At 51.6% G+C, this 57,671-nt stretch carries 44 protein-coding genes, 1 tRNA gene and 2 pseudogenes (1 of these 47 running past the window's edge); 31 read left to right on the top strand and 16 right to left on the bottom strand.

Annotated elements, in window-relative coordinates:
* Positions 1–499, bottom strand: a 499-nt coding sequence (gene mutH / locus QZF50_RS03930) for a DNA mismatch repair endonuclease MutH (protein ID WP_290388823.1), incomplete at its 3' end; no start/stop codon positions are given.
* A 185-nt stretch (positions 500–684) separates the two neighbouring features.
* On the opposite strand from mutH, the gene ygdT reads away from it, so the two are divergent.
* The 13 genes from ygdT (at position 685) to recD (ending at position 19,527) form a co-directional block, all read left to right on the top strand.
* Positions 685–831, top strand: coding sequence for a protein YgdT (gene ygdT / locus QZF50_RS03935; RefSeq protein WP_000953278.1), 147 nt, complete (start codon positions 685–687; stop codon positions 829–831).
* A gap of 352 nt (positions 832–1,183) precedes the next feature.
* Entirely contained in the window at positions 1,184–1,714 is a 531-nt protein-coding gene (gene rppH / locus QZF50_RS03940; RefSeq protein ID WP_000564489.1) for an RNA pyrophosphohydrolase, read from the top strand.
* 12 nt (positions 1,715–1,726) lie between these two features.
* Positions 1,727–3,973 carry a phosphoenolpyruvate--protein phosphotransferase gene (ptsP, locus tag QZF50_RS03945; protein WP_000957912.1) on the top strand — a complete coding sequence of 749 codons (2,247 nt, stop codon included), beginning with the start codon at positions 1,727–1,729 and terminating at the stop codon, positions 3,971–3,973.
* 150 nt (positions 3,974–4,123) lie between these two features.
* Positions 4,124–4,999: a prolipoprotein diacylglyceryl transferase gene (gene lgt, locus QZF50_RS03950; RefSeq protein ID WP_000204658.1), complete on the top strand. Its 876-nt coding sequence runs from the start codon at positions 4,124–4,126 to the stop codon at positions 4,997–4,999.
* Between the two features lie 6 nt (positions 5,000–5,005).
* Complete coding sequence (gene thyA, locus QZF50_RS03955) at positions 5,006–5,800, top strand: thymidylate synthase (protein ID WP_000816232.1); 795 nt, start codon at positions 5,006–5,008, stop codon at positions 5,798–5,800.
* Between the two features lie 184 nt (positions 5,801–5,984).
* Positions 5,985–6,455, top strand: coding sequence for a prepilin peptidase-dependent protein (locus QZF50_RS03960; protein ID WP_000857051.1), 471 nt, complete (start codon positions 5,985–5,987; stop codon positions 6,453–6,455).
* Positions 6,446–7,009, top strand: a complete 564-nt coding sequence (locus tag QZF50_RS03965) for a prepilin peptidase-dependent protein (RefSeq protein WP_001144322.1) — start codon at positions 6,446–6,448, stop codon at positions 7,007–7,009. The genes QZF50_RS03960 and QZF50_RS03965 overlap by 10 nt, the downstream gene beginning before the upstream one ends.
* The gene (locus QZF50_RS03970) at positions 7,006–7,413 is read left to right on the top strand and encodes a DUF2509 family protein (RefSeq protein ID WP_001078387.1); all 408 of its coding nucleotides are present in this window, start codon (positions 7,006–7,008) and stop codon (positions 7,411–7,413) included. Before QZF50_RS03965 ends, QZF50_RS03970 begins: the two co-directional genes overlap by 4 nt.
* A complete protein-coding gene (locus QZF50_RS03975) occupies positions 7,398–7,721 on the top strand; it encodes a prepilin-type N-terminal cleavage/methylation domain-containing protein (RefSeq protein WP_001276478.1) in 324 nt (107 codons plus the stop codon). Before QZF50_RS03970 ends, QZF50_RS03975 begins: the two co-directional genes overlap by 16 nt.
* A gap of 12 nt (positions 7,722–7,733) precedes the next feature.
* Complete coding sequence (recC, locus tag QZF50_RS03980; RefSeq protein WP_061892523.1) at positions 7,734–11,102, top strand: exodeoxyribonuclease V subunit gamma; 3,369 nt, start codon at positions 7,734–7,736, stop codon at positions 11,100–11,102.
* A 175-nt stretch (positions 11,103–11,277) separates the two neighbouring features.
* The gene (gene ptrA / locus QZF50_RS03985; protein ID WP_001472128.1) at positions 11,278–14,166 is read left to right on the top strand and encodes a pitrilysin; all 2,889 of its coding nucleotides are present in this window, start codon (positions 11,278–11,280) and stop codon (positions 14,164–14,166) included.
* Positions 14,159–17,701: an exodeoxyribonuclease V subunit beta gene (gene recB, locus QZF50_RS03990; RefSeq protein WP_001472127.1), complete on the top strand. Its 3,543-nt coding sequence runs from the start codon at positions 14,159–14,161 to the stop codon at positions 17,699–17,701. The genes ptrA and recB overlap by 8 nt, the downstream gene beginning before the upstream one ends.
* Entirely contained in the window at positions 17,701–19,527 is a 1,827-nt protein-coding gene (gene recD / locus QZF50_RS03995) for an exodeoxyribonuclease V subunit alpha (protein ID WP_000775955.1), read from the top strand. Before recB ends, recD begins: the two co-directional genes overlap by 1 nt.
* Positions 19,528–19,588: 61 nt before the next feature.
* On the opposite strand, the gene argA is transcribed toward recD, so the two are convergent.
* Positions 19,589–20,920: an amino-acid N-acetyltransferase gene (argA, locus tag QZF50_RS04000; RefSeq protein ID WP_000237947.1), complete on the bottom strand. Its 1,332-nt coding sequence runs from the start codon at positions 20,918–20,920 to the stop codon at positions 19,589–19,591.
* Positions 20,921–21,151: 231 nt separating this feature from the next.
* Here argA and amiC point away from each other — a divergent pair, with 231 nt between their 5' ends.
* A complete protein-coding gene (gene amiC, locus QZF50_RS04005; RefSeq protein ID WP_000016907.1) occupies positions 21,152–22,405 on the top strand; it encodes an N-acetylmuramoyl-L-alanine amidase AmiC in 1,254 nt (417 codons plus the stop codon).
* Positions 22,406–22,478: 73 nt separating this feature from the next.
* On the opposite strand, the gene QZF50_RS04010 is transcribed toward amiC, so the two are convergent.
* Positions 22,479–22,555 (bottom strand) — tRNA-Met (locus QZF50_RS04010).
* Between the two features lie 208 nt (positions 22,556–22,763).
* Between QZF50_RS04010 and mltA the strand changes: the two genes are divergently transcribed.
* Together mltA and tcdA are read left to right on the top strand one after the other, a co-directional pair.
* On the top strand, positions 22,764–23,861 hold the full coding sequence (gene mltA / locus QZF50_RS04015) for a murein transglycosylase A (RefSeq protein ID WP_000678646.1): 1,098 nt from the start codon (positions 22,764–22,766) through the stop codon (positions 23,859–23,861).
* A gap of 76 nt (positions 23,862–23,937) precedes the next feature.
* Positions 23,938–24,744, top strand: a complete 807-nt coding sequence (gene tcdA / locus QZF50_RS04020) for a tRNA cyclic N6-threonylcarbamoyladenosine(37) synthase TcdA (protein WP_000117728.1) — start codon at positions 23,938–23,940, stop codon at positions 24,742–24,744.
* A 50-nt stretch (positions 24,745–24,794) separates the two neighbouring features.
* Here tcdA and csdE read toward each other — a convergent pair whose 3' ends face one another.
* Both csdE and csdA read right to left on the bottom strand, forming a co-directional pair.
* Positions 24,795–25,238, bottom strand: a complete 444-nt coding sequence (csdE, locus tag QZF50_RS04025; protein WP_000184265.1) for a cysteine desulfurase sulfur acceptor subunit CsdE — start codon at positions 25,236–25,238, stop codon at positions 24,795–24,797.
* Entirely contained in the window at positions 25,238–26,443 is a 1,206-nt protein-coding gene (gene csdA, locus QZF50_RS04030; RefSeq protein WP_001299897.1) for a cysteine desulfurase CsdA, read from the bottom strand. The genes csdE and csdA overlap by 1 nt, the downstream gene beginning before the upstream one ends.
* Before the next feature lie 191 nt (positions 26,444–26,634).
* Here csdA and QZF50_RS04035 point away from each other — a divergent pair, with 191 nt between their 5' ends.
* The 4 genes from QZF50_RS04035 to rlmM all read left to right on the top strand — a co-directional run bounded on the left by QZF50_RS04035 (position 26,635) and on the right by rlmM (position 29,637).
* Positions 26,635–26,862, top strand: coding sequence for a YgdI/YgdR family lipoprotein (locus tag QZF50_RS04035; RefSeq protein ID WP_000750398.1), 228 nt, complete (start codon positions 26,635–26,637; stop codon positions 26,860–26,862).
* Positions 26,863–27,212: 350 nt separating this feature from the next.
* Positions 27,213–28,130: a glycine cleavage system transcriptional regulator GcvA gene (gcvA, locus tag QZF50_RS04040; RefSeq protein ID WP_000044401.1), complete on the top strand. Its 918-nt coding sequence runs from the start codon at positions 27,213–27,215 to the stop codon at positions 28,128–28,130.
* 18 nt (positions 28,131–28,148) lie between these two features.
* Positions 28,149–28,544 (top strand): DUF423 domain-containing protein, encoded by a 396-nt coding sequence (locus QZF50_RS04045; protein ID WP_000203905.1) that lies wholly within the window; start codon positions 28,149–28,151, stop codon positions 28,542–28,544.
* On the top strand, positions 28,537–29,637 hold the full coding sequence (rlmM, locus tag QZF50_RS04050; protein ID WP_001045525.1) for a 23S rRNA (cytidine(2498)-2'-O)-methyltransferase RlmM: 1,101 nt from the start codon (positions 28,537–28,539) through the stop codon (positions 29,635–29,637). The genes QZF50_RS04045 and rlmM overlap by 8 nt, the downstream gene beginning before the upstream one ends.
* 43 nt (positions 29,638–29,680) lie before the next feature.
* On the opposite strand, the gene fucR is transcribed toward rlmM, so the two are convergent.
* The 5 genes from fucR to fucP form a co-directional block, all read right to left on the bottom strand.
* Complete coding sequence (fucR, locus tag QZF50_RS04055) at positions 29,681–30,412, bottom strand: L-fucose operon activator (protein WP_000642344.1); 732 nt, start codon at positions 30,410–30,412, stop codon at positions 29,681–29,683.
* Between the two features lie 57 nt (positions 30,413–30,469).
* Positions 30,470–30,892 carry an L-fucose mutarotase gene (fucU, locus tag QZF50_RS04060; RefSeq protein WP_000920840.1) on the bottom strand — a complete coding sequence of 141 codons (423 nt, stop codon included), beginning with the start codon at positions 30,890–30,892 and terminating at the stop codon, positions 30,470–30,472.
* Position 30,893: 1 nt separating this feature from the next.
* Positions 30,894–32,312, bottom strand: coding sequence for an L-fuculokinase (gene fucK / locus QZF50_RS04065; RefSeq protein WP_001472124.1), 1,419 nt, complete (start codon positions 32,310–32,312; stop codon positions 30,894–30,896).
* A gap of 108 nt (positions 32,313–32,420) precedes the next feature.
* Entirely contained in the window at positions 32,421–34,196 is a 1,776-nt protein-coding gene (gene fucI, locus QZF50_RS04070; protein WP_000724173.1) for an L-fucose isomerase, read from the bottom strand.
* Positions 34,197–34,228: 32 nt separating this feature from the next.
* Positions 34,229–35,545: an L-fucose:H+ symporter permease gene (gene fucP / locus QZF50_RS04075; protein WP_000528603.1), complete on the bottom strand. Its 1,317-nt coding sequence runs from the start codon at positions 35,543–35,545 to the stop codon at positions 34,229–34,231.
* Between the two features lie 546 nt (positions 35,546–36,091).
* Between fucP and fucA the strand changes: the two are divergent.
* Positions 36,092–36,739, top strand: a pseudogene (gene fucA / locus QZF50_RS04080) (L-fuculose-phosphate aldolase).
* 27 nt (positions 36,740–36,766) lie between these two features.
* Positions 36,767–37,915, top strand: a complete 1,149-nt coding sequence (fucO, locus tag QZF50_RS04085; protein ID WP_001472122.1) for a lactaldehyde reductase — start codon at positions 36,767–36,769, stop codon at positions 37,913–37,915.
* A gap of 54 nt (positions 37,916–37,969) precedes the next feature.
* Here the strand turns inward: fucO and xni are convergent.
* From xni to queF, 5 genes and pseudogenes are all read right to left on the bottom strand, one after another.
* Positions 37,970–38,725, bottom strand: a pseudogene (gene xni, locus QZF50_RS04090) (flap endonuclease Xni).
* 111 nt (positions 38,726–38,836) lie between these two features.
* Entirely contained in the window at positions 38,837–40,204 is a 1,368-nt protein-coding gene (gene sdaB, locus QZF50_RS04095; protein ID WP_000626410.1) for an L-serine ammonia-lyase II, read from the bottom strand.
* A gap of 57 nt (positions 40,205–40,261) precedes the next feature.
* Positions 40,262–41,551, bottom strand: a complete 1,290-nt coding sequence (gene sdaC / locus QZF50_RS04100; RefSeq protein ID WP_000450476.1) for an HAAAP family serine/threonine permease SdaC — start codon at positions 41,549–41,551, stop codon at positions 40,262–40,264.
* Between the two features lie 556 nt (positions 41,552–42,107).
* The gene (gene ppnN / locus QZF50_RS04105) at positions 42,108–43,472 is read right to left on the bottom strand and encodes a nucleotide 5'-monophosphate nucleosidase PpnN (RefSeq protein WP_000627995.1); all 1,365 of its coding nucleotides are present in this window, start codon (positions 43,470–43,472) and stop codon (positions 42,108–42,110) included.
* A 111-nt stretch (positions 43,473–43,583) separates the two neighbouring features.
* The gene (queF, locus tag QZF50_RS04110) at positions 43,584–44,432 is read right to left on the bottom strand and encodes an NADPH-dependent 7-cyano-7-deazaguanine reductase QueF (RefSeq protein ID WP_000100430.1); all 849 of its coding nucleotides are present in this window, start codon (positions 44,430–44,432) and stop codon (positions 43,584–43,586) included.
* Positions 44,433–44,499: 67 nt separating this feature from the next.
* Here queF and syd point away from each other — a divergent pair, with 67 nt between their 5' ends.
* The 7 genes from syd (at position 44,500) to gudD (ending at position 51,735) form a co-directional block, all read left to right on the top strand.
* Positions 44,500–45,045, top strand: a complete 546-nt coding sequence (gene syd / locus QZF50_RS04115) for a SecY-interacting protein (protein WP_000342431.1) — start codon at positions 44,500–44,502, stop codon at positions 45,043–45,045.
* A gap of 621 nt (positions 45,046–45,666) precedes the next feature.
* Positions 45,667–45,996 carry a YqcC family protein gene (locus QZF50_RS04120; protein ID WP_000206990.1) on the top strand — a complete coding sequence of 110 codons (330 nt, stop codon included), beginning with the start codon at positions 45,667–45,669 and terminating at the stop codon, positions 45,994–45,996.
* Positions 45,996–46,778 (top strand): tRNA pseudouridine(65) synthase TruC, encoded by a 783-nt coding sequence (gene truC, locus QZF50_RS04125; RefSeq protein WP_000890008.1) that lies wholly within the window; start codon positions 45,996–45,998, stop codon positions 46,776–46,778. The genes QZF50_RS04120 and truC overlap by 1 nt, the downstream gene beginning before the upstream one ends.
* Positions 46,779–46,795: 17 nt before the next feature.
* The gene (locus QZF50_RS04130) at positions 46,796–47,245 is read left to right on the top strand and encodes a flavodoxin (protein ID WP_000807753.1); all 450 of its coding nucleotides are present in this window, start codon (positions 46,796–46,798) and stop codon (positions 47,243–47,245) included.
* 434 nt (positions 47,246–47,679) lie between these two features.
* Complete coding sequence (gudP, locus tag QZF50_RS04135; protein WP_061892521.1) at positions 47,680–49,032, top strand: galactarate/glucarate/glycerate transporter GudP; 1,353 nt, start codon at positions 47,680–47,682, stop codon at positions 49,030–49,032.
* Between the two features lies 1 nt (position 49,033).
* A complete protein-coding gene (locus QZF50_RS04140; protein WP_000211758.1) occupies positions 49,034–50,374 on the top strand; it encodes an enolase C-terminal domain-like protein in 1,341 nt (446 codons plus the stop codon).
* A gap of 20 nt (positions 50,375–50,394) precedes the next feature.
* The gene (gene gudD / locus QZF50_RS04145) at positions 50,395–51,735 is read left to right on the top strand and encodes a glucarate dehydratase (protein WP_000098237.1); all 1,341 of its coding nucleotides are present in this window, start codon (positions 50,395–50,397) and stop codon (positions 51,733–51,735) included.
* 231 nt (positions 51,736–51,966) lie between these two features.
* On the opposite strand, the gene barA is transcribed toward gudD, so the two are convergent.
* Positions 51,967–54,723 carry a two-component sensor histidine kinase BarA gene (barA, locus tag QZF50_RS04150; RefSeq protein WP_290376139.1) on the bottom strand — a complete coding sequence of 919 codons (2,757 nt, stop codon included), beginning with the start codon at positions 54,721–54,723 and terminating at the stop codon, positions 51,967–51,969.
* A 56-nt stretch (positions 54,724–54,779) separates the two neighbouring features.
* On the opposite strand from barA, the gene rlmD reads away from it, so the two are divergent.
* Together rlmD and relA are read left to right on the top strand one after the other, a co-directional pair.
* Positions 54,780–56,081 carry a 23S rRNA (uracil(1939)-C(5))-methyltransferase RlmD gene (gene rlmD, locus QZF50_RS04155; protein ID WP_000046785.1) on the top strand — a complete coding sequence of 434 codons (1,302 nt, stop codon included), beginning with the start codon at positions 54,780–54,782 and terminating at the stop codon, positions 56,079–56,081.
* A 47-nt stretch (positions 56,082–56,128) separates the two neighbouring features.
* Positions 56,129–57,671 carry the 5' portion of a GTP diphosphokinase gene (gene relA, locus QZF50_RS04160; RefSeq protein ID WP_000226815.1) on the top strand. Its footprint extends 692 nt past the window's final position, so only the first 1,543 of its 2,235 coding nucleotides appear in the window; its start codon is at positions 56,129–56,131; the stop codon falls past the right edge of the window.

The raw sequence follows: 57,671 nt of genomic DNA on the forward strand, positions 1-57,671 counted from the left end.
GAACAATCATATCCATTAATTCTTCCCAGTCTTCGCGTAGCTGTCGGTCTTCCTCTTCATTCGGGCTCCACAGCAACGGTGATCCTACGCGACGCTGCGCCAGCGGGATGCTGCGCTCGCCTTCAACCGGTATCCACAGTACGCGTTTGAGCTTGTGGCGCACATGGCTGGTTTCCCAGGTCACCCCGCTATTACCCGTTAACGGGGCAACACAAACGAATGTTGTTTCCAGCGGACGACCAAGACTATCCACAGGGATAGTTTTAAGTTCCACGCCCAGAGCGGCAAAATCTTGCTCAGGTTTACTCCCTGCGCTGGCACCTAGCCAGATCTCCAGTAACACGCCAATCCAGCCCTTATCGCGTTTTAAATTCTCTGGCGTAACAAGCCCGGCAAGTGCCGCCAGTTCTCCCAATGTATAACCAGAAAGTTGCTGTGCTTGCGCTAACAACTGTTCTTCAGTTTCGGGAGGAGAGAGCAGTGGGCGAGGTTGGGACATGTCATGATACCTTGATTAAAAAACAAACAGCAATTATGTGCCGAATATTCGCAGTGTAACTTTTTCCACATGTGTTGTTCAATTCCCTGATTTATATTGCTTTTTAGGCTGCCGGTAATCGAGTTGCGCAACACTGCAATAGGTTTTCCAAATCTGGTCACTGAAAATAAACAGGATCTTACACCATGTTATCCACAGAAAGCTGGGATAACTGTGAAAAACCTCCACTACTGTTTCCATTTACAGCCTTGACGTGCGATGAAACTCCAGTTTTTAGTGGTTCAGTGCTTAACTTAGTGGCACATTCTGTGGATAAATACGGCATTGGTTGATCTTTCGCCAACCCGTAAATGAGAGGTGTGACCTGGGTCACGAATTACTCTTTTTCATTACTCAAATTACATGTAATGCATTGACTAATAATGAATATTTTAAAATGTCTATATCGGGCTTATTCAGAATGCTCCGGGTTTTCCCGTAGTAATTCCGTAGTTCTTCACAACTCTATCCACAGAAAAGGTGAATAAAAACGGCTATCCACCCCTTCCTCTGTTTATAACTCTGCACATAACTGTGAGTTATTCAATTGTTATTAGTGTGTAATGCCCTGCAGAGAGTGGTTTACCGTCTTCCTGGAGTATGAAACAATCATTCGTATATAAAGCTTTATTTTGAGGTAGTCCGGTGATTGATGACGATGGCTACCGCCCAAACGTAGGTATCGTGATTTGTAATCGCCAGGGGCAGGTAATGTGGGCCCGGCGATTTGGTCAGCACTCCTGGCAATTTCCGCAAGGCGGAATCAACCCCGGAGAATCCGCAGAGCAGGCGATGTACCGTGAATTGTTTGAAGAAGTAGGATTAAGCCGCAAAGACGTTCGAATCCTTGCTTCAACGCGTAACTGGTTGCGCTACAAATTACCGAAACGTTTGGTGCGTTGGGACACGAAGCCGGTTTGTATCGGCCAAAAACAAAAATGGTTTCTCTTGCAGCTGGTGAGCGGCGATGCAGAAATCAATATGCAAACCAGCAGTACACCAGAGTTTGACGGCTGGCGATGGGTAAGTTACTGGTATCCGGTCAGACAGGTGGTGTCATTTAAACGTGATGTCTACCGTAGGGTAATGAAAGAGTTCGCGAGTGTGGTGATGTCACTGCAGGAAAATACGCCAAAACCACAAAACGCATCTGCTTATCGACGTAAAAGAGGTTAAGTCACGCCAATTATGCTCACTCGCCTGCGCGAAATAGTCGAAAAGGTAGCCAGCGCACCACGCCTGAATGAGGCGTTAAATATTCTGGTTACCGACATCTGTCTTGCGATGGATACCGAGGTCTGTTCGGTCTACCTGGCCGATCATGATCGACGTTGTTACTACCTGATGGCGACCCGGGGGCTGAAAAAACCACGCGGTCGCACTGTAACGCTCGCGTTTGATGAAGGGATCGTCGGCCTGGTTGGCAGGCTGGCGGAACCGATAAACCTTGCAGATGCGCAAAAGCACCCCAGCTTCAAATACATCCCCTCCGTAAAAGAAGAACGTTTCCGCGCGTTTTTAGGCGTACCAATTATTCAACGTCGCCAGTTGCTTGGTGTACTGGTGGTACAGCAACGAGAGTTGCGCCAGTATGACGAAAGTGAAGAATCCTTCCTGGTGACGCTTGCCACCCAGATGGCAGCTATTCTTTCTCAGTCGCAGTTGACTGCCCTGTTTGGGCAATATCGCCAGACGCGAATCCGCGCATTACCGGCAGCACCTGGTGTGGCGATTGCCGAAGGCTGGCAGGATGCCACGTTACCTTTAATGGAACAGGTGTATCAGGCATCAACGCTGGATCCGGCTCTGGAACGCGAACGACTGACCGGGGCGCTGGAAGAAGCGGCAAACGAGTTTCGCCGCTACAGCAAACGCTTTGCCGCCGGAGCACAAAAAGAAACGGCGGCTATTTTCGATCTTTACTCGCACCTGCTTTCGGACACCCGGCTGCGTCGCGAATTGTTTGCCGAGGTTGATAAAGGCTCGGTGGCAGAGTGGGCGGTAAAAACGGTCATTGAAAAATTTGCCGAACAGTTTGCCGCGCTAAGCGATAACTATCTCAAAGAGCGGGCTGGCGATTTACGTGCGCTGGGTCAGCGATTGCTGTTTCATCTTGATGACGCTAATCAAGGGCCGAACGCCTGGCCGGAACGTTTCATTCTGGTGGCAGATGAACTGTCAGCGACAACTCTTGCTGAGCTGCCCCAGGATCGCTTAGTCGGTGTTGTCGTGCGAGATGGCGCAGCCAACTCCCATGCTGCGATCATGGTACGTGCGCTGGGGATCCCTACCGTGATGGGCGCGGATATTCAGCCTTCGGTGCTGCATCGTAGGACGCTGATCGTTGATGGCTATCGCGGTGAATTGCTGGTCGATCCGGAGCCGGTACTGCTGCAAGAATATCAGCGGCTAATTAGTGAAGAGATTGAGCTTAGCCGTCTGGCGGAAGATGACGTCAATTTACCCGCGCAGTTAAAAAGCGGTGAGCGTATAAAAGTCATGCTCAATGCTGGTTTAAGCCCGGAACATGAAGAAAAACTGGGCAGCCGTATTGATGGCATTGGTCTTTATCGCACTGAAATCCCATTCATGCTGCAAAGTGGTTTCCCGTCGGAAGAAGAACAGGTGGCGCAGTATCAGGGGATGCTGCAAATGTTCAATGATAAACCCGTCACCTTGCGTACGCTGGATGTCGGAGCAGATAAGCAGCTGCCTTACATGCCGATCAGCGAAGAGAATCCATGCCTGGGTTGGCGTGGGATTCGCATTACGCTCGATCAGCCGGAGATCTTCTTGATCCAGGTGCGGGCGATGCTGCGTGCTAATGCCGCTACGGGCAACCTGAATATTCTGTTGCCGATGGTCACAAGCCTCGATGAAGTTGATGAAGCACGCCGCCTGATTGAACGTGCCGGACGTGAAGTCGAGGAGATGATCGGTTACGAAATTCCCAAACCACGTATCGGCATCATGCTGGAAGTGCCGTCAATGGTATTTATGCTGCCGCATCTGGCAAAGCGGGTCGATTTCATCTCTGTTGGCACCAACGATCTGACTCAATACATTCTGGCCGTTGATCGCAACAATACCCGGGTGGCGAACATTTATGACAGTCTTCATCCTGCAATGTTACGAGCTCTGGCGATGATCGCCCGGGAAGCGGAAATACATGGAATCGATCTCCGTTTGTGCGGTGAAATGGCGGGCGATCCCATGTGCGTGGCAATCCTCATTGGGCTTGGGTATCGCCATCTGTCTATGAACGGACGTTCTGTAGCGCGGGTAAAATACCTGCTGCGGCGCATTGATTATGCCGACGCAGAAAATCTTGCGCAGCGTAGTCTGGAAGCGCAACTGGCGACCGAAGTTCGCCATCAGGTTGCAGCCTTTATGGAGCGTCGCGGCATGGGCGGGCTGATTCGCGGAGGGTTATAGCGCGGATCATATACATATCTTTTAACGGTATCCGGCAACCAGCCAGGTCCCCTTGTGCTATTATTCGCACCTTTGGAGCGCCTGAAACCTGCGGCGCGCATTTCAATCGCTGTTCTCTTTCAGCGAAATAACAAGAACTTGTGGTGACAGATGACCAGTAGCTATCTGCATTTTCCGGAGTTTGATCCGGTCATTTTCTCAATAGGACCCGTGGCGCTTCACTGGTACGGCCTGATGTATCTGGTGGGTTTCATTTTTGCAATGTGGCTGGCAACACGACGGGCGAATCGTCCGGGCAGTGGCTGGACCAAAAATGAAGTTGAAAACTTACTCTATGCGGGCTTCCTCGGCGTCTTCCTCGGTGGACGTATTGGTTATGTTCTGTTCTACAATTTCCCGCAGTTTATGGCCGATCCGCTGTATCTGTTCCGTGTCTGGGACGGCGGCATGTCTTTCCACGGCGGCCTGATTGGCGTTATCGTGGTGATGATTATCTTCGCCCGCCGTACTAAACGTTCCTTCTTCCAGGTCTCTGATTTTATCGCACCACTCATTCCGTTTGGTCTTGGTGCCGGGCGTCTGGGCAACTTTATTAACGGTGAATTGTGGGGCCGCGTTGACCCGAACTTCCCGTTTGCCATGCTGTTCCCTGGCTCCCGTACAGAAGATATTTTGCTGCTGCAAACCAACCCGCAGTGGCAATCCATTTTCGATACTTACGGTGTGCTGCCGCGCCACCCATCACAGCTTTACGAGCTGTTGCTGGAAGGTGTAGTGCTGTTTATTATCCTCAACCTGTATATTCGTAAACCGCGCCCAATGGGAGCTGTCTCAGGTTTGTTCCTGATTGGTTACGGCGCGTTTCGCATCATTGTTGAGTTTTTCCGCCAGCCCGACGCGCAGTTTACTGGTGCCTGGGTGCAGTACATCAGCATGGGACAAATTCTTTCCATCCCGATGATTGTCGCGGGTGTGATCATGATGGTCTGGGCATATCGTCGCAGCCCACAGCAACACGTTTCCTGAGGAACCATGAAACAGTATTTAGAACTGATGCAAAAAGTGCTCGACGAAGGCACACAGAAAAACGACCGTACCGGAACCGGAACGCTTTCCATTTTTGGTCATCAGATGCGTTTTAACCTGCAGGATGGATTCCCGCTGGTGACAACTAAACGTTGCCACCTGCGTTCCATCATCCATGAACTGCTGTGGTTTCTGCAGGGCGACACTAACATTGCTTATCTACACGAAAACAATGTCACCATCTGGGACGAATGGGCCGATGAAAACGGCGACCTCGGGCCAGTGTATGGTAAACAGTGGCGCGCCTGGCCAACGCCGGATGGTCGTCATATTGACCAGATCACTACGGTACTGAACCAGCTGAAAAACGACCCGGATTCGCGCCGCATTATTGTTTCAGCGTGGAACGTAGGCGAACTGGATAAAATGGCGCTGGCACCGTGCCATGCGTTCTTCCAGTTCTATGTGGCAGACGGCAAACTCTCTTGCCAGCTTTATCAGCGCTCCTGTGACGTTTTCCTCGGCCTGCCGTTTAACATTGCCAGCTACGCGTTACTGGTGCATATGATGGCGCAGCAGTGTGATCTGGAAGTGGGCGATTTTGTCTGGACGGGGGGCGACACGCACCTGTACAGCAATCATATGGATCAAACTCATCTGCAATTAAGCCGCGAACCGCGTCCGCTGCCGAAGTTGATTATCAAACGTAAACCCGAATCCATCTTCGACTACCGTTTCGAAGACTTTGAGATTGAAGGCTACGATCCACATCCGGGCATTAAAGCGCCGGTGGCTATCTAATTACGAAACATCCTGCCAGAGCCGACGCCAGTGTGCGTCGGTTTTTTTTACCCTCCGTTAAATTCTTCGAGACGCCTTCCCGAAATTTTGCAACGTCCTGCAACGGCGTAAATAGTCCGGAAGATGCGCCGAAGAAATAGAAACTGGCCCTCGTCTTTTTTTCTCCTCGCTCCATACTGCCGGCATGAAAACACAACGTGGTTATACGCTGATTGAAACGCTGGTCGCGATGCTGATTTTGGTCATGCTAAGCGCAAGTGGACTCTATGGCTGGCAATACTGGCAGCAGTCGCAACGGCTATGGCAAACCGCCAGCCAGGCGCGGGACTATTTGCTCTATTTACGTGAAGATGCCAACTGGCATAACCGCGACCACAGTATCAGCGTTATCAGGGAGGGGACGTTATGGTGCCTTGTGAGTTCCGCTGCTGGGGCCAATACCTGTCATGGCAGTTCACCATTGGTCTTTGTGCCACGCTGGCCCGAAGTCGAAATGAGCGACCTGACACCTTCGCTTGCTTTCTTTGGCCTGCGCAATACCGCATGGGCCGGGCATATTCGCTTCAAAAACTCAACGGGCGAGTGGTGGCTGGTGGTTTCGCCGTGGGGAAGACTCCGGCTTTGTCAGCAAGGAGAAACAGAAGGATGCCTGTAAAAGAGCAAGGTTTTTCTCTGCTGGAAGTGTTGATTGCTATGGCGATCAGTAGCGTATTGTTGCTGGGGGCTGCACGCTTTCTGCCTGCGTTACAGCGTGAAAGTTTAACGAGCACCCGTAAGCTGGCGCTGGAAGATGAAATCTGGCTGCGGGTATTTACCGTCGCGAAGCATCTCCAGAGGGCGGGTTATTGTCATGGCAGCTGTACCGGCGAAGGGCTGGAAATTGTCGGACAGGGTGACTGTATCATTGTGCAGTGGGATGCGAACAGTAACGGTATCTGGGATCGTGAACCGGTAAAAGAGTCCGACCAGATTGGATTTCGTCTGAAGGAGCATGTGCTGGAAACGCTACGCGGTGCGACATCCTGTGAAGGTAAGGGCTGGGATAAAGTCACTAATCCGGATGCCATCATTATCGACACTTTTCAGGTCGTACGTCAGGATGTCAGCGGCTTCTCGCCGGTGTTGACGGTTAATATGCGTGCTGCCAGTAAGTCTGAACCGCAAACCGTGGTGGATGCCAGCTATAGCGTGACAGGATTCAACCTGTGAACCGCGAAAAAGGTGTTTCGTCACTGGCTCTGGTCCTGATGCTGCTGGTTTTGGGTAGCTTGCTATTGCAAGGAATGAGTCAGCAGGATCGCAGTTTTGCCTCTCGCGTGAGCATGGAAAGTCAGTCATTGCGCCGCCAGGCCATCGTTCAGTCGGCGCTGGCGTGGGGAAAAATGCACTCCTGGCAGACGCAGCCAGCAGTTCAGTGCTCGCAGTACGCTGGAACCGATGCCCAGGTTTGTTTGCGTTTACTGGCAGATAATGAAGCCTTATTGATTGCCGGTTATGAAGGCGTTTCGTTGTGGCGAACAGGCGAAGTCATTGATGGAAAAATTGTTTTTTCGCCACGCGGCTGGAGCGATTTTTGTCCGCTGAAAGAGGGGGCATTATGTCAGCTTCCCTGAAGAATCAACAAGGCTTTAGCCTGCCGGAGGTAATGGTTGCGATGGTGCTGATGGTGATGATTGTCACTGCGTTATCGGGTATCCAGCGAACATTAATGAACAGTCTCGCCAGCAGAAACCAGTACCAACAGCTCTGGCGGCATGGTTGGCAGCAAACGCAACTGCGCGCGATTTCGCCACCTGCCAACTGGCAGGTCAACCGAATGCAGACATCGCAGGCGGGATGTGTCAGCATCAGCGTTACGCTAGTTTCACCCGGGGGCAGAGAAGGCGAGATGACCCGCCTGCATTGCCCGAATCGTCAGTAGTCAGGAGCCGCTATGTTAAGGGTCTACCATTCCAATCGTCTGGACGTGCTGGAAGCGTTGATGGAGTTTATTGTCGAACGCGAACGGCTGGACGATCCTTTCGAACCAGAGATGATTCTGGTGCAAAGTACCGGTATGGCGCAGTGGCTGCAAATGACCCTGTCGCAAAAGTTTGGTATTGCGGCAAACATTGATTTTCCGCTGCCAGCGAGCTTTATCTGGGATATGTTCGTCCGGGTGTTACCGGAAATCCCCAAAGAGAGCGCCTTTAACAAACAGAGCATGAGCTGGAAACTGATGACTCTGCTGCCGCAATTGTTGGAGCGCGAAGACTTTACCCTGTTGCGGCATTATCTGACTGACGATAGCGACAAGCGAAAACTGTTCCAGCTTTCTTCAAAAGCGGCGGACCTGTTTGACCAGTATCTGGTCTATCGTCCGGACTGGCTGGCACAGTGGGAAACAGGACATTTGGTTGAAGGGCTGGGAGAAGCACAGGCCTGGCAAGCGCCGTTGTGGAAGGCGTTGGTGGAATATACCCATCAACTCGGGCAACCGCGCTGGCACCGCGCCAATCTCTATCAGCGCTTTATCGAAACGCTGGAGTCCGCGACGACCTGCCCGCCGGGGCTACCTTCGCGCGTCTTTATATGCGGTATTTCCGCGTTACCGCCTGTTTATCTCCAGGCGCTACAGGCGCTGGGTAAACATATTGAAATCCATCTCCTGTTTACCAACCCCTGCCGTTATTACTGGGGCGATATTAAAGATCCTGCTTATCTGGCGAAACTGCTGACCCGTCAGCGTCGACACAGTTTTGAAGATCGCGAATTGCCGCTATTTCGTGATAGCGAAAATGCCGGGCAGCTCTTTAACAGCGATGGTGAACAGGATGTCGGCAACCCGCTGCTGGCTTCATGGGGTAAGCTTGGGCGCGACTACATTTATCTCCTTTCTGACCTGGAGAGCAGCCAGGAGCTGGACGCCTTTGTCGATGTCACGCCAGATAACCTGCTGCATAACATTCAGTCTGACATTCTGGAACTGGAAAACCGTGCCGTTGCTGGTGTGAACATCGAAGAGTTTTCCCGTAGCGATAACAAACGCCCGCTTGATCCACTGGATAGCAGTATCACCTTCCACGTTTGCCATAGCCCGCAGCGTGAAGTTGAAGTTTTGCACGATCGCCTGCTGGCGATGCTGGAAGAAGACCCGACACTTACTCCGCGCGACATCATCGTGATGGTGGCTGATATCGACAGCTACAGTTCGTTTATTCAGGCTGTGTTTGGTAGCGCACCTGCGGATCGTTACCTGCCTTACGCCATTTCCGACCGTCGGGCGCGGCAGTCGCATCCGGTACTGGAAGCGTTTATCAGCCTGTTATCGTTGCCAGACAGCCGCTTTGTGTCGGAAGACGTGCTGGCATTACTGGATGTGCCGGTGCTGGCGGCGCGGTTTGACATCACCGAAGAAGGGCTGCGTTATTTACGCCAGTGGGTCAACGAATCCGGCATTCGTTGGGGGATAGATGACGACAACGTTCGCGAGCTGGAACTCCCCGCCACCGGACAACACACCTGGCGATTTGGCCTGACGCGTATGTTGCTGGGCTACGCGATGGAGAGCGCGCAGGGCGAGTGGCAATCGGTTCTACCTTATGATGAATCGAGCGGCTTAATTGCAGAACTGGTGGGGCATCTGGCTTCACTGCTAATGCAGCTAAACATCTGGCGTCGCGGGCTGGCACAGGAGCGTCCGCTAGAAGAGTGGTTGCCGGTTTGTCGCGATATGCTCAACGCCTTCTTCCTGCCGGATGCGGAAACCGAAGCGGCGATGACGCTGATCGAACAACAATGGCAGGCGATTATCGCCGAAGGTTTAGGTGCGCAGTATGGCGACGCGGTGCCGCTGTCACTATTGCGTGATGAACTGGCGCAGCGTCTGGATCAAGAACGTATCAGCCAGCGTTTTCTCGCCGGACCGGTTAACATTTGTACTCTGATGCCAATGCGTTCAATTCCGTTCAAAGTGGTTTGCCTGCTGGGAATGAACGACGGCGTTTATCCACGTCAGCTTGCGCCATTGGGCTTTGACCTGATGAGCCAGAAACCGAAGCGTGGCGACCGTAGCCGTCGCGATGACGACCGCTACCTGTTCCTGGAAGCGTTAATTTCCGCGCAGCAAAAACTCTATATCAGCTATATCGGGCGTTCCATTCAGGATAACAGTGAACGTTTCCCGTCGGTACTGGTGCAGGAACTGATCGACTACATCGGGCAAAGTCATTATCTACCGGGCGATGAAGCGCTCAACTGTGATGAAAGCGAGGCAAGGGTAAAAGCGCATCTTACTTGCCTCCATACCCGGATGCCGTTTGATCCGCAAAACTACCAGCCAGGCGAACGACAAAGCTATGCTCGTGAATGGCTACCTGCGGCCAGCCAGGCTGGTAAAGCACATTCTGAATTTGTTCAGCCGCTGCCGTTTACCTTACCGGAAACCGTGCCGCTGGAAACGCTACAACGATTCTGGGCACATCCGGTGCGGGCGTTCTTCCAGATGCGTTTGCAGGTGAACTTCCGTACTGAAGACAGCGAAATCCCAGACACCGAGCCATTTATTCTGGAAGGGCTTAGCCGTTATCAAATCAATCAGCAGTTATTGAATGCACTGGTTGAGCAGGATGATGCCGAACGCTTGTTCCGCCGCTTCCGGGCGGCAGGGGATTTACCGTATGGCGCTTTTGGTGAAATTTTCTGGGAAACACAGTGCCAGGAGATGCAGCAGCTTGCCGACAGAGTCATTGCCTGTCGCCAGCCGGGGCAGAGTATGGAAATTGATCTCGCCTGCAACGGTGTGCAGATAACTGGCTGGTTGCCGCAGGTGCAGCCGGATGGCCTGTTGCGCTGGCGTCCCTCTTTATTAAGTGTGGCGCAGGGAATGCAACTTTGGCTGGAACACCTTGTCTACTGTGCCAGCGGTGGTAATGGTGAAAGTCGCCTTTTTCTACGCAAAGACGGCGAGTGGCGTTTTCCGCCGCTTGCAGCCGAACAGGCTTTGCATTACCTCTCACAACTGATTGAGGGGTATCGTGAAGGGATGTCCGCGCCATTGCTGGTGTTACCTGAAAGTGGCGGCGCGTGGCTAAAAACCTGTTATGACGCGCAAAACGGTGCCATGCTGGATGACGATTCCACGTTGCAAAAAGCCCGTACGAAATTCCTTCAGGCTTACGAAGGCAACATGATGGTGCGTGGCGAAGGTGATGATATCTGGTATCAAAGGCTCTGGCGGCAATTAACACCAGAGACAATGGAGGCCATCGTTGAACAGTCGCAACGTTTCCTGTTACCGCTGTTTCGCTTTAATCAGTCATGAGTGCTGTATAAAAATTGCGCAATCTATCCGCTTACTTTATGATGCGCACCAGTCACGGACTGATGGTTATATAAACATAGGCTGACTCGTGCAGCACAAGATTAAATTCTGGCAGATGATTTGCGTTAACGTGTTGAATCTGGACAGAAAATTAAGTTGATTATGAGGTCCGTGAATGCCCCGCAGCACCTGGTTCAAAGCATTATTGTTGTTAGTTGCCCTTTGGGCACCCTTAAGTCAGGCAGAAACGGGATGGCAGCCGATTCAGGAAACCATCCGTAAAAGTGATAAAGATAACCGCCAGTATCAGGCTATACGTCTGGATAACGGTATGGTGGTCTTGCTGGTTTCTGATCCGCAGGCAGTTAAATCGCTCTCGGCGCTGGTGGTGCCCGTTGGGTCGCTGGAAGATCCCGAGGCGTACCAGGGGCTGGCACATTACCTTGAACATATGAGTCTGATGGGGTCGAAAAAGTACCCGCAGGCTGACAGTCTGGCCGAATATCTCAAAATGCACGGCGGTAGTCACAATGCCAGCACTGCGCCGTATCGCACGGCTTTCTATCTGGAAGTTGAGAACGACGCCTTGCCTGGTGCGGTAGACCGCCTGGCTGATGCTATTGCAGAACCCTTGCTCGACAAGAAATACGCCGAACGTGAGCGTAATGCAGTGAACGCTGAATTAACCATGGCGCGTACGCGTGACGGGATGCGCATGGCACAGGTCAGCGCAGAAACCATTAACCCGGCACACCCCGGTTCAAAGTTTTCTGGTGGTAACCTCGAAACTTTAAGCGACAAACCTGGTAATCCGGTGCAGCAGGCGCTGAAAGATTTCCACGAGAAGTACTATTCCGCCAATCTGATGAAGGCGGTTATTTACAGCAATAAACCGCTGCCGGAGTTGGCAAAAATGGCGGCGGACACCTTTGGTCGCGTGCCGAACAAAGAGAGCAAAAAACCGGAAATCACCGTGCCGGTAGTCACCGACGCGCAAAAGGGCATTATCATACATTACGTCCCGGCGCTGCCGCGTAAAGTGTTGCGCGTAGAGTTTCGTATTGATAACAACTCGGCGAAATTCCGTAGCAAAACCGATGAATTGATTACCTATCTGATTGGTAATCGCAGCCCAGGTACACTTTCCGACTGGCTGCAAAAGCAGGGATTAGTTGAGGGCATTAGCGCCAACTCCGATCCTATCGTCAACGGCAACAGCGGCGTATTAGCGATCTCTGCGTCTTTAACCGATAAAGGTCTGGCGAATCGCGATCAGGTTGTGGCGGCTATTTTTAGCTACCTCAATTTGTTACGTGAAAAAGGGATCGATAAACAATACTTCGATGAACTGGCGAATGTGCTGGATATCGACTTCCGTTATCCGTCAATCACCCGTGATATGGATTACGTCGAATGGCTGGCAGATACCATGATTCGCGTTCCTGTTGAGCATACGCTGGATGCAGTCAATATTGCCGATCGGTACGATGCTAAAGCAGTAAAGGAACGTCTGGCGATGATGACGCCGCAGAATGCGCGTATCTGGTATATCAGCCCGAAAGAGCCGCACAACAAAACGGCTTACTTTGTCGATGCGCCGTATCAGGTCGATAAAATCAGCGCACAAACTTTCGCCGACTGGCAGAAAAAAGCCGCCGACATTGCGCTCTCTTTGCCAGAGCTTAACCCTTATATTCCTGACGATTTCTCGCTGATTAAGTCAGAGAAGAAATACGACCATCCAGAGCTGATTGTTGATGAGTCGAATCTGCGAGTAGTGTATGCGCCAAGCCGTTATTTTGCCAGCGAGCCCAAAGCCGATGTCAGCCTGATTTTGCGTAATCCGAAAGCCATGGACAGCGCCCGCAATCAGGTGATGTTTGCGCTCAATGATTATCTCGCAGGGCTGGCGCTTGATCAGTTAAGCAACCAGGCGTCGGTTGGTGGCATAAGTTTTTCCACCAACGCTAACAACGGCCTTATGGTTAATGCTAATGGTTACACCCAGCGTCTGCCGCAGCTGCTCCAGGCATTGCTCGAGGGCTACTTTAACTATACCGCTACGGAAGATCAGCTTGAGCAGGCGAAGTCCTGGTATAACCAGATGATGGATTCCGCAGAAAAGGGCAAAGCGTTCGAGCAGGCGATTATGCCCGCGCAGATGCTCTCGCAAGTGCCGTACTTCTCGCGAGATGAACGGCGCAAAATTTTGCCCTCCATTACGTTGAAAGAGGTGCTGGCCTATCGCGACGCCTTAAAATCAGGGGCTCGACCAGAGTTTATGGTTATTGGCAACATGACCGAAGCCCAGGCAACAACGCTGGCACGCGATGTGCAAAAACAGTTGGGCGCTGATGGTTCGGAGTGGTGTCGTAACAAAGATGTCGTGGTCGATAAAAAACAATCCGTCATCTTTGAAAAAGCCGGTAACAGCACCGACTCCGCACTGGCAGCGGTATTTGTACCGACTGGCTACGATGAATACACCAGCTCAGCCTATAGCTCACTGTTGGGGCAGATCGTACAGCCGTGGTTCTACAATCAGTTGCGTACCGAAGAACAGTTGGGCTATGCCGTGTTTGCGTTTCCAATGAGCGTGGGGCGTCAGTGGGGCATGGGCTTCCTTTTGCAAAGCAATGATAAACAGCCTTCATTCTTGTGGGAGCGTTACAAGGCGTTTTTCCCAACCGCAGAGGCAAAATTGCGGGCGATGAAGCCAGAAGAGTTTGCGCAAATCCAGCAGGCGGTAATTACCCAGATGCTGCAGGCACCGCAAACGCTCGGCGAAGAAGCATCGAAGTTAAGTAAAGATTTCGATCGCGGCAATATGCGCTTCGATTCGCGTGATAAAATCGTGGCCCAGATAAAACTGCTGACGCCGCAAAAACTTGCTGATTTCTTCCATCAGGCGGTGGTCGAGCCGCAAGGCATGGCTATTCTGTCGCAGATTTCCGGCAGCCAGAACGGGAAAGCCGAATATGTGCATCCTGAAGGCTGGAAAGTGTGGGAGAACGTCAGCGCGTTGCAGCAAACAATGCCCCTGATGAGTGAAAAGAATGAGTGATGTCGCCGAGACACTAGATCCTTTGCGCTTGCCCTTACAGGGCGAGCGCCTGATTGAAGCCTCTGCCGGCACAGGCAAAACCTTTACGATTGCGGCGCTCTATTTGCGCCTGTTACTTGGACTAGGCGGTTCCGCCGCCTTTCCCCGCCCGCTGACCGTTGAAGAACTGCTGGTGGTCACCTTTACCGAGGCTGCCACGGCAGAATTGCGTGGTCGTATCCGTAGCAATATCCACGAGTTGCGCATCGCCTGTCTGCGTGAAACCACCGACAATCCACTGTACGAACGCCTGCTGGAAGAGATCGACGATAAAGCGCAAGCCGCGCAGTGGTTGTTGTTAGCCGAACGGCAGATGGATGAAGCGGCAGTCTTTACTATTCACGGTTTTTGCCAGCGCATGCTCAACCTGAATGCCTTTGAATCCGGTATGCTGTTTGAGCAGCAGCTGATTGAAGATGAGTCTCTGCTACGCTACCAGGCCTGCGCCGATTTCTGGCGTCGCCACTGCTACCCGCTGCCGCGTGAAATTGCCCTGGTGGTCTTTGAAACCTGGAAAGGGCCGCAGGCGTTGCTGCGCGATATTAATCGTTATCTGCAAGGCGAAGCACCGGTTATCAAAGCACCGCCGCCCGATGATGAAACGCTGGCTTCCCGCCACGCGCAAATTGTGGCGCGTATTGATACGGTAAAACAGCAGTGGCGCGACGCAGTGGGTGAACTGGATGCGCTGATCGAATCTTCTGGTATTGATCGACGCAAGTTTAACCGTAGCAATCAGGCTAAATGGATCGACAAGATCAGCGCCTGGGCAGAAGAAGAGACCAACAGTTATCAGTTGCCAGAGTCGCTGGAAAAATTCTCCCAGCGTTTCTTAGAAGATCGCACGAAAGCCGGGGGGGAAACCCCGCGACATCCACTGTTTGAGGCGATCGATCAACTGCTTGCAGAACCATTGTCGATCCGCGATCTGGTGATCACCCGCGCATTGGCTGAGATCCGCGAAACAGTAGCGCGTGAAAAACGCCGCCGTGGCGAATTGGGTTTTGATGACATGTTAAGTCGGCTCGATTCCGCGCTGCGTAGCGAAAGCGGTGAGGTGTTGGCAGCGGCGATCCGTACGCGATTCCCGGTGGCAATGATCGATGAATTTCAGGATACCGACCCCCAGCAGTACCGAATTTTTCGCCGTATCTGGCACCATCAGCCGGAAACCGCATTGTTGCTGATTGGCGACCCGAAGCAGGCCATATATGCATTCCGGGGTGCGGATATCTTCACTTATATGAAGGCGCGTAGCGAAGTTCACGCCCACTACACTTTAGACACCAACTGGCGTTCCGCACCAGGAATGGTGAACAGCGTGAATAAGCTTTTCAGCCAGACTGATGACGCGTTCATGTTTCGCGAAATACCGTTTATTCCAGTGAAATCAGCCGGGAAAAATCAGGCGTTACGTTTTGTATTTAAAGGTGAAACACAGCCTGCGATGAAAATGTGGCTGATGGAAGGCGAAAGCTGCGGCGTTGGCGATTATCAAAGTACCATGGCGCAGGTATGTGCTGCGCAAATCCGCGACTGGCTACAAGCCGGACAGCGGGGCGAAGCGTTGCTGATGAACGGCGACGACGCGCGTCCGGTGCGTGCTTCGGACATCAGTGTGCTGGTGCGCAGCCGCCAGGAGGCCGCCCAGGTGCGCGATGCCTTAACGTTGCTGGAAATCCCTTCCGTTTACCTTTCGAACCGCGACAGTGTTTTTGAAACTCTGGAAGCGCAGGAAATGCTTTGGTTGTTGCAGGCGGTGATGACGCCCGAACGTGAGAACACCCTGCGTAGTGCGCTGGCAACGTCAATGATGGGGCTGAACGCGCTGGATATCGAAACGCTGAACAATGACGAACATGCGTGGGATGTGGTAGTCGAAGAGTTCGATGGTTATCGGCAAATCTGGCGCAAACGTGGCGTTATGCCGATGCTGCGGGCGCTGATGTCGGCGCGTAACATTGCTGAAAACTTGCTGGCAACGGCAGGCGGTGAGCGGCGTCTTACCGATATCTTGCATATCAGCGAACTGCTACAAGAAGCCGGAACGCAGCTGGAAAGTGAACATGCGCTGGTACGCTGGTTATCGCAACATATCCTCGAGCCAGACAGTAATGCCTCCAGCCAACAAATGCGTCTCGAAAGTGATAAACATCTGGTGCAGATTGTCACGATCCACAAATCGAAAGGGCTGGAATATCCATTGGTCTGGCTGCCGTTTATCACCAATTTCCGCGTCCAGGAGCAGGCGTTTTATCACGATCGCCACTCGTTTGAGGCAGTTCTGGATCTTAATGCTGCGCCAGAAAGCGTCGACCTCGCGGAGGCCGAACGTCTGGCGGAAGATCTGCGTTTGCTTTACGTGGCGCTGACACGTTCGGTTTGGCATTGCAGTCTCGGCGTTGCACCGCTGGTGCGCCGTCGTGGCGATAAAAAAGGTGACACCGACGTCCACCAAAGTGCGCTCGGGCGTTTGCTGCAAAAAGGGGAACCGCAAGATGCGGCAGGGCTTCGCACCTGTATTGAAGCGTTATGCGATGATGATATTGCCTGGCAAACGGCACAAACTGGTGATAACCAACCCTGGCAGGTTAATGATGTTTCTACAGCAGAGCTGAATGCGAAGACGTTACAACGATTGCCCGGCGATAACTGGCGCGTCACCAGCTACTCTGGTTTGCAACAGCGTGGTCACGGTATCGCCCAGGATTTGATGCCTCGGCTGGATGTCGATGCTGCAGGCGTTGCCAGCGTCGTTGAAGAACCGACGTTAACACCACATCAGTTTCCGCGCGGTGCGTCACCGGGGACGTTCTTGCACAGTTTGTTTGAAGACCTGGATTTTACCCAGCCGGTTGACCCGAACTGGGTGCGGGAAAAACTGGAACTCGGCGGCTTTGAATCGCAGTGGGAACCGGTATTGACCGAGTGGATCACGGCTGTCCTCCAGGCACCTCTCAATGAAACCGGCGTAAGCCTGAGTCAACTTTCCGCCCGCAATAAACAGGTGGAGATGGAGTTTTATCTGCCGATTAGTGAACCGCTTATCGCCAGTCAGCTTGATACGTTAATCCGCCAGTTTGACCCGCTATCCGCAGGCTGCCCGCCGCTGGAGTTCATGCAGGTACGTGGCATGTTAAAAGGCTTTATCGACCTGGTGTTCCGCCACGAAGGGCGTTATTACCTGCTCGACTATAAATCCAACTGGTTGGGTGAAGACAGTTCGGCTTACACCCAACAGGCTATGGCAGCGGCAATGCAGGCACACCGCTATGATCTGCAATATCAGCTTTATACCCTGGCGCTGCATCGTTATCTGCGCCATCGCATTGCTGATTACGACTATGAGCACCACTTTGGCGGCGTTATTTATCTGTTCCTGCGTGGCGTTGATAAAGAACATCCGCAACAGGGGATTTACACAACCCGACCCAACGCCGGGTTGATTGCCCTGATGGATGAGATGTTTGCCGGTATGACCCTGGAGGAGGCGTAATGAAATTGCAAAAGCAATTACTGGAAGCTGTGGAGCACAAACAGCTACGCCCGCTGGATGTGCAATTTGCCCTGACCGTGGCGGGAGATGAACATCCTGCCGTCACCCTCGCGGCGGCACTGTTAAGTCATGATGCCGGAGAGGGACACGTTTGTTTGCCGCTTTCACGACTGGAAAATAACGAGGCGTCGCATCCGCTGTTGGCGACCTGTGTCAGTGAAATCGGTGAGCTACAAAATTGGGAAGAATGCTTGCTGGCTTCTCAAGCGGTCAGCAGGGGAGATGAACCCACGCCGATGATCCTCTGTGGCGATCGTCTTTATTTGAATCGCATGTGGTGTAACGAGCGCACAGTGGCACGCTTTTTCAACGAAGTGAATCATGCCATTGAGGTTGATGAAGCTCTACTGGCGCAAACCCTGGACAAACTTTTTCCAGTAAGCGATGAAATTAACTGGCAAAAAGTTGCGGCGGCAGTGGCGCTGACGCGGCGGATCTCGGTGATTTCCGGCGGCCCTGGCACCGGTAAAACGACCACCGTAGCGAAGTTGCTGGCAGCGTTAATTCAAATGGCCGACGGCGAACGCTGCCGTATCCGTCTGGCTGCACCAACGGGTAAAGCTGCCGCGCGCTTAACCGAATCTCTCGGCAAGGCTTTGCGACAGTTACCGCTGACCGATGAACAAAAGAAACGCATTCCGGAAGATGCCAGCACTTTGCACCGATTGCTGGGCGCGCAGCCGGGTAGCCAGCGTTTACGTCATCATGCCGGTAACCCGCTGCATCTTGATGTGCTGGTGGTAGATGAAGCGTCAATGATCGATCTGCCTATGATGTCGAGACTGATCGACGCCTTGCCCGATCATGCGCGAGTGATCTTTCTCGGCGATCGTGATCAACTGGCCTCGGTTGAGGCTGGGGCTGTGCTGGGCGATATCTGCGCTTATGCCAACGCGGGCTTTACCGCCGAGCGTGCCAGGCAGCTAAGCCGCCTGACGGGGACTCACGTTCCGGCAGGAACCGGCACAGAAGCGGCATCTTTGCGCGACAGTCTCTGCCTGCTGCAAAAAAGCTATCGTTTCGGCAGCGATTCTGGCATTGGTCAGTTAGCTGCGGCGATCAACCGTGGTGATAAAACGGCAGTGAAAACCGTTTTTCAGCAGGATTTTACTGATATCGAAAAACGGCTTTTACAGAGCGGCGAAGATTATATTGCGATGCTTGAGGAAGCTCTTGCGGGTTACGGACGTTATCTGGATCTGCTGCAAGCGCGTGCCGAGCCGGATTTAATCATTCAGGCGTTCAATGAGTACCAGCTTTTGTGCGCCCTGCGGGAAGGGCCGTTTGGCGTGGCTGGACTGAATGAGCGAATTGAGCAGTTTATGCAACAGAAGCGCAAAATTCATCGTCATCCGCACTCTCGTTGGTACGAAGGTCGACCAGTGATGATTGCCCGTAATGACAGCGCGCTTGGGTTGTTTAATGGCGATATCGGTATTGCGCTGGATCGCGGGCAGGGGACGCGCGTCTGGTTTGCGATGCCGGACGGCAATATTAAGTCTGTGCAACCGAGTCGCTTGCCAGAGCACGAAACTACGTGGGCGATGACGGTACATAAATCGCAGGGATCGGAGTTCGACCATGCGGCGTTGATTTTGCCGAGCCAACGCACGCCGGTAGTAACGCGAGAGCTGGTTTATACCGCGGTGACCCGCGCGCGTCGCCGTCTGTCGCTGTATGCCGATGAGCGCATATTAAGTGCGGCAATCGCCACTCGTACTGAGCGGCGCAGTGGTCTGGCGGCGTTGTTTAGTTCACGGGAATAAACGTAATTGCCGGATGCGACGTACGAGTGTTACGCATGTCGCATCCGACGATTTTCATCGCTTACCCTAAATCCGCCATCAACACTTTGGATTTACGCTGGTAGTTGTACAACTGCTTTTTGCTCTCGGGCAGTAAATCAATATCCACTGGGGTAAATCCACGTTCCTGGAACCAGTGAATACTGCGCGTGGTCAGCACAAACAATTTGCTTAAGCCGCTCTGCTTCGCCTGAGCGGCAATGCGTTCCAGCAGAACTTCACCCCTTGATGAACTGCGGTAATCCGGGTGAACTGCCACACAGGCCATTTCCCCAATCTTCTCTTCCGGGAACGGATAGAGCGCGGCGCAGGCAATAGTCGTGTTATCGCGCTGAATAATGGTGAATTTGTCGATTTCCATCTCCAGCTGCTCGCGAGAACGGCGTACCAGAATACCTTGCTGCTCCAGTGGGCGAATCAACTCCAGAATACCGCCAATATCGTTGATTGTTGCGCGACGAATCTGCTCGGCGCTTTCCATCACAATCTGCGTACCGATACCGTCGCGTGAGAACAACTCTTGCAACAGCGCGCCATCTTCCTGATAACTGATTAAATGACAGCGACGCACGCCGCTGCGGCAGGCTTTCACTGCGCCACGCAAAAAGCGCACCGTACCGGAGTTGTAATCGCCTTTCTCTTCCTGGGCTTCTACCCGCGCTTGCGCTTCGTTAGGGAAAAGTTCGGAGACAATATCACCGTCGTCATTAGTGACGCCCTGGGAAGAGCAAAAACCAATCATCTTCTCAGCTTTCAGTTTGATGGCCAGTTGAGTGGCAATCTCTTCCGAGGTCAGGTTAAAGCTCTCGCCAGTGACTGAAACAGCGACCGGCCCCATTAGCACTATTGCACCGCTGTCCAGTTGACGATGGATCGCGTCTTCATCAATCCGCCGGATACGCCCGCTATGGCAGTAATCCACGCCGTCATCGACGCCCAGCGGCTGGGCAATAATAAAATTGCCACTGACGACGTTGATATGCGCGCCCTGTAGCGGCGTGTTATTGAGACTCATCGACAGGCGAGCAGTGATGTCCAGTTGCAATGTTCCCGCAGCCTGCTTCACCAGTTCCAGTGTTTTGGCGTCGGTCACACGTATATTCTTGTGATACAGCGGTTCGTGGTGATGCGCAGCCAGATTTGCGTCGATCTGCGGACGTGCGCCATAGACCACCACCAGACGGATGCCGAGGCTGTGCAATAACCCGATATCATTAACGATACTGGAGAAATTCTCATGCTCAATGGCTTCACCGCCGAGCATGATGACAAACGTTTTTCCCCGGTGGGTATTGATATAGGGAACCGAATGGCGGAATCCCTCGACCAACTCGGTTTTACGTTCCTTTACCACGGCACACCTCTTTGCATGATTATTCGAAATTAGTGTATTTTTATTCTGTTTTTTCGCAGGGTGCAAGTGTAAATTTTATGCGAGAGCGACTTTTTTATCAGTAATGCCGTGAATATAAAAAGAATGTTTACCGTTTATTAGATGACAGATTATGCGTCTTTCGCTAAAGTTTCCGGTCAAATTAGTCGTTTACTTGTTACACAGCTTAGATTTCTTTTGCTCGGGAGAGGCATGTCAGGATCCAACACTGCAATCAGCCGTCGTCGTTTACTGCAAGGCGCGGGTGCCATGTGGCTATTGAGCGTAAGTCAGGTCAGTCTGGCTGCGGTCAGCCAGGTCGTGGCGGTGCGCGTCTGGCCTGCGTCCAGCTACACCCGCGTGACGGTGGAATCAAATCGTCAGCTGAAATATAAGCAGTTCGCGTTGAGTAACCCTGAACGCGTGGTGGTGGATATCGAAGATGTAAACCTGAACTCGGTACTCAAGGGGATGGCGGCACAAATTCGTGCAGACGACCCGTTCATCAAGTCGGCGCGCGTCGGGCAATTTGACCCGCAAACCGTACGGATGGTTTTTGAATTAAAGCAAAACGTAAAACCGCAGCTGTTTGCCCTTGCGCCGGTCGCCGGGTTTAAAGAGCGTCTGGTGATGGACCTCTATCCGGCCAATGCACAGGATATGCAGGACCCGCTGCTGGCGCTGCTGGAGGATTACAACAAAGGCGACCTCGAAAAGCAGGTGCCGCCAGCGCAAAGTGGTCCACAACCGGGTAAAGCAGGGCGCGATCGTCCGATTGTCATTATGCTTGACCCTGGCCACGGTGGCGAAGACTCCGGTGCGGTGGGGAAATACAAAACGCGCGAAAAAGATGTGGTATTGCAAATAGCTCGCCGTTTGCGCTCTCTGATCGAGAAAGAGGGCAATATGAAGGTGTACATGACGCGCAATGAAGACATCTTCATTCCATTGCAAGTGCGCGTAGCAAAAGCCCAGAAACAGCGTGCTGACCTGTTTGTCTCTATCCATGCCGACGCCTTTACCAGTCGTCAGCCGAGCGGTTCCTCTGTGTTTGCGCTCTCAACCAAAGGTGCAACCAGTACTGCGGCAAAATATCTGGCACAAACCCAGAACGCCTCGGACTTGATTGGTGGCGTGAGCAAAAGCGGTGACCGCTATGTCGACCACACCATGTTCGATATGGTACAGTCGCTGACCATTGCCGACAGCCTGAAGTTTGGTAAAGCGGTACTGAATAAGCTCGGTAAAATCAACAAGCTGCATAAAAATCAAGTTGAACAGGCCGGGTTTGCCGTACTAAAGGCACCAGATATTCCCTCCATTCTGGTCGAAACGGCGTTTATCAGTAACGTTGAGGAAGAGCGTAAACTGAAAACGGCGACTTTCCAGCAGGAAGTTGCGGAGTCTATTCTTGCGGGGATTAAAGCGTATTTTGCCGATGGGGCGACGCTGGCGAGAAGGGGATGATAAAAAGGCGCTGAATGGCGCTTTTTTATGGGAGACCAGAAACAAAAAAACACCCGTTAGGGTGTTCAATAATTGGTTGCGGGGGCCGGATTTGAACCGACGACCTTCGGGTTATGAGCCCGACGAGCTACCAGGCTGCTCCACCCCGCGTCCGTGGATGCGCACTATACTCCGCTCGCGTTTTCATGCAACCTTTTTTTTACCCCGATCACGGATTTAGCATGATTTTGAACAAAAACAAACCACTAAAGCCTATTTTTTGTACAAAATTTGCGTCAGGGAGAGGCTGCTCATTTCATTAAACGCGGCGGTTTGTTATCTTCGTTGCGCCTTATTTTTTAACCTGAAGAAGAGAACAATGAAAGGACGTTGGGTAAAGTACCTTCTTATGGGCACGGTTGTGGCAATGCTTGCCGCCTGCTCTTCCAAACCAACCGATCGCGGACAGCAATATAAAGACGGGAAATTTACCCAGCCTTTCTCTCTGGTGAACCAGCCAGATGCCGTTGGCGCGCCGATTAACGCCGGTGATTTTGCCGAGCAAATTAACCATATCCGTAATTCGTCACCGCGTCTGTATGGCAACCAGAGTAATGTTTATAACGCGGTGCAAGAGTGGCTGCGCGCAGGCGGTGATACCCGCAATATGCGCCAGTTCGGCATTGATGCCTGGCAGATGGAAGGTGCCGACAACTATGGTAACGTGCAGTTTACAGGCTATTACACGCCGGTAATTCAGGCGCGCCATACCCGCCAGGGCGAGTTCCAGTATCCGATTTACCGTATGCCGCCAAAACGTGGTCGTCTGCCGTCTCGTGCGGAGATCTACGCAGGGGCGCTGAGTGATAAATATATTCTCGCTTACAGCAACTCCCTGATGGATAACTTCATTATGGATGTGCAGGGTAGCGGGTATATCGACTTTGGTGATGGCAGTCCGCTTAACTTTTTCAGCTATGCAGGGAAAAACGGTCATGCCTATCGCAGCATTGGTAAGGTGCTGATCGACCGTGGCGAAGTGAAAAAAGAAGATATGTCGATGCAGGCGATTCGTCATTGGGGCGAAACACACAGTGAAGCCGAGGTTCGCGAGCTGCTGGAACAGAACCCGTCTTTCGTTTTCTTTAAACCGCAATCTTTTGCACCGGTGAAAGGGGCAAGTGCGGTGCCGCTGGTTGGCCGTGCTTCTGTTGCCTCCGATCGTTCAATTATTCCGCCAGGTACTACCTTGCTGGCAGAAGTGCCGCTGCTGGATAATAACGGCAAATTTAACGGTCAGTACGAATTGCGTCTGATGGTGGCGCTGGATGTCGGTGGCGCAATCAAAGGCCAACACTTCGATATCTATCAAGGGATCGGGCCGGAAGCCGGACATCGCGCAGGTTGGTACAACCACTATGGACGTGTCTGGGTGCTGAAAACCGCCCCGGGCGCAGGTAACGTCTTTAGCGGCTGATGTGTTATTCTGTATACCGTTTTTACGGATACGACAGGGTGAGGGATAACCTCACCCTTTTTAATTCTGAGGTGCTATGTCTGTGGTAATTAGTGATGCATGGCGTCAGCGTTTTGGTGGCACAGCGCGTCTGTATGGTGAAAAAGCGTTGCAACTGTTTGCTGACGCGCATATTTGTGTGGTTGGTATCGGTGGTGTCGGTTCCTGGGCAGCGGAAGCGCTGGCGCGCACGGGGATTGGCGCAATCACGCTTATCGATATGGATGATGTGTGCGTCACCAATACCAATCGGCAAATTCACGCTCTGCGCGATAACGTCGGGCTGGCAAAAGCGGAAGTCATGGCGGAGCGTATTCGCCAGATTAACCCGGAGTGCCGTGTAACGGTGGTGGATGATTTCGTGACGCCGGATAACGTAGCGCAGTATATGAGCGTGGGTTATTCGTACGTGATTGATGCCATTGATAGTGTACGGCCCAAAGCGGCGCTGATTGCTTATTGTCGGCGCAATAAAATCCCGCTGGTCACGACCGGTGGCGCGGGTGGGCAGATTGACCCGACGCAGATTCAGGTTACCGATCTGGCGAAAACGATTCAGGATCCGCTGGCGGCGAAGTTGCGCGAGCGCCTGAAAAGCGATTTTGGCGTAGTGAAAAACAGTAAAGGTAAGCTCGGCGTCGATTGCGTGTTTTCTACTGAAGCGCTGGTGTACCCGCAGTCAGACGGTACTGTGTGTGCGATGAAAGCCACGGCAGAAGGGCCGAAGCGGATGGATTGTGCATCTGGATTTGGCGCGGCAACGATGGTGACCGCCACCTTTGGGTTTGTTGCGGTTTCTCATGCGCTGAAGAAGATGATGGCGAAAGCGGCGCGTCAGGGTTAAACAATCAGGTCGGATGAGACGCGAACGTCTTATCCGACCCGGTTCTGTGCTTAAACCTGCTTCGTCGCAGCGATAATCGCCTCGCTTAACGCATTCAACCCCTGGCTGCGTGAGGCGCTAAGCTGCCCACGCAATCCCAGCTCATCAAACAATGCCAGCGGCGACTGTGCCTGCAATTCGGCGGCGGTTTTCCCCTCAACGGCAGTCAACAGCACCGCCAGCAGGCCGCGCACTATACGTCCTTCGCTGTCGCCAAAGAAGTGCATTTTACCGTTTTCAGCCACGGTATATCCCAGCCAGACGCGGTTTTCGCATCCGGCAATCTCTTTAGCCTGCGCTTTTAACTCGTCTGGCAAAGCCGGAAGCTGTTTCCCCAGCATGATCAACTGGCGATATTTATCTTCCCATTGCGTCAACGGTGCGAAGGTATTGCGTAACGTTTCTGCGGTTACGGTTGTGCCGAACGGATGTCCGGCGAATTGCGGGTTCGTCATTAATCCACCAATAATTCCAGCGCGCGGTCAACGGCATTCACCAGCGCATCCACATCACTCTTTGTATTATATGGCGCAAAAGAGGCGCGCAGTGTGCCGGTTACGCCTAATTCTGCCAGTAGCGGCTGAGCGCAATGTTGCCCGGCCCGCAAGGCAATACCGTACTCCGCCAGCAGCGTCACCATATCGCTGTGATGAACGCCAGCAAAATCAAAGGCCAGCAGGCTGGAATCCTGGCAGCGGAATGAACGGAAGCCTGGACGTTTCGCCAGCGCATCTTCCGCCAGTGTTGCTAAGCTACGGCTCCAGTTTTCGGCCTGGTTGATATCGTAATCTGCCAGCCATTCCAGCGCCGCGCTTAATCCTATGACACCAGCCACATTTGGCGTTCCTGCTTCCAGTTTCCACGGCGCAGATTGAGTCGTGAAGCCGTCAAAACTCACTTCGTGAACCATTTTGCCGCCGCCCAGCCAGGGCGACATCGCTTCCAGCAGTTCTGATTTGCCATACAGCACGCCGATACCTGTCGGGCCATACAGTTTGTGACCTGAAAAAGCATAGAAATCAATATTCAGTTGCTGAACATCCGCGGGGAAATGCACCGCCCCCTGAGCACCATCAACCATCACCACCATCCCGGCTGAATGAGCAAAGGTAATCGCTCGCGCCAGATCCGGGCAACCGCCAGTCACGTTCGACATCTGACCCAACGCCAGAATCCGACTACGGGGAGTAATCAGTTCTGGCAACAAATCGACATCCGGCAGTCGCTGCGCATTAAGCGGCAATTTCACCACTTTGGCTCCAGTTTGTTGGGCGACCATCAGCCAGGGGACGAGGTTGGCGTGGTGTTCTGCCACGCTGACAATAATCTCATCGCCCAGTTGCAGACGCGGACGCGCATAGCATTGTGCAACCATGTTGATGGATTCAGTGGTGCCGCGCGTCCAGACGATAGTTTTATCATCCGGTGCATTCAGTAATTGCGCCACTTTCTCTCGTGCAGCTTCATAACGCGCGGTCAGGCGTTGGGCTTCGGCAAACTGGCTGCGATGGACGTTTCCGGCGCTCAGGCTGTAAAACTGTCGGGTGGCTTCAACCACGGCTTCAGGTTTAAGCGCGGTCGCGGCGCTGTCGAGATAGACGCCCGCATCCTGTAGAGCGGGAAACTGGGCGCGAAACTGCGCGGGATTAAAAACGTTCATGGTACTCCTCGGCTTGATGCACCGATCGTGACGCAAAATTCACTTTGATACAAGGAGAGTGCTAACCATCAGAATTATCTGGATATCCTGGCGAAGCCGCGTAAGTAACATATGCTGAATAGTGTTAGGCGTTAATTTTAGCCTGTTAATCAATACTATTAAGATTTATTAATCGCTTTAAGGAGAAGATGATGAAAAAGACTGCCGCAATTATTTCTGCCTGTATGCTGACTTTTGCCCTGAGCGCCTGTTCCGGTTCGAACTATGTGATGCACACCAATGACGGACGTACCATCGTCTCTGACGGCAAACCACAGACTGATAACGATACCGGTATGATTTCGTATAAAGACGCTAATGGCAACAAACAGCAGATCAACCGTACTGACGTGAAAGAGATGGTCGAACTGGATCAGTAATTCGCGATCGCAAGGTAAAAAAAAGCACCGCAATTAGGCGGTGCTACATTAATCACTATGGACAGACAGGGTAAATGTACAGGAAGTGAAAAAAGGTAGCTTTGCTACCATGGTCTGAATCGCAGACCAATTGCAAACACAACAACACAACATCACAACCGTAAGCCAAAAGTTCACCAGAACACGCATTCCGATAAAACTTTTCGTTCCGGCTCAGGAAGTGCCGCCACTATAGGTATTTGCTGGTAGAAGCTCAACGGACAATTTATAATGGCTCAGATTAAAAAAACTAATAGGTTACACAGTGTGATCTAATTGTTAAATTCATTTAACATCAAAGTTTAAAAGCCATGTCTAAACGATTACCACCGCTAAATGCCTTACGAGTTTTTGATGCCGCAGCACGCCATTTAAGTTTCACTCGCGCAGCAGAAGAGCTTTTTGTGACCCAGGCCGCAGTAAGTCATCAAATCAAGTCTCTTGAGGATTTTTTGGGGCTAAAACTGTTCCGCCGCCGTAATCGTTCACTCCTGCTGACCGAGGAAGGGCAAAGCTATTTCCTCGATATCAAAGAGATATTTTCGCAATTAACCGAAGCGACGCGTAAACTCCAGGCCCGTAGCGCCAAGGGGGCGTTGACGGTCAGTTTACTCCCCAGTTTCGCCATTCATTGGTTGGTTCCGCGACTTTCCAGCTTTAATTCAGCTTATCCGGGAATTGACGTTCGAATCCAGGCGGTTGATCGTCAGGAAGATAAGCTGGCGGATGATGTTGATGTGGCGATATTTTATGGTCGGGGCAACTGGCCGGGGCTACGGGTGGAAAAACTGTACGCCGAATATTTATTGCCGGTGTGTTCGCCGCTACTGCTGACAGGCGAAAAACCCTTGAAGACCCCGGAAGATCTGGCTAAACATACGTTATTACATGATGCGTCACGCCGTGACTGGCAGACATATACCCGACAGTTGGGGTTAAATCATATCAACGTTCAGCAAGGGCCAATTTTTAGCCATAGCGCCATGGTGCTGCAAGCGGCTATCCACGGGCAGGGAGTGGCGCTGGCAAATAACGTGATGGCGCAATCTGAAATCGAGGCCGGACGTCTTGTTTGCCCGTTTAATGATGTTCTGGTCAGTAAAAACGCTTTTTATCTGGTTTGTCATGACAGCCAGGCAGAACTGGGTAAAATAGCCGCCTTTCGCCAATGGATCCTGGCGAAAGCCGCTGCTGAACAAGAAAAATTCCGCTTTCGTTATGAACAATAATTTACGTAGGGTACGACCATGACCAGCCGTTTTATGCTGATTTTCGCCGCCATTAGCGGCTTCATTTTTGTGGCTCTGGGCGCTTTTGGCGCGCATGTGTTAAGTAAAACCATGGGGGCCGTTGAGATGGGCTGGATCCAGACCGGCCTCGAATACCAGGCGTTTCATACGCTGGCGATCTTAGGTCTGGCGGTGGCAATGCAGCGTCGCATCAGTATCTGGTTTTACTGGAGTAGCGTTTTCCTCGCGTTAGGCACGGTGTTGTTCAGCGGCAGCCTTTATTGCTTGGCGCTGTCCCATCTGCGTTTGTGGGCGTTTGTCACTCCGGTTGGCGGCGTGAGCTTCCTCGCGGGCTGGGCGTTAATGTTAGTTGGTGCTATCCGTTTAAAGCGCAAGGGCGTAAGTCATGAATAAGGTTGTATTGCTGTGCCGTCCGGGCTTTGAAAAAGAGTGCGCCGCAGAAATTACCGATAAAGCCGGCCAGCGGGAAATTTTCGGTTTTGCCCGCGTGAAAGAGAATGCGGGTTATGTCATTTATGAATGTTATCAACCTGATGATGGCGATAAGTTAATCCGTGAGCTGCCGTTCAGTTCATTAATTTTTGCCCGCCAGTGGTTTGTGGTGGGGGAACTCCTGCAGCATTTGCCGCCAGAAGATCGTATTACCCCCATTGTCGGCATGTTACAGGGCGTAGTAGAGAAGGGCGGTGAACTGCGTGTTGAAGTTGCCGATACCAACGAAAGCAAAGAGTTGCTGAAATTCTGCCGTAAATTTACTGTTCCGCTACGCGCTGCCTTGCGCGATGCCGGGGTGCTGGCGAACTATGAAACGCCGAAGCGTCCGGTTGTGCATGTATTCTTTATTGCACCAGGCTGCTGCTATACCGGTTACTCATACAGCAACAATAATTCGCCGTTCTATATGGGCATTCCGCGCCTGAAATTTCCGGCAGAGGCGCCGAGTCGTTCCACGCTCAAACTGGAAGAGGCATTTCATGTGTTTATTCCTGCGGATGAGTGGGATGAACGCCTGGCGAACGGGATGTGGGCGGTGGATTTAGGCGCTTGCCCTGGCGGCTGGACCTACCAACTGGTGAAGCGCAACATGTGGGTTTATTCCGTCGACAACGGCCCGATGGCGCAAAGTCTGATGGATACCGGGCAGGTGACGTGGCTGCGGGAAGACGGTTTCAAATTCCGTCCGACACGCAGCAATATCTCCTGGATGGTATGCGATATGGTTGAAAAACCGGCTAAAGTTGCGGCATTGATGGCGCAGTGGCTGGTTAATGGCTGGTGCCGTGAAACCATTTTCAATCTCAAACTGCCGATGAAAAAACGCTACGAAGAAGTATCACACAATCTGGCGTATATTCAGGCACAGCTTGATGAACATGGCATAAATGCTCAGATTCAGGCGCGGCAGTTGTATCACGATCGCGAAGAAGTGACGGTGCACGTCCGCCGCATCTGGGCTGCGGTGGGTGGTCGTCGCGACGAGCGATAACAGGCAAGGCCGGGGCGTCGTCTCCGGTCTGCTACCCTTTCCGTCAGGCTGTTACCAAAGAAGTTGCAACCTGGCGCTCATCAGAAATAATGTGCGTGACCTCATCCAGATGCCCGATGCGGGCTTCCCCTGAACGATTAAATTTACTTTTATCAATCAATAACAACGATTGCGCGGCACGTTTTAATAGCATCGATTTGTAATCAGCGTTGATCGCATTGGAGTCCCACAGTGCGCCGCTGCTATCGATCCCTTCACAAGAAAAAATAAACAGATCGATTTCCAGCGATTTAAGTTGGGAAATCAGCGAGGGATTGACGTAACAGCCATATTTGCGCTCAAGTGTGCCGCCGGAACTGATCAGTTGAATGCGTTCGCGTTTACCGAGTTCATGGCAAATCGGATGGCTATTGGTGAAGACCTGAATGTTGATGTCAGGCAACTGGCGTGCCAGATACCAGCAAGTTGAACTGGCGTCTAAGGCTATCACCATCCCTTCTTCAATCCACGCGAGCGCCTCGCGCGCGATATCTGCTTTATGCGCATAATGGCTTTTCAGCCTGATGTGAAAGGGATCGCCACTGTCTTGATTTTGACGGTGGATATATTTAGCGCGTCCATGATTGCGCAGAATTTTACCCTGCGTCTGTAATTCATTGAGATCGCGACGAATGGTTTCTTTACTGACCTTTAGCTGTTCAGAGAGAGCTTCCGTGGTCAGGCTGGTATGGTTCAGCAGCAGGTCGACTATCGCTTGCTGGCGTGCCGCTTTCATATTTTTCACCCCATCATTCGATAACCGCCCGCGTCATGCGGGCGTACCGGTATGAGATTACGGTGTTACCCCTTTTTTTAAAAGAATATTCCCGTACTTCGCTCGTTCGCCTGTGATAACGATCGCAAAGGCTTTTTGCGCCCGTTCATAAAACGCAAAACGATTGATGCGGATGATGTCAGGACACGGGGCTTGTAGTGAAAGCGCATTACGGTAACGTCGTTCTACTTCAGGATCGAGAGTGTCACCTTCTACCGCCGCCATCATCACCAGCGGCGGTGCATAACTGTCCAGTTCAAATAACGGGATAATCGCCTGGAGCAAGTCGCTCACCAACAGGCCATCAGCGCGGATCACCTGCGGTCCCATCGAATGGGCGGGAAAGTGAGCATCGGAAAAAATAATTTCATCTCCATGTCCCATCTCTGCCAGCACTTTCAATAGTTCGGGAGAAATTAACGGCGAAATTGTTTTCAGCATTTCACACTTCCTCTATAAATTCAGGTTCAGTTTGCGGGTAGAAATAACGGTACTGATAATGAATCTGCGCGCGGGCTTCTTCCGGGCTGTTAAATTCCCCTACGCCATACCAACCGAACAGCGCAGCTCCTGCGACGGTCGTTTCGGCGTCGTCGAGAACTTTTACCGGAATATCAAGCATATTGGCTTTAATCTGATTCCACAATGTGTTGCGACTTCCTCCACCGACTAACAATAATTCAGAGGCCTTAAAGTGCCCGATTTTTTCCAGCATCTGTAGATTGCGCTGTAATTGCGCAGTTAACCCTTCCAGCGCCGCGCGATAGAAATGCCCCCGCGTAGTATTAAGCGTCACTCCTTGCCAGCCAGCGTTCTGACACGACAATAAATCACACTGCATTTTCACGCCATCCGCGCCAGGCGCGATCAGACGAGCTTCTTCAATCAACATTTGCCAGGGTGTTTCAGCCGTCCAGAACAGTTTTCTCACCCATTCCAGTACGCCGGATGCCAGCCATTGCATACCTGGGTTATACAATCCTGCTTGGCTATCCAGTTCGCAGGTGGAACCGGCGTACTGACTTAACAGCGAAGTATCAACCTGGGCGCTACGGACCATTAAAATTTCCCATGTACCGGAGGAGAGCACTGGTTCATTTTGTTCGGCACCAGCGCCAAAAAGGGCGAACTGGGTATCGTGACCTGCGGAAATCACCGGTATGCCAACGGGTAAGCCGAGCATTGCTGCGGCGCTGTTCTGTAGCGTACCAATCTGTTCACCCGCTTCCACCAGACGAGGGAAGAGTCGGCGTGGAATACCGGTGGCTTGTAAAATTTGCGGACTGAAATCGCGTTGCTGGATATCCAGCATCTGGCTGGTTCCGGCCATCGTGATATCAGTAGTGAATTCACCGGTTAAACGGTGGTTAATCAGCGACGAAATAAAGAGCCAGGCGTGCGCGCGCTCCAGCAGTTGTGGATGATTTTCTTTCAACCACACCAACTTATATAACGTATTGAAACTAAAGGCTCCGACGCCAGAAATAGCCTGCAACTGCTGTGCGGAGATCAACCGTTCAATATTGTCCATTACCGCTGCTGTTCGCGGACATTTCCAGCTAATGATCGGATAGAGCACATTGCCTTGCTTATCTACCAGAGCGCCATCCACACCAAAGGTGGTGACGGCGATACCGCGGATGTGGCATTCAGTCAGTTCACTATTGATTTGCCGACAGCAATCAGCAAAGCGTTGCAAAATGGCGTCTAAAGACCACTGGTGCCAGGTGTTGTTTTCCATCGCGATATCGCTGGCATTAGGCGTTGAGGCGCGGGCAACAATTTTTCCCTGCCGATTAACCGCGATGGCCCTGACATTGGTCGCGCCACAGTCGAGTACCAGGATAACTTCTTGTTTCATAATCGCTCCTGCAATATAGCCGGATAACATTGCTTATCCGGCTAACCACTCTTGCTTGTTCAGGCCCGGTAGCCGGAGCGACCGGGCATCACATCAGGGAGTAATGTATTAACGCTTGTACAACGGGCCGTAGTTCTGGCAAGCGCGGTAATCCTGGCCTTCAATATCCATGCCGTGCGCAGCCCAGGCAGAAGGACGATACACTTTGGTCTCTTCAACGTTGTGCATACATACCGGGATACGCAGCATGGAGGCGAGAGTGATAAAGTCTGCGCCAACGTGGCCGATGGTCAGAACCCCATGGTTAGCGCCCCAGTTCGCCATTACCGAGTACACATCCGTAAACGGCCCTTTACCGGTGAGGCGCGGTGCAAACCAGGTGGTTGGCCAGGTTGAGTTGGTGCGTTTGTTGAGGATGTCATGCACATCCTTCGGCAATTCCACGCTCCAGCCTTCCGCGATTTGCAGTACCGGTCCCAGGCCTTTGATGATGTTGACACGGGTCATGGTGAACGGGACGCCGCCTTCGGTAAGGAAGCGGGAAGAGTAACCGCCGCCACGGAAGTATTCGTGGATCGCCGGGCACCATTCGGTAGCGGCGAGGCAAGCGTCAGCCTCTTGCTGAGAGATTTCCCAGTGCGGCTTCATCGTCGGGTTACCTTCGCTGTCGCGTTGTTTACAGGAACCGTCCAGCGCAGCAGAACCGGAGTTGATCAAATGGATGATGCCGTGTTCTGCCAGTCCATCGAGTTTATGCCCCGTTACACGCTCAATTGCTTCTGGTGACCAGTAGGTACGCACATCGGCAAATACCTGAGCGGTGCCGGTGAGCTGGTGACCCATTAGCATTGCCACACCGTTAAGACTGTCGTTTTCGGTCGCCACGACAAAGGGTTCGCGCACGCCATTCCAGTCAAATGAACTGTTAAGGATCGCTTCGGCGGTGTCACCATTGGGATATTGATCGGTCCAGTGACGTTGCCCCTGGAAGCCCGCAGCGATGGCGTTGTAGCCAAGTGATTCTTCCACGCGACCAATATCGGCCAGTTTGCTGTTGCCTTGCATCATGTCGCGGATACACATCGCCATCAGTAAACTTTCGCGCAGAACTGCGCGGCTTTGCTCGGCATTGCGTTGATACTGTTTGTTATTTTCATCTTCGCCATAGCGGAAGTTTTTATCAGCCCAGGTCAGTGCCATTTCCAGTTCGGCTTCGTCGTAAATCTTCTGATCGATACGGCGACGCAGTTCGGTCATATCCACCGCCTGGACTTTCATTCCCAGCCAGGATTCAAAGAAGTTGTGATCAACAATAGAACCGGCGATACCCATCGAAACGCCGCCCAGCGACAGATAGCTTTTACCTTTCATGCTGGCGACGGCCAAACCGGCGCGGGCAAAGCGCAGCAGTTTTTCTTCAACATCGGCAGGAATCGATGTGTCATCGGCATCCTGAACGTCATGACCGTAAATGGAGAATGCCGGGATGCCTTTCTGGCTGTGAGCTGCCAGAGCCGCTGCCAGGTAAACAGCGCCGGGACGTTCAGTGCCGTTAAAGCCCCAAATGGCTTTCGGGCGGGTTGGATCCATGTCGATGGTTTCACTGCCATAGCACCAGCAAGGCGTTACCGTAATGGTGAGGCCTACATTCTGACTGCTGAATTTTTCTTCGCAAGCAGCGGCTTCAGCCATACCCGCGATACAGGTATCGGAAATGACACACTCGACGGCAGCTCCGCAGGCATGGCGCAGTTTCTCGGTCAGCAGTGCGGCCGTAGCTTTCGCCATATTCATTGTTTGTTCTTCAAGCGACTCACGAACACCCATGCGACGACCGTCAATAACCGGGCGGATACCAATTTTCGGTAAGCTGATTTTTTTCATTACAGATTCCTCACTTTATTCGGAAAATATGTTCAGTTAGTTGCCGTTTGAGAGCGGAAACGGGCAAAGATAAAGATGACCGCGAAGCAGAGTGCGGGGATCAGTTCAGCAGTGGGGATGTTGCCCGCCGCGTCACTGACAAAACCCATGACCGGAGTGACAATACCGCCGCCAATGATGGTCATAACGATGAAGGACGAACCGTATTTGGTGTCCTGGCCGAGATTCTTAATGCCCAGTGAGAAGATTGTTGGGTACTGAATCGACATAAAGGCGCTGCATAAAGTCAGGGCTATTAAGCCCACATGACCGCCAGCGAAGGCTGAGATCAGGCACAGTGCCATAGCGATTAATGCGTAGGCGGCCAGGACTTTGTGTGGTGCGAAGCGACTGATGAGCCAGGTACCGGTGAAACGACCAATAAAGAAGCACACCATGGTTCCGGTTAAATAGTTAGCGGCAAAGCCTGCAGTCATACCTGGAATTTCTTCTACAGCGTAGCGAATCAAATAGCTCCAGCAGGCCGTTTGTGCGCCAACGTAGCAGAATTGCGCTAATACCGCCCAGCGCCAGTGACGAATACGCGCCAGACGAGAAAGCGATGCGGAGAACGATCCTTGTTTGGCGTCACTGTGATTATCACTCTGCAATGCCGGGAATTTCGTCAGCATGATCAGCAGGGCGACCAGTAACACGATAGCCACGATGATCATATAAGGTGTCTGTACCGATAATACCAGGCTGTGTTTATACGCACTCAATTGCTCTGGAGACATTTTATCGAGAACGTCTTGCGATTGATGTGGCACGTTAGACAAAATAAGACTTTGCCCAAAGACAACCGCGATAATTGCGCCAAACGAGTTAAATGTTTGCGCAAGATTTAAGCGGAAGTGACCACTGCTTTCCGGCCCTAATACCGTAACAAAAGGGTTTGCGGCAGTTTCCAGACAACCTAATCCGGCTGCAATAATAAATAGGCCAACTAAAAATAAGGTGTAGTTCATTATTTCTGCAGCGGGCCAGAATAATGCAGCGCCCAAGGCATATAAAAATAATCCGGTAATAATCCCTGCTTTATAACTGAGTTTTTTCATCAATATCCCAGCAGGGATTGGGATAATGAAATAACCAAAGTAAAAGGCCGATTGGATCAGGCCAGCCTGGAAATTTGTCAGCGTAAAAGCCTGCTGGAATTGAGGTAATAAAATGTCGTTAAGGTTATTGGCTACCGCCCAAAGAAAAAACAGTGAGCACAGCAGCGCGAATGGAATAATGTAACTTCTGCTTTGCCCTGCATCTTTATCTACCGCACGGTAACTCTGCGTTTGTATTGATGTGTTTCCCATAGCATCCTCTTAGGTTCAGAAGCTTAAGCACGTAATCGGTTATGTTTTCAAAAGTGCAAAACCAGCGAGTTCGGGCTTCATATCAGTGAATATTTGCCTGTCTGAAATGAACTCATGGATTCATTTTCAAATAAAAAACGCTCTGTAATATGACGGCGGTCACACTTATTAGCTGGAAGGTGACTTTATGTGACTACCATCACTTTAATAATCGAAATTTCATGCCCGTTTCAGAAAATAAATCATAAAAAACACAAACCAGATGACCGTATTAATTGTTTATGCCGAAAACGGGCATTCCTGGCTTGAGTGAATAGAAAAATGACCGTTTTGATAAATATTTTTAAGAGCGGTCATTTTTAATGGGGTTATAAAAAGAGAACTTGCAGTTATTTACTGTGATTAGTTGAACCAGGTCACAAAATATAAGCTTGTGAATTTCTTTCTGGTTAATCAGGAAGAAGATGGTGGGTAATTAAACGGCTAATTCAATAGTGTGAAAGGAACAACATTATTGCCCTGTTTTGAATCAGAGAGAGGTAGCTAATGGAACGAAATAAACTTGCTCGTCAGATTATTGACACTTGCCTGGAAATGACCCGCCTGGGACTGAACCAGGGGACAGCGGGGAACGTCAGTGTACGTTATCAGGATGGGATGCTGATTACGCCTACAGGCATTCCATATGAAAAACTGACGGAGTCGCATATTGTCTTTATTGATGGCAACGGTAAACATGAGGAAGGATAGCTCCACTCAAGCGAATGGCGTTTCCATATGGCGGCCTATCAAAGCAGACCGGATGCCAACGCGGTTGTTCACAATCATGCCGTTCATTGCACGGCAGTTTCCATTCTTAACCGATCGATCCCCGCTATTCACTACATGATTGCGGCGGCTGGCGGTAATTCTATTCCTTGCGCGCCTTATGCGACCTTTGGAACACGTGAACTTTCTGAACATGTTGCGCAGGCTCTCAAAAATCGTAAGGCAACTTTGTTACAACATCATGGGCTTATCGCTTGTGAGGTGAATCTGGAAAAAGCGTTATGGCTGGCGCATGAAGTTGAAGTGCTGGCGCAACTTTACCTGACGACCCTGGCGATTACGGACCCGGTGCCAGTGCTGAGCGATGAAGAGATTGCCGTAGTGCTGGAGAAATTCAAAACCTATGGGTTACGAATTGAAGAGTAATTTCGTAAAGCAACAAGGAGAAGGATGATGGCTAACAGAATGATTCTGAACGAAACGGCATGGTTTGGTCGGGGTGCTGTTGGGGCTTTAACCGATGAGGTGAAACGCCGTGGTTATCAGAAGGCGCTGATCGTCACCGATAAAACGCTGGTGCAATGCGGCGTGGTGGCGAAAGTGACCGATAAGATGGATGCTGCAGGGCTGGCATGGGCGATTTACGACGGCGTAGTGCCCAACCCAACAATTACTGTCGTCAAAGAAGGGCTCGGTGTATTCCAGAATAGCGGCGCGGATTACCTGATCGCTATTGGTGGTGGTTCTCCACAGGATACTTGTAAAGCGATTGGCATTATCAGCAACAACCCGGAGTTTGCCGATGTGCGTAGCCTGGAAGGACTTTCCCCGACCAATAAACCCAGTGTACCGATTCTGGCAATCCCCACCACAGCAGGCACTGCGGCAGAAGTGACCATTAACTACGTGATCACTGACGAAGAAAAACGGCGCAAGTTTGTTTGCGTTGATCCGCATGATATCCCGCAGGTGGCGTTTATTGACGCTGACATGATGGATGGTATGCCTCCAGCGCTGAAAGCTGCGACGGGTGTCGATGCGCTCATTCATGCTATTGAGGGGTATATTACCCGTGGCGCGTGGGCGCTAACCGATGCACTGCACATTAAAGCGATTGAAATCATTGCTGGGGCGCTGCGAGGATCGGTTGCTGGTGATAAGGATGCCGGAGAAGAAATGGCGCTCGGGCAGTATGTTGCGGGTATGGGCTTCTCGAATGTTGGGTTAGGGTTGGTGCATGGTATGGCGCATCCACTGGGCGCGTTTTATAACACTCCACACGGTGTTGCAAACGCCATCCTGCTACCGCATGTCATGCGCTATAACGCTGACTTTACCGGTGAGAAGTACCGCGATATCGCGCGCGTTATGGGCGTGAAAGTGGAAGGTATGAGCCTGGAAGAGGCGCGTAATGCCGCTGTTGAAGCGGTGTTTGCTCTCAACCGTGATGTCGGTATTCCGCCACATTTGCGTGATGTTGGGGTACGCAAGGAAGACATTCCGGCACTGGCGCAGGCGGCACTGGATGATGTTTGTACCGGTGGCAACCCGCGTGAAGCAACGCTTGAGGATATTGTAGAGCTTTACCATACCGCCTGGTAAATGCGCTGATGTGATAATGCCGGATACGACGTTTGCGGCGTATCCGGCTCGCCGTTACCGTACCAACCGCAATTGCTGTAAATTGCCGTCGATATGCAAATCGGTTTGTAAGCGGGCAATATCGCGGCACAGAAACGCCATCTCTTTATGGGTTTCTAATTTTTTGCGCCACTTTTCGGCAACCGCATCCAGATTCTCATATATCCCTTCCAGACTCTGAAACTCGACCAGCAGCTGCGTGGCGCTTTTTGGTCCGATTCCCGCAACACCCGGTACCTTTGAACTGCTGATCCCCGCAAGTCCCCAGTAATCGGGCAACTGCTGCGGTTGAACGCCAAATTATTTATCGATAAATGGCGCATCCAGCCAACGTTTCTGGAAGTAATCACGATTACGTAATGTCGGTGAAAGTAACTGACAGTAGCCTTTATCTGTCGAAACAATCGTTGCCTGATGCCCGGCCTGTGTCACTTTGACCGCCAGCGTGGCGGCTAAGTCATCGGCTTCGTTGCCGCTGGTTGACCAGCACGGGACGCCGCGTTGCTCAAAGGCGGCGCGTAATGCAGGCATCTCGTCGTGCAACTCTTCCGGCATTGGCGGTCGACCCGCTTTGTAATCTGGTAAACGCTGATGACGCCAGCCGCTACTGCGGTTTTCATCATCAAAAACGGCGACCGCGTGGGTTGGCTGGCTGTGCATAATGAGCTGATCGAGCGCATGCTGGCAGGTTTCGACACAGGGCGATCCCTGAACGGCATGAATGCGACGAATAAGATTCAGTGCATCGACAATAAGCAAATGAACAGCCACGATAACCCCCTTAAAGATCAGGCGATAAGGGTAACATTCGATGCCGGAACAGGCTACGGCTGGATGAGAAATCGGGAAGAGGCCTCGCAAAACGAGGCCTCTGGAGAGCGATTAATCGCAGGCAACGATCTTCATTGCCAGGCCGCCGCGAGAGGTTTCGCGGTACTTGGCGTTCATATCTTTACCTGTTTCGTACATGGTTTCGATAACTTTATCGAGGCAGACGCGCGGCTCGCTGGTACGGCGTAGCGCCATACGTGCGGCGTTCACCGCTTTTACTGCCGCAATGGCGTTACGCTCGATGCATGGCACCTGGACCTGTCCGGCGACCGGGTCACACGTCAGACCGAGGTTGTGCTCCATGGCGATTTCCGCCGCGATGCACACCTGCGCCGGGCTTGCACCTAACAGTTCTGCCAGACCAGCCGCCGCCATTGAGCACGCCACACCAACTTCACCCTGGCAGCCGACTTCAGCACCAGAAATTGACGCGTTCATCTTATAAAGAGAACCAATGGCACTGGCTACCAGCAGGTAACGAGCCAGTGAGTTAGCGTTCACTTCGCGGATAAACTTGTCGTAGTACGCCAGCACTGCCGGGATAATCCCGCACGCACCGTTAGTCGGCGCAGTCACCACGCGTCCGCCAGCAGCGTTCTCTTCGTTCACTGCCAGTGCAAACATGTTGATCCAGTCAACAACCGCCATCGGGTCAGTGGTGGTTTTATCCTGGCTGACCAGCATCCGGCGTAGTGCCGCAGCACGGCGTGGAACGCGCAGTTTGCCAGGCAACACGCCTTCGGTGGAAATACCGCGCTCAATACCGCCACGCATGACTTCCCATACGTTCGCCAGGTGCTGTTCCAGCTCTTCTTTGCTGTGCAGCGCCAGCTCATTTTTCATCATCAGGCCAGAGAGTGACAGCCCGGTTTCCTGACAATGTTTTTGCAGATCGGCTGCTGAACTGTACGGATAAGGAACTTCAACCGGTGCGCTATTCTGCTGGCCAAAATGCTCTTCATCAACGATAAAGCCACCGCCAATAGAGTAGTAAGTCTGGCTGTAAACGACTTTATCGCCCGCCAGCGCGGTAATGCGCATACCGTTTTCATGCAGAGAAAGGTTGTCTGCATGGAAGTTCATGCACTGATCAACCGGGAACTCCACTTCATGCTGACCGTTTGCCAGCATCAGGCGACCATGAGTATTCACATCCTGAATAAAACCAGGGATGGAATCGATATCCACGGTATCCGGCAGGTTACCCGCCAGGCCCATAATAATGGCGATATCAGTGTGGTGGCCTTTACCGGTCAGAGAGAGCGAGCCGTACACGTCAACCACCACGCGGGTCACGTCTTTAAGCAGATTACGGGCAATCAGATCGTCGGTAAATTGTTTACCCGCTTTCATTGGTCCAACGGTATGAGAACTGGAAGGGCCAATGCCGATTTTGAAAATATCGAATACGCTAATCATAGGAAATACATCGCGTTAAAACGGAGGAAGCGCCGCCCGAAAGCGGCGCGAAAGGACTTAGCTGAACAGAGAGTAGAAGATTGCGGAGATTGCAATCAGACCCATCACGACAACGAATACGTTGCTGATGTGACCGCTGTACTTACGCATTGCCGGTACTTTCTGAATTGCGTACATCGGCATCAGGAACAGGATCATCGCGATGATTGGGCCGCCCAGGGTTTCAATCATACCCAGGATGCTCGGGTTCAGGGTGGCAACAATCCAGGTCGTTACCAGCATGAACAGCGCAGTGATACGGTTCAGCTTGTTGATTTCGATAGACTTACCTTTACCACGCAGAGATTTAATCACCATACCGTTGAAGCCTTCACGTGCGCCCAGGTAGTGGCCGAGGAAGGATTTGGTGATAGCGATAATCGCGATAATCGGAGCCATCCACGCGATAACCGGTGCGTTAAAGTGGTTAGCCAGGTAAGACAGAATCGAGATGTTCTGCTCTTTAGCCGCAGCCAGGTCTGCCGGAGTCAGGCTCAGTACGCAGCTGAAGACGAAGAACATTACGGTCAGCACCATCATGATGTGTGCGAATGCAAGGATCTTCGAGCATTTCTGTTCTGCCATATCGCCGTACTCTTCACGCTTCGCAACGGCGAAAGAAGAGATGATCGGAGAGTGGTTGAACGAGAACACCATTACCGGAATTGCCAGCCACAGGGTCATCCACAGACCGTTCCCGGTTGCAGATGCAGTGTCCAGAGACAGCGTTTCCAGTGCTGCGCCGTTCCACTGCGGGATCAGGTACAGAGCCAGCAGCATCAGTACGCCAACAAACGGGAATACCAGAATACTCATCGCTTTAACGATCATCTGCTCACCGAAGCGAACGATGGTCATCATACCCACGATCAGGATCAGCGACAGAATCGCACGCGGCGGTGGTGTCATACCCAGCTGGTGAGACATGAAGCTTTCAACTGTATTGGTGATTGCTACGCTATAAACCAGCAGGATCGGGTAGATAGCGAAGAAATAGAGCAGGGTAATCAGTTTACCTGCGCCAATACCAAAGTGTTCTTCTACAACCTCGGTGATGTCTTCGCCCGGGTTTTTACCAGACAGTACGAAGCGAGTCAGGCCGCGGTGAGCAAAAAACGTCATCGGGAACGCAAGGATAGCCATGATGATCAGCGGGATCATACCGCCAACACCGGCGTTGATTGGCAGGAACAGCACGCCCGCGCCGATTGCCGTGCCGTAAAGGCCCAGCATCCACATGGTGTCTGTCTTGCGCCAGGCACTACGAGAGTCTTTCGACGCAATCGTGCTGGTTTGAGTCGTTTCCATCTATTTCTCCTGGAGGAATGCAAATAATTCAGCTTTTAGCCAGTTCAGCCCGGGAAGGTGCCTGACCGTAAAAATGAAATCTGTCTATCGGCGATGGCTTAATCATTTACCGCCGTAATAATTTGAGGGCGGAAAGATACACACAAGTTATGTATCTATCAGTGATCTTGATCTCAAATACAATAATCTACTTGGAAGATAGATTATCCCAACGCTTTACTCTGTAAATCAAAAGTAAAAGAGAATTTAAGGGCAATATTTGCCCATTAAACGACATCTGACTTCTTCCGGGGCGCGCAATATATGTAGGTTGAACTGAAAAAATCAATACTTTTAGTTAATCATGGCGATAATTTCTTTTTCATAGCGATAAAATACGGTTTATGAAAATAGGGAAACGTTTGCGTTGCAATATAAATTGTATGACATATTAACTGTGATGATATTTGTCGCGTGAGGGTGGTAAGAAACATTCATATAACAAATGAAATGAGTTGATGAGTAAGTGACCAAAAACGAGAAAACCCGGCAACAAACGTCACCGGGGGAGGGGAGATTACGTGCAGATTTCGTAGCAAGGGATGTAGGCTGAGCCTGGCAACTTCATACGATGCTGGGCAACAAAACCCTGTAGCAGGTCGTCCATACGACGCATAATCTCTTTATCGCCGTTGATTTTGTAAGGACCAAACTCTTCAATGGCGCGAATACCGACTTCTTTTACGTTACCCGCCACAATACCGGAGAACGCACGGCGCAGGTCGGCAGCCAGCACTTCAACAGGTTGATCCGGGTAAAGCTTCAGATTAGCCATATTCTCGTGAGACGGCTCAAACGGCATTTGCAAATCTGGTGCAATGCGCATTGACCAGTTAAAGCTGTAAGCGTCACCAGTGTCGCGGCGATTTTCTTTCACCAGCGGCATCGATTTTTTCATCTGACGAGCGACTTCAGCGGCGTCATCAATGATGATGCGGTAATGGCGGCGCGCGTTTTCGCCCAGCGTATGTACGACAAACTCGTCCAGTACGCGGAAGTAGTCGGCGCTCTCTTTCGGGCCGGTGAGGATCAATGGTAAAACCTGATCTTTGTTGGCCGGGTTCATTAAAATTCCCAGCAAATACAGCAACTCTTCTGCCGTACCCACACCGCCAGGGAAGATAATGATGCCGTGAGCGATACGGACAAACGCTTCCAGACGTTTTTCGATATCCGGCATGATGATCAATTCGTTGACCAGCGGGTTAGGCGGTTCAGCGGCGATAATCGACGGCTCTGTCATACCAATAAAACGACTGTCTTTGTAACGCTGCTGCGCGTGTCCGACCGCAGCACCTTTCATCGGCGCTTCCATCGCTCCCGGACCACAGCCGGTGCAGATATTCAGCTCACGCAGGCCCAGCTGGTTTCCGACGCGACGGGCATACAAATACTCATTTTCGTTAATTGAGTGACCGCCCCAGCAGACCACCATATTTGGCGCTTCACCCACATGCAGCGCGCGAGCGTTACGCAAGATGGAAAAGACCAGGTTAGTGATGTGGACGGAGTTGTCGAGATTCAGGTTGGGAAAACGAACGGTATTATGGATTTGCCCGTAAACGAAGAGAATGTCTCGCAGAACCGCGAACAAGTTGGCCTGCAAAGCGCGAATAATTCGCCCATCGACAAAAGCCTCTTCCGGGGGATTAATCAGTTCCAGCTTTACGCCGCGTTCACGGCGCAGGACGTTAATATCGAAATTTTCAAAACGAGACAGCAATTCTTTGCTGTTATCGGTCAAACTACCGGAGTTCAGTACGGCAAGTGAACAGTTGCGAAACAGTTGATAGAGGTCGCTGCTGGCGGTGCGTTTAAGCATATCCACTTCCAGCTGCGACAACATATCCATGGAGCCAAGCGGGCTAATATGTGTAATCAAGAAAAACTCCTTATGGGACGAATATCGTCATTCCCTTTGATTACAATAGCCCTGCCTGATGACCTTTCACAACCTTCTGCGTGAATCCAGCACGCAAAATTGAGAAAAAATTTATTGCCGAACCAGTCTTGTGGTCGATGGGACAAAATCGCTATTACTGCGCCACGGGTTAATGTCCAGACCGCCACGACGGGTATAACGTGCGTAAACGCTTAATTTCTCTGGCTGGCAGAAGCGTAACAGGTCATTAAAGATGCGTTCCACGCACTGTTCGTGGAACTCGTTGTGATGACGGAATGAGACCAGGTAACGCAGCAGTTTTTCTCTGTCAATTTGGCGTCCACGATACTGAATTTGGATCGAACCCCAATCTGGTTGATGGGTGATCAGGCAGTTTGATTTCAGCAGGTGGCTGACAAGCGTCTCTTCCACTACTTTTTCACCGCTGGTGGCATTCTCCAGATAGTCAGTAGTGAATTCATAGTTATCGATAGTGATATCCTGGTCATCAATGCAGGTGCCATTGAAATGACCTATCGGCTGGCCTTCCAGTTCATCAAGACGATATAACGCCACGCTAACCTTACCCTGGGCGCAAGTGCTTAAGTCGCGCTCCAGCGTCTGGCGCACCTCATCCCAGTTATTAAAACGCGTCTGGTTAAAACTGTTGAGATAGAGCTTAAAACTCTTCGACTCAATCAGATTTACGCTGGTGTAATCAAGTTCAACATGACCGACAGCGACCTGCGGCAAACCTTTCGCATTCAGCCAGGAAAGTTCATACAGCGTCCAGATATCCGTACCGTGAAAAGGCAGGTTATCCGCTTTCAGACCCAGCGGGTCGCGATTCAGGCTGCGTGGAACGCCTTGCAGTAGGCTGGCGTCATAGGTATCCCGGTAATCGGTTGATTTTCCAAGAGTCAGGCCCGCAAGTGCCTGATGGTTTGCATAAGAAGACATGTTTCACCGTCATAAACCAGATAAACTAAACGACAAGTGTATCTGGTTTAAGTGAAGAGAGAAATTAGTGGACGATTTGACCGCACAAGCCCTGAAAGATTTTACTGCACGCTACTGCGATGCGTGGCATGAAGAGCATAAAAGCTGGCCGTTAAGTGAGGAACTGTACGGTGTTCCTTCACCGTGCATTATTTCAACTACCGAAGATGCCGTATACTGGCAACCCCAGCCGTTTACCGGGGAACAAAATGTAAACGCGGTTGAACGCGCTTTTGATATTGTGATACAACCCACAATTCATACCTTTTATACGACTCAGTTTGCCGGGGATATGCACGCGCAGTTTGGCGATATCAAACTGACATTGCTGCAAACCTGGAGTGAAGACGACTTCCGTCGGGTGCAGGAAAATCTGATTGGTCATCTGGTGACTCAGAAAAGGCTAAAACTGCCGCCCACGCTATTTATCGCGACGCTGGAAGAAGAGTTAGAGGTCATCTCGGTGTGTAATCTCTCCGGTGAAGTGTGCAAAGAGACGCTGGGAACACGTAAACGGACGCATTTAGCCTCAAATCTTGCGGAATTCCTTAATCAACTTAAGCCTCTTCTGTAATCCAAATACCCCATCTGGTTGTGAGAGATCTCTTACAGACTCTGTAGGAGATCGCCAGGAAATAAGCGAATACTTAAAAAGATAAGAATCGTTATTTTCATTTAAAATCAAAATGTTGATTGTTAATTCTTAACTTTCATATGAAATTTTCCTTAAGGCATTGTCTGTAAGCGCCTTGTAAGACTTCGCGAAAAAGACGATTCTATCTTCGTCGACAGGGAGTCAGACAACGAAGTGAACATCAGGATGATGACACTTCTGCAGGACACACCAGGATGGTGTTTCAGGGAAAGGCTTCTGGATGAAGCGAAGAGGATGACGCAGGACGCGTTAAAGGACACCTCCAGGATGGAGAATGAGAACCGGTCAGGATGATTCGGTGGGTCAGGAAGGCCAGGGACACTTCAGGATGAAGTATCACATCGGGGTGGTGTGAGCAGGAAGCAATAGTTCAGGATGAACGATTGGCCGCAAGGCCAGAGGAAAAGTTGTCAAGGATGAGCAGGGAGCAACAAAAGTAGCTGGAATGCTGCGAAACGAACCGGGAGCGCTGTGAATACAGTGCTCCCTTTTTTTATTCCTGCTATCCTTCGCGGCAGTTTTTCTTATTGAGGTTGCTTTATGACCACTCATGACCGCGTTCGTCTCCAGTTGCAGGCGCTTGAAGCGTTACTGCGTGAACATCAGCACTGGCGAAACGATGAACCCCAGCCGCATCAATTTAATAGTACCCAACCGTTCTTTATGGACACCATGGAACCACTGGAGTGGTTGCAGTGGGTGCTGATCCCGCGAATGCACGATTTGTTAGATAACAAACAGCCGTTACCGGGCGCTTTTGCCGTTGCACCCTATTATGAAATGGCGCTGGCGACGGACCATCCGCAACGCGCGCTTATTCTGGCTGAGCTGGAAAAACTGGATGCTCTTTTTGCGGATGATGCGAGCTAATGCTGGAAATACTCTATCAGGATGAATGGCTGGTTGCGGTAAATAAACCCTCCGGCTGGCTGGTTCACCGCAGCTGGCTGGATCGCGACGAGAAAGTAGTGGTCATGCAAACCGTGCGTGATCAGATTGGCCAGCACGTTTTTACCGCTCATCGTCTGGACCGACCCACTTCTGGTGTGTTGTTGATGGGATTATCCAGCGAGGCCGGACGGCTGCTGGCACAACAGTTTGAACAGCACCAAATCCAGAAACGTTACCATGCGATTGTGCGCGGCTGGTTGATGGAAGAAGCAGTTCTGGATTATCCACTGGTGGAAGAACTGGACAAAATCGCTGATAAATTTGCCCGCGAAGATAAAGGCTCGCAGCCAGCAGTGACGCATTATCGCGGTCTGGCGACCGTAGAAATGCCGGTAGCGACCGGACGTTACCCGACCACGCGCTACGGCCTGGTGGAACTGGAGCCGAAAACCGGACGCAAACATCAGCTTCGCCGACATCTTGCCCATTTGCGTCATCCGATTATTGGCGATAGCAAACATGGCGATTTACGCCAGAATCGCAGCGGTGCTGAGCATTTTGGCCTCCAGCGGTTAATGCTACATGCCAGTCAGTTGTCATTGACGCATCCTTTTACTGGCGAGCCGCTGACTATTCACGCGGGCCTGGACGACACCTGGATGCAGGCGTTATCACAATTTGGCTGGCGCGGTCTGCTTCCTGAAAATGAAAGGGTTGAGTTCAGTGCGCCATCGGGTCAGGATGGAGAGATAAGTTCCTAATCCAGGGAGAAAACGGTATGGCGGAAATTGGTATTTTTGTCGGCACCATGTACGGAAATTCGCTGTTAGTGGCGGAAGAAGCAGAAGCAATTCTGACCGCACAGGGCCACAAAGCAACGGTATTTGAAGATCCTGAATTAAGCGACTGGCTGCCCTATCAGGATAAGTATGTTCTGGTGGTTACGTCCACGACCGGGCAGGGCGACCTTCCTGATAGCATTGTGCCGCTCTTTCAGGGAATCAAAGATAGTCTGGGCTTCCAGCCGAATCTGCGTTATGGCGTGATTGCGCTCGGCGACAGCAGTTATGTAAATTTCTGCAATGGCGGCAAACAGTTCGATGCCTTGTTGCAGGAACAGAGCGCTCAGCGGGTTGGCGAAATGCTGTTGATTGACGCCAGTGAGAACCCGGAACCGGAAACGGAATCAAATCCGTGGGTCGAACAGTGGGGCACGCTGTTGTCCTGATATGTTCAGCGAGCGGTAAATGTCGTTTTAGCGGTGCTGAATCGAATATTTTCAGGCAAATGCCAGTAAAAACTGCTTCATAGCGCGGATTTTTACTGGCGTTTGCCTGGAGTCAAGCGATCCATTTCATACTCTTCTTTATTTCTTCGTTTTTACCCTTCCTTTCTTGTTCTTGTTTTCATTTCCGTGAAGTGGATTCCACCGTCCAGGGCTAATGCCAAAATCGGGCCTCATTGAACGCATTAATGTTGTGTTGTTGCACGGTGAGCCGCTATGGCGCGCTTTTTATACTGCTATTGCCAGATATAAACACGCGCCGTATTCGGCGAACGACCTATAAAAACGGCAAAAAACACCCTACGTCACCTCTGATTTCCTGGCTATGTCGCAGTCCAGAGTGAGCGTGGCTAACGCGAATTTTCAGGAGTGCAACAATGAGTTCTTTAAGTCAGGCTGCGAGCAGTGTGGAAAAACGCACGAATGCTCGTTACTGGATAGTGGTGATGTTGTTTATCGTCACATCCTTCAACTACGGCGACCGCGCTACGCTTTCTATTGCCGGTTCGGAAATGGCCAAAGATATCGGCCTTGATCCCGTGGGAATGGGCTATGTGTTCTCTGCCTTCTCATGGGCTTATGTTATCGGGCAGATCCCTGGTGGTTGGTTGCTGGATCGTTTTGGTTCAAAACGCGTCTACTTCTGGTCGATCTTTATCTGGTCGATGTTTACCTTGCTGCAAGGCTTCGTCGATATCTTTAGTGGATTCGGCATTATCGTTGCCCTGTTTACTCTGTGCTTCCTGGTCGGGCTTGCTGAAGCGCCATCTTTCCCCGGCAACAGTCGCATTGTTGCGGCCTGGTTTCCGGCGCAGGAAAGGGGAACGGCGGTGTCGATTTTTAACTCCGCTCAATACTTCGCAACGGTGATCTTCGCGCCGATTATGGGCTGGCTGACGCATGAAGTGGGCTGGTCACACGTCTTCTTCTTTATGGGCGGTCTGGGGATTGTCATCAGCTTTATCTGGTTGAAAGTCATCCACGAGCCAAATCAACATCCGGGGGTAAATCAGAAAGAGCTGGAGTACATCGCCGCGGGTGGCGCGCTGATCAATATGGATCAGCAAAACACCAAAGTTAAAGTGCCGTTCAGCGTGAAGTGGAGGCAGATCAAACAACTGCTCGGGTCACGGATGATGATCGGCGTTTATATCGGTCAGTACTGTATCAACGCCCTGACTTACTTTTTCATTACCTGGTTTCCGGTTTATCTGGTGCAGGCGCGTGGGATGTCGATTCTGAAAGCGGGCTTTGTGGCTTCCGTTCCGGCGGTTTGCGGTTTTATCGGCGGTGTGCTGGGTGGGATTATTTCCGACTGGCTGATGCGCCGCACGGGATCGCTGAACATTGCGCGTAAAACACCGATCGTAATGGGCATGTTGCTGTCGATGGTGATGGTGTTCTGCAACTACGTCAACGTTGAGTGGATGATCATCGGCTTTATGGCGCTGGCCTTCTTCGGTAAGGGCATCGGGGCGCTGGGTTGGGCAGTAATGGCAGATACCGCGCCAAAAGAGATCAGCGGTCTTTCCGGTGGCCTGTTCAACATGTTCGGTAACATTTCTGGCATCGTCACGCCAATCGCAATTGGTTATATCGTTGGCACGACTGGCTCCTTTAATGGGGCGCTGATTTATGTTGGTGTTCATGCCTTAATCGCGGTACTGAGCTACCTGGTGCTGGTGGGCGATATCAAGCGTATCGAGCTGAAACCTGTCGCGGGGCAATAAGATGACGACACAATCCAGTCCTGTTATTACTGATATGAAAGTCATTCCGGTCGCCGGGCACGATAGCATGTTGCTTAATATTGGTGGGGCACATAACGCATATTTCACCCGCAATATTGTGGTACTCACCGATAACGCCGGGCATACCGGCATTGGTGAAGCGCCGGGCGGAGAGGTGATTTATCAAACACTGGTCGATGCTATTCCGATGGTTCTGGGCCAGGAAGTTGCGCGCCTGAATAAAGTGGTTCAGCAGGTGCATAAAGGTAATCAGGCAGCCGATTTTGATACCTTCGGCAAAGGTGCCTGGACTTTTGAATTGCGCGTTAATGCCGTGGCGGCGCTGGAAGCCGCCTTGCTTGACCTGCTAGGTAAGGCGCTGAATGTTCCGGTCTGCGAACTGTTGGGGCCAGGCAAGCAACGCGAGACTATTACCGTCCTCGGTTATCTGTTTTATATCGGTGATCGGACCAAAACCGATCTTCCTTATCTGGAAAATACGCCGGGCAACCATGAGTGGTATCAGTTGCGCCATCAGAAAGCGATGAACAGCGAAGCCGTTGTGCGTCTGGCGGAAGCCTCACAGGATCGCTATGGCTTTAAAGATTTCAAACTTAAGGGCGGGGTGTTACCTGGCGAGCAAGAAATCGACACTGTTCGTGCATTGAAGAAACGCTTCCCTGATGCGCGGATTACCGTTGATCCCAACGGTGCCTGGCTACTTGATGAAGCCATTTCTCTATGCAAAGGGCTGAATGATGTTCTTACCTATGCCGAAGATCCATGCGGCGCAGAACAGGGTTTCTCCGGTCGTGAAGTTATGGCGGAGTTTCGGCGGGCGACCGGCTTGCCCGTCGCGACTAACATGATCGCCACCAACTGGCGCGAAATGGGTCATGCGGTGATGCTCAATGCGGTAGATATTCCACTTGCCGATCCGCACTTCTGGACGCTTTCCGGTGCAGTCCGTGTGGCGCAGCTTTGCGACGACTGGGGGCTGACCTGGGGCTGCCATTCTAATAACCATTTCGATATCTCTCTGGCGATGTTTACCCATGTGGGCGCGGCGGCACCGGGTAATCCTACCGCTATCGATACCCACTGGATTTGGCAGGAGGGCGATTGTCGCCTGACCAAAAATCCGCTGGAGATTAAAAACGGAAAAATTGCCGTTCCTGATGCGCCCGGTCTGGGCGTGGAACTGGACTGGGAACAGGTACAAAAGGCACATGAGGCCTATAAACGTCTGCCTGTCGGTGCGCGTAACGACGCAGGTCCGATGCAGTACCTGATCCCCGGCTGGACCTTTGACCGTAAACGTCCCGTTTTCGGCCGTCATTGATTCTGAAAAAGGACATAAATATGAGTTCTCAATTTACGACGCCTGTTGTTACTGAAATGCAGGTCATCCCGGTGGCGGGTCATGACAGTATGCTGATGAATCTGAGTGGTGCACACGCACCGTTCTTTACGCGTAATATTGTGATTATCAAAGATAATTCTGGTCACACTGGCGTAGGGGAAATTCCCGGCGGCGAGAAAATCCGTAAAACGCTGGAAGATGCGATTCCGCTGGTGGTAGGTAAAACGCTGGGTGAATACAAAAACGTTCTGACGCTGGTGCGTAATACTTTTGCCGATCGTGATGCTGGTGGGCGCGGTTTGCAGACATTTGATTTGCGTACCACTATTCATGTAGTTACCGGGATAGAAGCGGCAATGCTGGATCTGCTGGGGCAGCATCTGGGGGTAAACGTGGCATCCCTGCTGGGCGATGGTCAACAGCGTAGCGAAGTCGAAATGCTCGGTTATCTGTTCTTCGTCGGTGATCGCAAAGCCACACCGCTGCCGTATCAAAGCCAGCCGGATGACTCATGCGACTGGTATCGCCTGCGTCATGAAGAAGCGATGACGCCGGATGCGGTGGTGCGCCTGGCGGAAGCGGCGTATGAAAAATATGGCTTCAACGATTTCAAACTGAAAGGCGGTGTACTGGCCGGGGAAGAAGAGGCCGAGTCTATTGTGGCACTGGCGCAACGCTTCCCGCAGGCGCGTATTACGCTCGATCCTAACGGTGCCTGGTCGCTGAACGAAGCGATTAAAATTGGTAAATACCTGAAAGGGTCGCTGGCTTATGCAGAAGATCCGTGTGGTGCGGAGCAAGGTTTCTCCGGGCGTGAAGTGATGGCAGAGTTCCGTCGCGCAACTGGCCTGCCGACCGCAACCAATATGATCGCCACCGACTGGCGGCAGATGGGCCATACGCTCTCCCTGCAATCCGTTGATATCCCGCTGGCGGATCCGCATTTCTGGACGATGCAAGGTTCGGTACGTGTGGCGCAAATGTGCCATGAATTTGGCCTGACCTGGGGTTCACACTCAAACAACCACTTCGATATTTCCCTGGCGATGTTTACCCATGTTGCCGCCGCTGCACCGGGTAAAATTACTGCTATTGATACGCACTGGATCTGGCAGGAAGGTAATCAGCGCCTGACCAAAGAACCGTTTGAGATCAAAGGCGGGCTGGTACAGGTGCCAGAAAAACCGGGGCTGGGTGTAGAAATCGATATGGATCAAGTGATGAAAGCTCATGAGCTGTATCAGAAACACGGGCTTGGCGCGCGTGACGATGCGATGGGAATGCAGTATCTGATTCCTGGCTGGACGTTCGATAACAAGCGCCCGTGCATGGTGCGTTAAGACAGAAAACCAAAACCGGCTCTATCTGGAGCCGGCTTGAGACTGATGCTAAACGCAAAATAGCCTGTTGTGCTATGTATCAGGTCTACATCATTTTTTAATTCATTGAATTTAATTGGTTTTGTAGGCCGGATAAGGCGTTAACGCCGCATCCGGCATAAACACAGGCACTTTGTCACCAATCTGAAACCAGCGTCATAAAAAGCCGATTGCTACTCGACAAGACGTCCGTTACCCGAGAATTTTGCTGGCTTCGCGCGCTACATTATCCATCTCGTCCAACAGTTCCAGCAGCTCCGGCTCCAAATCTTCTTCTTTAGTACCGCTACGTAGCTGTTGTTCGATCAGTTGGCAGAGATTCTTCATACGCGGCACACCGCTATAGCCGCAACTGCCATGCAGTTTATGAATCAAATCAACCAGGCCTTCCGGGTTTTCTCCAACCAGCTGTTCCTCAACTTTGTTGCGAACTTCAGGCAGGAAATCGAGTAACATTTGCAGCATATCGCGCGCTAAATCGGTTTTTCCTGCTGCCTGGCGTAGTGCCAGTTGCCAGTCGAGGGTCGCATTCGGGTTCACCACAATTTCGTTGACTTCGGGCGTCACGACGCGAGAGGAAATACCGCTGCCAGGCTTGTAGCGCAACAACAAATTATGCAATCGCTCTTCTTCAATCGGTTTCGCCAGATAATCGCTCATCCCTGCGCCAAGCAGCTTCTCTTTTTGCCCGGCCATTGCATGCGCCGTTACCGCGATAACCGGCGTTTGTTGCTGATGGGGGAGCTGGTGGATGAGCTCGCAGGCCCGAATGCCATCCATGTCAGGCATTTGAATATCCATTAAGATCAAATCGAACGGCATCTGTTTCGCCCGTTCAACCGCCTGATGCCCGCTATCGCAAAGTTCCACATGTTGCACCATATCTTCCAGCAATGCGCCGATAAGTTTCAGGTTAGCGGGGTTGTCATCAACCGCCATGACTGTCATTGCCAGCTTACTTTCATCGGTTACAGGCAAAAGCGTGTTTTGTTTGTGATGACAAAATTCCGTCAGGGCAGGCAACAGGCGTGTAGGTGTTAATGGTTTCAGCAGACACGCGCCGATACCATCTTGCTTGAGTTTTTCAGCATTGACTTGTGCATGGCAAGGAAGTGCCAGCATCAGGAAATCGGTCATCGATACCGCTTTCGCTAATCGCTCATGTTGCATTGTTAGCGGCTCGCGGAAGGTCACCGCGATGCCTAACAACATCATGTCGTAATGCGCGGGAGGCAGCGCGGAGAACGTTGGGCTATAAACCACTTCCAGCGGCGTTTCACTTAAAATATCCAGCGTGCATTGCGCTGCTGCGGAGTTTGGTTCGACATAGGCCAGGCGCTTACCTGCGAGGCACTGGGTGGATGGCCCTTCGATAATAATGTTCGGGTTCAGATCGAGATTAATGTGGAACCAGAAAGTTGAACCGCGATTCGGCTGGCTATGGAACGAAATATCGCCGCCCATTTCATTAACCAGTTTTTGTGTAATCACCAGCCCCAGCCCGGTGCCACCATGACGGCGGGAAATACTGGCATCAGCCTGTCGGAAGGCCTGGAATAAGCGCGATTGATCGCGTTCAGGAATACCAATGCCGGTATCCCGAATCTGCACTTCAATCTGCACTTTGGTATTACTCAGCGCACGTTTTTCTACCAGAATATCAATGTTGCCATTCTCGGTGAATTTAATTGCATTCCCCACCAGGTTAGTGATGATTTGCTGTAATCGCAGCGGGTCGCCGATCACGTTATCAGGCACGTCGCTTTTAATATTGAGCGTCAGTTCCAACCCTTTATCGTGAGAAGAATGTGCCAGCAGAGTAACGACTTCATCCAGCGTGCTGCGTAGTGGGAATGGAATACTTTCCAGAATCAGCTTACCTGCTTCCAGTTTCGAGAAGTCGAGAACATCATTAATAATTGCCAGCAAATTATTTGCCGAACGTTCAATCGTATTCAGGTGATCGCGCTGCGTTGGTGTTAATTCTGTTTTCAGCGTCAGGCGGGTAAAGCCAATAACACCATTCAGTGGTGTACGCAGCTCGTGTGACATATTTGCCAGAAACTCGGATTTAATACGCGCCGCTTCCTGGGCGCGCTTTTTCGCCAGATCCAACTCAACGTTCTGAATTTCCATCTGCTCCAGCGTTTCACGCAGATCGGACGTCGCCTGGTCGATATTGTGCTGCATCTCTTCGTGATAAGCAGCCAGCGACATTGCCATCGAGTTGATACCGTTTTTCAGCATATCCAGCTCGCCGAGCATAAATCCTTCCACCCGGCTGTCGAGTTGCCCGCGACGGATGCGGTCGACGGTATTCACCATGTTGCGAATCGGACCGGTTACATCGCGCATTAAGCGCCAGCCAAAAATAAGCGCAATACCGATACAAAACAGCATCATCACGCTGGAAATAAAGATCTCTTTATATTGCTGCAAGCGAACCGATTTAAGATCCAGCTCAAGCGCAATATATCCCAACATATTTTGACTATTTTTGGCATCGCTACTGGGCGATTCGTCGGGGGAGTAACTCTCAGAAATAATCGGCGTGCGGAGGATCATAATATCGCCGTCACGAGTGACAGTGAGCTGGCGAGGAAACGGCACGTTGCTGCCGAGCTGCATTGATGAGGGATCAAGATGAAAATTGGAGGTGACAAAGAGTCGGTTATTTTCATCATAAACCGAAATCGCGCGAACAATATCGGAATGGCGACGATGCAGTACGCTTATTAACTGACCGATAGATTCGCGATTTTGCAGGCTCATGCCATATTCAGTAGAAACTGCAGGCGGCTCAATAATGCTGGCACCGGCATCTTCCAGTTGACGCTGCAAGTCGTTATAGCGATGCACGACGAAAAAGATACTCAGCAATAAACCAATAAGGACGGTCGGTGCCAGGATCAGAATCATCATGCGTGCGCGCAGGCTGTAGTTGGTCATGGAGTTCCGTTATGGGACAATTAAGGTCACACTGTTAAATTGAGAAAGTCTCGCCAATGGCGCAATTCTACTCTGCAAAACGACGCACGACGACGCGTCAGATCATAACCGTTTCAGTCAACGACCTCGACTCTTTTGGTCAGGGCGTGGCGCGACATAACGGCAAAGCGTTATTTATTCCTGGATTACTGCCACAGGAAAACGCGGAAGTTACTGTTACTGAAGATAAAAAACAGTACGCCCGCGCTAAAGTCGTGCGCCGGTTAAGCGATAGCCCGGAACGCGAAACGCCACGCTGCCCTCATTTTGGCGTATGCGGTGGCTGTCAGCAACAACACGCCAGCGTGGATTTACAGCAGCGAAGCAAAAGTGCGGCACTCGCCCGATTAATGAAACACGAAGTCTCTGAAGTGATCGCCGATGTTCCCTGGGGCTATCGCCGTCGCGCGCGTTTAAGTTTGAACTACTTACCGAAAACACAGCAACTTCAGATGGGCTTTCGCAAAGCGGGCTCCAGTGACATTGTCGACGTTAAACAATGCCCCATTTTAGTGCCCAAACTTGAAGCATTGCTGCCCAAAGTCAGGGCATGCCTGGGCAGCTTACAAGTTATGCGCCATCTTGGTCATGTTGAACTGGTACAGGCAACCAGCGGCACGCTGATGATTTTGCGCCATACCGCACCGCTAAGTTCGGCAGATCGCGAAAAACTGGAACGCTTTTCGCATTCTGAAGGCCTGGATCTGTATCTCGCCCCCGATAGTGAGATACTCGAAACCGTCTCTGGTGAGATGCCCTGGTATGACTCAAACGGGTTGCGCTTAACTTTTAGCCCGCGCGATTTTATTCAGGTCAATGCGGGTGTGAACCAAAAAATGGTAGCGCGTGCGTTGGAATGGCTGGATGTGCAACCTGAAGATCGCGTACTGGATCTGTTCTGCGGTATGGGCAACTTTACACTGCCATTGGCGAAACAAGCAGCCAGTGTGGTCGGTGTAGAAGGTGTTCCGGCGCTGGTGGAAAAAGGCCAGCAGAATGCGCGTCTTAATGGTTTACAGAATGTGACGTTTTATCACGAAAATCTTGAAGAAGATGTCACAAAGCAGCCGTGGGCGAAAAACGGCTTCGATAAAGTGTTGCTGGACCCGGCGCGAGCAGGTGCCGCAGGTGTTATGCAGCAAATTATAAAACTGGAACCTATTCGTATAGTTTATGTATCCTGTAACCCTGCAACGCTGGCTCGGGATAGCGAAGCGTTATTAAAAGCAGGATATACCATTGCGCGACTGGCGATGCTGGATATGTTCCCACACACGGGACATCTGGAATCGATGGTACTTTTCTCGCGCGTTAAATAGTTACGATTTGCCGATTTCGGCAGGTCTGGTCCCTAAAGGAGAGGACAATGGTTGCGGTAAGAAGTGCACATATCAATAAGGCTGGTGAATTTGATCCGGAAAAATGGATCGCAAGTCTGGGTATTACCAGCCAGAAGTCGTGTGAGTGCTTAGCCGAAACCTGGGCGTATTGTCTGCAACAGACGCAGGGGCATCCGGATGCCAGTCTGTTATTGTGGCGTGGTGTTGAGATGGTGGAGATCCTCTCGACATTAAGTATGGACATTGACACGCTGCGGGCGGCGCTGCTGTTCCCTCTGGCTGATGCTAACGTAGTCAGCGAAGATGTGCTGCGTGAGAGCGTCGGTAAGTCGGTCGTTAACCTTATTCACGGCGTGCGTGATATGGCGGCGATCCGCCAGCTGAAAGCGACGCACACTGATTCTGTTTCCTCCGAACAGGTCGATAACGTTCGCCGGATGTTATTGGCGATGGTCGATGATTTTCGCTGCGTGGTCATCAAACTGGCGGAGCGTATTGCTCATCTGCGCGAAGTAAAAGATGCGCCGGAAGATGAACGCGTACTGGCGGCAAAAGAGTGCACCAATATCTACGCGCCGTTGGCGAACCGTCTTGGGATTGGGCAACTGAAATGGGAGCTGGAAGATTACTGCTTCCGTTATCTCCACCCGACCGAATACAAACGCATCGCAAAACTGCTGCATGAACGCCGTCTCGACCGCGAACACTATATCGAAGAGTTTGTCGGCCATCTGCGCGCTGAGATGAAAGCTGAAGGCGTTAAAGCTGAAGTGTATGGTCGTCCGAAACACATCTACAGTATCTGGCGCAAAATGCAGAAAAAGAACCTCGCCTTCGATGAGCTGTTTGATGTGCGTGCGGTACGTATTGTCGCCGAGCGTTTACAGGATTGTTATGCCGCACTGGGGATAGTGCACACTCACTATCGCCACCTGCCGGATGAGTTTGACGATTATGTCGCTAACCCGAAACCAAACGGTTATCAGTCTATTCATACCGTGGTTCTGGGGCCAGGTGGCAAAACCGTTGAGATCCAAATCCGCACCAAACAGATGCATGAAGATGCAGAGTTGGGTGTTGCTGCGCACTGGAAATATAAAGAGGGCGCGGCAGCTGGCGGCGCACGTTCGGGACATGAAGACCGGATTGCCTGGCTGCGTAAACTGATTGCGTGGCAGGAAGAGATGGCTGATTCCGGCGAAATGCTCGACGAAGTACGCAGCCAGGTCTTTGACGACCGGGTGTATGTCTTTACGCCGAAAGGTGATGTCGTTGATTTGCCTGCGGGATCAACGCCGCTGGACTTCGCTTACCACATCCACAGTGATGTCGGACACCGCTGCATCGGGGCAAAAATTGGCGGGCGCATTGTGCCGTTCACCTACCAGCTGCAGATGGGCGACCAGATTGAAATTATCACCCAGAAACAGCCGAACCCCAGCCGTGACTGGTTAAACCCAAACCTCGGTTACGTCACAACCAGCCGTGGGCGTTCGAAAATTCACGCCTGGTTCCGTAAACAGGACCGTGACAAAAACATTCTGGCTGGGCGGCAAATCCTTGACGACG

Origin of the sequence: uncultured Escherichia sp. (genome assembly GCF_948475835.1) — a bacterium.
Lineage (GTDB): Bacteria > Pseudomonadota > Gammaproteobacteria > Enterobacterales > Enterobacteriaceae > ECMA0423.

What these genes read in the sequence shown, in the direction of transcription:
- ygdT (WP_000953278.1), top strand. Translation starts at nt 685, where the DNA reads ATGTTATCCACAGAAAGCTGGGATAACTGTGAAAAACCTCCACTACTG.
- ptsP (WP_000957912.1), top strand. Translation starts at nt 1,727, where the DNA reads ATGCTCACTCGCCTGCGCGAAATAGTCGAAAAGGTAGCCAGCGCACCA.
- lgt (WP_000204658.1), top strand. Translation starts at nt 4,124, where the DNA reads ATGACCAGTAGCTATCTGCATTTTCCGGAGTTTGATCCGGTCATTTTC.
- thyA (WP_000816232.1), top strand. Translation starts at nt 5,006, where the DNA reads ATGAAACAGTATTTAGAACTGATGCAAAAAGTGCTCGACGAAGGCACA.
- QZF50_RS03960 (WP_000857051.1), top strand. Translation starts at nt 5,985, where the DNA reads ATGAAAACACAACGTGGTTATACGCTGATTGAAACGCTGGTCGCGATG.
- QZF50_RS03965 (WP_001144322.1), top strand. Translation starts at nt 6,446, where the DNA reads ATGCCTGTAAAAGAGCAAGGTTTTTCTCTGCTGGAAGTGTTGATTGCT.
- QZF50_RS03975 (WP_001276478.1), top strand. Translation starts at nt 7,398, where the DNA reads ATGTCAGCTTCCCTGAAGAATCAACAAGGCTTTAGCCTGCCGGAGGTA.
- recC (WP_061892523.1), top strand. Translation starts at nt 7,734, where the DNA reads ATGTTAAGGGTCTACCATTCCAATCGTCTGGACGTGCTGGAAGCGTTG.
- ptrA (WP_001472128.1), top strand. Translation starts at nt 11,278, where the DNA reads ATGCCCCGCAGCACCTGGTTCAAAGCATTATTGTTGTTAGTTGCCCTT.
- recB (WP_001472127.1), top strand. Translation starts at nt 14,159, where the DNA reads ATGAGTGATGTCGCCGAGACACTAGATCCTTTGCGCTTGCCCTTACAG.
- recD (WP_000775955.1), top strand. Translation starts at nt 17,701, where the DNA reads ATGAAATTGCAAAAGCAATTACTGGAAGCTGTGGAGCACAAACAGCTA.
- amiC (WP_000016907.1), top strand. Translation starts at nt 21,152, where the DNA reads ATGTCAGGATCCAACACTGCAATCAGCCGTCGTCGTTTACTGCAAGGC.
- mltA (WP_000678646.1), top strand. Translation starts at nt 22,764, where the DNA reads ATGAAAGGACGTTGGGTAAAGTACCTTCTTATGGGCACGGTTGTGGCA.
- tcdA (WP_000117728.1), top strand. Translation starts at nt 23,938, where the DNA reads ATGTCTGTGGTAATTAGTGATGCATGGCGTCAGCGTTTTGGTGGCACA.
- csdE (WP_000184265.1), bottom strand. Translation starts at nt 25,238, where the DNA reads ATGACGAACCCGCAATTCGCCGGACATCCGTTCGGCACAACCGTAACC.
- csdA (WP_001299897.1), bottom strand. Translation starts at nt 26,443, where the DNA reads ATGAACGTTTTTAATCCCGCGCAGTTTCGCGCCCAGTTTCCCGCTCTA.
- QZF50_RS04035 (WP_000750398.1), top strand. Translation starts at nt 26,635, where the DNA reads ATGAAAAAGACTGCCGCAATTATTTCTGCCTGTATGCTGACTTTTGCC.
- gcvA (WP_000044401.1), top strand. Translation starts at nt 27,213, where the DNA reads ATGTCTAAACGATTACCACCGCTAAATGCCTTACGAGTTTTTGATGCC.
- QZF50_RS04045 (WP_000203905.1), top strand. Translation starts at nt 28,149, where the DNA reads ATGACCAGCCGTTTTATGCTGATTTTCGCCGCCATTAGCGGCTTCATT.
- rlmM (WP_001045525.1), top strand. Translation starts at nt 28,537, where the DNA reads ATGAATAAGGTTGTATTGCTGTGCCGTCCGGGCTTTGAAAAAGAGTGC.
- fucR (WP_000642344.1), bottom strand. Translation starts at nt 30,412, where the DNA reads ATGAAAGCGGCACGCCAGCAAGCGATAGTCGACCTGCTGCTGAACCAT.
- fucU (WP_000920840.1), bottom strand. Translation starts at nt 30,892, where the DNA reads ATGCTGAAAACAATTTCGCCGTTAATTTCTCCCGAACTATTGAAAGTG.
- fucK (WP_001472124.1), bottom strand. Translation starts at nt 32,312, where the DNA reads ATGAAACAAGAAGTTATCCTGGTACTCGACTGTGGCGCGACCAATGTC.
- fucI (WP_000724173.1), bottom strand. Translation starts at nt 34,196, where the DNA reads ATGAAAAAAATCAGCTTACCGAAAATTGGTATCCGCCCGGTTATTGAC.
- fucP (WP_000528603.1), bottom strand. Translation starts at nt 35,545, where the DNA reads ATGGGAAACACATCAATACAAACGCAGAGTTACCGTGCGGTAGATAAA.
- fucO (WP_001472122.1), top strand. Translation starts at nt 36,767, where the DNA reads ATGGCTAACAGAATGATTCTGAACGAAACGGCATGGTTTGGTCGGGGT.
- sdaB (WP_000626410.1), bottom strand. Translation starts at nt 40,204, where the DNA reads ATGATTAGCGTATTCGATATTTTCAAAATCGGCATTGGCCCTTCCAGT.
- sdaC (WP_000450476.1), bottom strand. Translation starts at nt 41,551, where the DNA reads ATGGAAACGACTCAAACCAGCACGATTGCGTCGAAAGACTCTCGTAGT.
- queF (WP_000100430.1), bottom strand. Translation starts at nt 44,432, where the DNA reads ATGTCTTCTTATGCAAACCATCAGGCACTTGCGGGCCTGACTCTTGGA.
- QZF50_RS04120 (WP_000206990.1), top strand. Translation starts at nt 45,667, where the DNA reads ATGACCACTCATGACCGCGTTCGTCTCCAGTTGCAGGCGCTTGAAGCG.
- truC (WP_000890008.1), top strand. Translation starts at nt 45,996, where the DNA reads ATGCTGGAAATACTCTATCAGGATGAATGGCTGGTTGCGGTAAATAAA.
- QZF50_RS04130 (WP_000807753.1), top strand. Translation starts at nt 46,796, where the DNA reads ATGGCGGAAATTGGTATTTTTGTCGGCACCATGTACGGAAATTCGCTG.
- gudP (WP_061892521.1), top strand. Translation starts at nt 47,680, where the DNA reads ATGAGTTCTTTAAGTCAGGCTGCGAGCAGTGTGGAAAAACGCACGAAT.
- QZF50_RS04140 (WP_000211758.1), top strand. Translation starts at nt 49,034, where the DNA reads ATGACGACACAATCCAGTCCTGTTATTACTGATATGAAAGTCATTCCG.
- gudD (WP_000098237.1), top strand. Translation starts at nt 50,395, where the DNA reads ATGAGTTCTCAATTTACGACGCCTGTTGTTACTGAAATGCAGGTCATC.
- barA (WP_290376139.1), bottom strand. Translation starts at nt 54,723, where the DNA reads ATGACCAACTACAGCCTGCGCGCACGCATGATGATTCTGATCCTGGCA.
- rlmD (WP_000046785.1), top strand. Translation starts at nt 54,780, where the DNA reads ATGGCGCAATTCTACTCTGCAAAACGACGCACGACGACGCGTCAGATC.